At 40.0% G+C, this 57,671-nt stretch carries 56 protein-coding genes, 2 tRNA genes and 1 riboswitch (1 of these 59 running past the window's edge); of the genes, 30 read left to right on the top strand and 28 right to left on the bottom strand.

Annotated elements, in window-relative coordinates; all coding sequences use genetic code 11:
* On the top strand, positions 1 to 387 hold the 3' end of the coding sequence (locus EHO58_RS10415) for a hypothetical protein (RefSeq protein WP_135679880.1). The gene continues 627 nt to the left of window position 1, outside the view; only the last 387 of its 1,014 coding nucleotides appear in the window; the start codon falls outside the window, past its left edge; its stop codon occupies positions 385 to 387.
* 655 nt (positions 388 to 1,042) lie between these two features.
* Complete coding sequence (locus EHO58_RS10410) at positions 1,043 to 1,708, top strand: hypothetical protein (protein WP_208728779.1); 666 nt, start codon at positions 1,043 to 1,045, stop codon at positions 1,706 to 1,708.
* A gap of 42 nt (positions 1,709 to 1,750) precedes the next feature.
* Here the strand turns inward: EHO58_RS10410 and EHO58_RS10405 are convergent, their stop codons facing one another.
* Positions 1,751 to 2,812: an MBL fold metallo-hydrolase gene (locus tag EHO58_RS10405; RefSeq protein ID WP_135679878.1), complete on the bottom strand. Its 1,062-nt coding sequence runs from the start codon at positions 2,810 to 2,812 to the stop codon at positions 1,751 to 1,753.
* 255 nt (positions 2,813 to 3,067) lie between these two features.
* Between EHO58_RS10405 and EHO58_RS10400 the strand changes: the two genes are divergently transcribed.
* From EHO58_RS10400 to EHO58_RS10365, 8 genes are all read left to right on the top strand, one after another.
* Positions 3,068 to 3,244 (top strand): YegP family protein, encoded by a 177-nt coding sequence (locus EHO58_RS10400; RefSeq protein ID WP_135679877.1) that lies wholly within the window; start codon positions 3,068 to 3,070, stop codon positions 3,242 to 3,244.
* 415 nt (positions 3,245 to 3,659) lie between these two features.
* Entirely contained in the window at positions 3,660 to 4,955 is a 1,296-nt protein-coding gene (locus EHO58_RS10395; protein WP_135679876.1) for a response regulator, read from the top strand.
* A gap of 4 nt (positions 4,956 to 4,959) precedes the next feature.
* On the top strand, positions 4,960 to 7,491 hold the full coding sequence (locus EHO58_RS10390) for a chemotaxis protein CheW (RefSeq protein ID WP_135679875.1): 2,532 nt from the start codon (positions 4,960 to 4,962) through the stop codon (positions 7,489 to 7,491).
* A gap of 3 nt (positions 7,492 to 7,494) precedes the next feature.
* Positions 7,495 to 7,938 carry a chemotaxis protein CheW gene (locus EHO58_RS10385; protein WP_135679874.1) on the top strand — a complete coding sequence of 148 codons (444 nt, stop codon included), beginning with the start codon at positions 7,495 to 7,497 and terminating at the stop codon, positions 7,936 to 7,938.
* 10 nt (positions 7,939 to 7,948) lie between these two features.
* Positions 7,949 to 9,559, top strand: a complete 1,611-nt coding sequence (locus EHO58_RS10380) for a methyl-accepting chemotaxis protein (RefSeq protein WP_135679873.1) — start codon at positions 7,949 to 7,951, stop codon at positions 9,557 to 9,559.
* A gap of 11 nt (positions 9,560 to 9,570) precedes the next feature.
* Positions 9,571 to 10,656, top strand: a complete 1,086-nt coding sequence (locus EHO58_RS10375; protein ID WP_135679872.1) for a protein-glutamate methylesterase/protein-glutamine glutaminase — start codon at positions 9,571 to 9,573, stop codon at positions 10,654 to 10,656.
* Entirely contained in the window at positions 10,656 to 11,498 is an 843-nt protein-coding gene (locus tag EHO58_RS10370; RefSeq protein ID WP_135679871.1) for a CheR family methyltransferase, read from the top strand. Before EHO58_RS10375 ends, EHO58_RS10370 begins: the two co-directional genes overlap by 1 nt.
* Positions 11,499 to 11,501: 3 nt before the next feature.
* The gene (locus EHO58_RS10365; RefSeq protein WP_135625653.1) at positions 11,502 to 11,864 is read left to right on the top strand and encodes a response regulator; all 363 of its coding nucleotides are present in this window, start codon (positions 11,502 to 11,504) and stop codon (positions 11,862 to 11,864) included.
* A gap of 104 nt (positions 11,865 to 11,968) precedes the next feature.
* Here EHO58_RS10365 and EHO58_RS10360 read toward each other — a convergent pair whose 3' ends face one another.
* A complete protein-coding gene (locus tag EHO58_RS10360; RefSeq protein ID WP_135625652.1) occupies positions 11,969 to 12,808 on the bottom strand; it encodes an SDR family NAD(P)-dependent oxidoreductase in 840 nt (279 codons plus the stop codon).
* Between the two features lie 27 nt (positions 12,809 to 12,835).
* Entirely contained in the window at positions 12,836 to 14,287 is a 1,452-nt protein-coding gene (locus tag EHO58_RS10355) for a flavin-containing monooxygenase (protein ID WP_135679870.1), read from the bottom strand.
* A 277-nt stretch (positions 14,288 to 14,564) separates the two neighbouring features.
* Between EHO58_RS10355 and EHO58_RS10350 the strand changes: the two genes are divergently transcribed.
* The 3 genes from EHO58_RS10350 (at position 14,565) to EHO58_RS10340 (ending at position 16,092) form a co-directional block, all read left to right on the top strand.
* Positions 14,565 to 14,885, top strand: a complete 321-nt coding sequence (locus EHO58_RS10350) for a DUF1330 domain-containing protein (protein ID WP_135625650.1) — start codon at positions 14,565 to 14,567, stop codon at positions 14,883 to 14,885.
* A 9-nt stretch (positions 14,886 to 14,894) separates the two neighbouring features.
* A complete protein-coding gene (locus tag EHO58_RS10345) occupies positions 14,895 to 15,284 on the top strand; it encodes a TfoX/Sxy family protein (RefSeq protein ID WP_135679869.1) in 390 nt (129 codons plus the stop codon).
* A gap of 112 nt (positions 15,285 to 15,396) precedes the next feature.
* A complete protein-coding gene (locus EHO58_RS10340; protein ID WP_135679868.1) occupies positions 15,397 to 16,092 on the top strand; it encodes a FecR family protein in 696 nt (231 codons plus the stop codon).
* Here the strand turns inward: EHO58_RS10340 and EHO58_RS10335 are convergent, their stop codons facing one another.
* Positions 16,093 to 16,941 carry a tetratricopeptide repeat protein gene (locus EHO58_RS10335; RefSeq protein ID WP_100725067.1) on the bottom strand — a complete coding sequence of 283 codons (849 nt, stop codon included), beginning with the start codon at positions 16,939 to 16,941 and terminating at the stop codon, positions 16,093 to 16,095.
* Between the two features lie 114 nt (positions 16,942 to 17,055).
* On the opposite strand from EHO58_RS10335, the gene EHO58_RS10330 reads away from it, so the two are divergent.
* Positions 17,056 to 17,235 carry a hypothetical protein gene (locus EHO58_RS10330; protein ID WP_024864064.1) on the top strand — a complete coding sequence of 60 codons (180 nt, stop codon included), beginning with the start codon at positions 17,056 to 17,058 and terminating at the stop codon, positions 17,233 to 17,235.
* Between the two features lie 69 nt (positions 17,236 to 17,304).
* Here the strand turns inward: EHO58_RS10330 and EHO58_RS10325 are convergent, their stop codons facing one another.
* From EHO58_RS10325 to EHO58_RS10295, 7 genes are all read right to left on the bottom strand, one after another.
* The gene (locus EHO58_RS10325; protein WP_100711333.1) at positions 17,305 to 18,129 is read right to left on the bottom strand and encodes a crotonase/enoyl-CoA hydratase family protein; all 825 of its coding nucleotides are present in this window, start codon (positions 18,127 to 18,129) and stop codon (positions 17,305 to 17,307) included.
* A gap of 43 nt (positions 18,130 to 18,172) precedes the next feature.
* Positions 18,173 to 19,549, bottom strand: coding sequence for a histidine kinase dimerization/phosphoacceptor domain -containing protein (locus EHO58_RS10320; protein ID WP_135679867.1), 1,377 nt, complete (start codon positions 19,547 to 19,549; stop codon positions 18,173 to 18,175).
* Between the two features lie 307 nt (positions 19,550 to 19,856).
* On the bottom strand, positions 19,857 to 20,942 hold the full coding sequence (locus tag EHO58_RS10315) for an alpha/beta hydrolase (RefSeq protein ID WP_135625646.1): 1,086 nt from the start codon (positions 20,940 to 20,942) through the stop codon (positions 19,857 to 19,859).
* A 7-nt stretch (positions 20,943 to 20,949) separates the two neighbouring features.
* Complete coding sequence (locus EHO58_RS10310; RefSeq protein WP_135625645.1) at positions 20,950 to 22,071, bottom strand: peptidoglycan DD-metalloendopeptidase family protein; 1,122 nt, start codon at positions 22,069 to 22,071, stop codon at positions 20,950 to 20,952.
* A 94-nt stretch (positions 22,072 to 22,165) separates the two neighbouring features.
* The gene (locus tag EHO58_RS10305; protein WP_086446969.1) at positions 22,166 to 22,576 is read right to left on the bottom strand and encodes a bactofilin family protein; all 411 of its coding nucleotides are present in this window, start codon (positions 22,574 to 22,576) and stop codon (positions 22,166 to 22,168) included.
* A 73-nt stretch (positions 22,577 to 22,649) separates the two neighbouring features.
* Positions 22,650 to 25,124: a penicillin-binding protein 1A gene (locus tag EHO58_RS10300; protein WP_135679866.1), complete on the bottom strand. Its 2,475-nt coding sequence runs from the start codon at positions 25,122 to 25,124 to the stop codon at positions 22,650 to 22,652.
* A gap of 18 nt (positions 25,125 to 25,142) precedes the next feature.
* Positions 25,143 to 26,210, bottom strand: coding sequence for a zinc dependent phospholipase C family protein (locus tag EHO58_RS10295; protein ID WP_135679865.1), 1,068 nt, complete (start codon positions 26,208 to 26,210; stop codon positions 25,143 to 25,145).
* 78 nt (positions 26,211 to 26,288) lie between these two features.
* On the opposite strand from EHO58_RS10295, the gene EHO58_RS10290 reads away from it, so the two are divergent.
* Positions 26,289 to 27,560: a diaminopimelate decarboxylase gene (locus EHO58_RS10290; RefSeq protein ID WP_135679864.1), complete on the top strand. Its 1,272-nt coding sequence runs from the start codon at positions 26,289 to 26,291 to the stop codon at positions 27,558 to 27,560.
* Positions 27,535 to 28,245 carry an IspD/TarI family cytidylyltransferase gene (locus tag EHO58_RS10285; RefSeq protein WP_135679863.1) on the top strand — a complete coding sequence of 237 codons (711 nt, stop codon included), beginning with the start codon at positions 27,535 to 27,537 and terminating at the stop codon, positions 28,243 to 28,245. The genes EHO58_RS10290 and EHO58_RS10285 overlap by 26 nt, the downstream gene beginning before the upstream one ends.
* Positions 28,246 to 28,611: 366 nt before the next feature.
* Here the strand turns inward: EHO58_RS10285 and EHO58_RS10280 are convergent.
* The 7 genes from EHO58_RS10280 to coaE form a co-directional block, all read right to left on the bottom strand.
* Positions 28,612 to 28,693 (bottom strand) — tRNA-Leu (locus EHO58_RS10280).
* Between the two features lie 78 nt (positions 28,694 to 28,771).
* Positions 28,772 to 30,343 carry a methyl-accepting chemotaxis protein gene (locus tag EHO58_RS10275; protein ID WP_135625640.1) on the bottom strand — a complete coding sequence of 524 codons (1,572 nt, stop codon included), beginning with the start codon at positions 30,341 to 30,343 and terminating at the stop codon, positions 28,772 to 28,774.
* Positions 30,344 to 30,488: 145 nt separating this feature from the next.
* Complete coding sequence (locus tag EHO58_RS10270; protein ID WP_135679862.1) at positions 30,489 to 31,307, bottom strand: CPBP family intramembrane glutamic endopeptidase; 819 nt, start codon at positions 31,305 to 31,307, stop codon at positions 30,489 to 30,491.
* Positions 31,308 to 31,336: 29 nt separating this feature from the next.
* Complete coding sequence (locus tag EHO58_RS10265; RefSeq protein ID WP_135679861.1) at positions 31,337 to 32,020, bottom strand: hypothetical protein; 684 nt, start codon at positions 32,018 to 32,020, stop codon at positions 31,337 to 31,339.
* 96 nt (positions 32,021 to 32,116) lie between these two features.
* Positions 32,117 to 32,767 carry an FFLEELY motif protein gene (locus tag EHO58_RS10260; protein ID WP_135625637.1) on the bottom strand — a complete coding sequence of 217 codons (651 nt, stop codon included), beginning with the start codon at positions 32,765 to 32,767 and terminating at the stop codon, positions 32,117 to 32,119.
* 87 nt (positions 32,768 to 32,854) lie between these two features.
* Positions 32,855 to 33,520 (bottom strand): SPOR domain-containing protein, encoded by a 666-nt coding sequence (locus tag EHO58_RS10255; protein WP_135679860.1) that lies wholly within the window; start codon positions 33,518 to 33,520, stop codon positions 32,855 to 32,857.
* Positions 33,517 to 34,143 (bottom strand): dephospho-CoA kinase, encoded by a 627-nt coding sequence (coaE, locus tag EHO58_RS10250; RefSeq protein ID WP_135679859.1) that lies wholly within the window; start codon positions 34,141 to 34,143, stop codon positions 33,517 to 33,519. The genes EHO58_RS10255 and coaE overlap by 4 nt, the downstream gene beginning before the upstream one ends.
* A gap of 154 nt (positions 34,144 to 34,297) precedes the next feature.
* On the opposite strand from coaE, the gene EHO58_RS10245 reads away from it, so the two are divergent.
* Positions 34,298 to 34,537: a hypothetical protein gene (locus tag EHO58_RS10245; RefSeq protein ID WP_086446954.1), complete on the top strand. Its 240-nt coding sequence runs from the start codon at positions 34,298 to 34,300 to the stop codon at positions 34,535 to 34,537.
* A 7-nt stretch (positions 34,538 to 34,544) separates the two neighbouring features.
* Here EHO58_RS10245 and EHO58_RS10240 read toward each other — a convergent pair.
* A tRNA-Phe gene (locus tag EHO58_RS10240) sits at positions 34,545 to 34,617 on the bottom strand.
* Positions 34,618 to 34,657: 40 nt separating this feature from the next.
* Between EHO58_RS10240 and EHO58_RS10235 the strand changes: the two genes are divergently transcribed.
* Positions 34,658 to 35,359: a protein-L-isoaspartate O-methyltransferase family protein gene (locus tag EHO58_RS10235; RefSeq protein ID WP_135679858.1), complete on the top strand. Its 702-nt coding sequence runs from the start codon at positions 34,658 to 34,660 to the stop codon at positions 35,357 to 35,359.
* Between the two features lie 17 nt (positions 35,360 to 35,376).
* Here EHO58_RS10235 and EHO58_RS10230 read toward each other — a convergent pair whose 3' ends face one another.
* Complete coding sequence (locus EHO58_RS10230; RefSeq protein WP_135679857.1) at positions 35,377 to 36,270, bottom strand: porin OmpL1; 894 nt, start codon at positions 36,268 to 36,270, stop codon at positions 35,377 to 35,379.
* Positions 36,271 to 36,529: 259 nt separating this feature from the next.
* Positions 36,530 to 37,426 (bottom strand): porin OmpL1, encoded by an 897-nt coding sequence (locus EHO58_RS10225; protein ID WP_135679856.1) that lies wholly within the window; start codon positions 37,424 to 37,426, stop codon positions 36,530 to 36,532.
* Positions 37,427 to 37,768: 342 nt separating this feature from the next.
* A riboswitch (TPP riboswitch) is annotated at positions 37,769 to 37,861 on the top strand.
* A gap of 115 nt (positions 37,862 to 37,976) precedes the next feature.
* Between EHO58_RS10225 and thiC the strand changes: the two genes are divergently transcribed.
* Positions 37,977 to 39,566, top strand: a complete 1,590-nt coding sequence (gene thiC / locus EHO58_RS10220) for a phosphomethylpyrimidine synthase ThiC (protein ID WP_135679855.1) — start codon at positions 37,977 to 37,979, stop codon at positions 39,564 to 39,566.
* Between the two features lie 51 nt (positions 39,567 to 39,617).
* Complete coding sequence (locus EHO58_RS10215) at positions 39,618 to 40,352, top strand: hypothetical protein (protein WP_135679854.1); 735 nt, start codon at positions 39,618 to 39,620, stop codon at positions 40,350 to 40,352.
* 55 nt (positions 40,353 to 40,407) lie between these two features.
* On the opposite strand, the gene EHO58_RS10210 is transcribed toward EHO58_RS10215, so the two are convergent.
* Positions 40,408 to 40,620: a hypothetical protein gene (locus EHO58_RS10210; protein ID WP_135679853.1), complete on the bottom strand. Its 213-nt coding sequence runs from the start codon at positions 40,618 to 40,620 to the stop codon at positions 40,408 to 40,410.
* Between the two features lie 362 nt (positions 40,621 to 40,982).
* Here EHO58_RS10210 and EHO58_RS10205 point away from each other — a divergent pair, with 362 nt between their 5' ends.
* Both EHO58_RS10205 and EHO58_RS10200 read left to right on the top strand, forming a co-directional pair.
* Positions 40,983 to 41,900, top strand: a complete 918-nt coding sequence (locus EHO58_RS10205; RefSeq protein WP_208728778.1) for a class 1 isoprenoid biosynthesis enzyme — start codon at positions 40,983 to 40,985, stop codon at positions 41,898 to 41,900.
* Positions 41,893 to 42,987: a S26 family signal peptidase gene (locus EHO58_RS10200; RefSeq protein ID WP_135679852.1), complete on the top strand. Its 1,095-nt coding sequence runs from the start codon at positions 41,893 to 41,895 to the stop codon at positions 42,985 to 42,987. Before EHO58_RS10205 ends, EHO58_RS10200 begins: the two co-directional genes overlap by 8 nt.
* On the opposite strand, the gene EHO58_RS10195 is transcribed toward EHO58_RS10200, so the two are convergent.
* The 3 genes from EHO58_RS10195 to EHO58_RS10185 all read right to left on the bottom strand — a co-directional run bounded on the left by EHO58_RS10195 (position 42,988) and on the right by EHO58_RS10185 (position 47,253).
* Positions 42,988 to 45,078: a PP2C family protein-serine/threonine phosphatase gene (locus tag EHO58_RS10195; RefSeq protein WP_135679851.1), complete on the bottom strand. Its 2,091-nt coding sequence runs from the start codon at positions 45,076 to 45,078 to the stop codon at positions 42,988 to 42,990.
* A 63-nt stretch (positions 45,079 to 45,141) separates the two neighbouring features.
* Complete coding sequence (locus EHO58_RS10190) at positions 45,142 to 46,032, bottom strand: formylglycine-generating enzyme family protein (RefSeq protein WP_135679850.1); 891 nt, start codon at positions 46,030 to 46,032, stop codon at positions 45,142 to 45,144.
* Positions 46,033 to 46,095: 63 nt separating this feature from the next.
* Positions 46,096 to 47,253 carry a hypothetical protein gene (locus EHO58_RS10185; protein WP_135679849.1) on the bottom strand — a complete coding sequence of 386 codons (1,158 nt, stop codon included), beginning with the start codon at positions 47,251 to 47,253 and terminating at the stop codon, positions 46,096 to 46,098.
* A 210-nt stretch (positions 47,254 to 47,463) separates the two neighbouring features.
* On the opposite strand from EHO58_RS10185, the gene EHO58_RS10180 reads away from it, so the two are divergent.
* The 4 genes from EHO58_RS10180 (at position 47,464) to EHO58_RS10165 (ending at position 51,007) form a co-directional block, all read left to right on the top strand.
* Positions 47,464 to 47,913, top strand: coding sequence for a DUF2147 domain-containing protein (locus tag EHO58_RS10180; protein WP_135625619.1), 450 nt, complete (start codon positions 47,464 to 47,466; stop codon positions 47,911 to 47,913).
* 60 nt (positions 47,914 to 47,973) lie between these two features.
* Positions 47,974 to 48,423 carry a DUF2147 domain-containing protein gene (locus EHO58_RS10175; RefSeq protein ID WP_135625618.1) on the top strand — a complete coding sequence of 150 codons (450 nt, stop codon included), beginning with the start codon at positions 47,974 to 47,976 and terminating at the stop codon, positions 48,421 to 48,423.
* Positions 48,424 to 48,564: 141 nt separating this feature from the next.
* A complete protein-coding gene (locus tag EHO58_RS10170; protein ID WP_135679848.1) occupies positions 48,565 to 50,079 on the top strand; it encodes a M14 family zinc carboxypeptidase in 1,515 nt (504 codons plus the stop codon).
* 4 nt (positions 50,080 to 50,083) lie between these two features.
* Positions 50,084 to 51,007, top strand: a complete 924-nt coding sequence (locus EHO58_RS10165) for a DMT family transporter (protein ID WP_135679847.1) — start codon at positions 50,084 to 50,086, stop codon at positions 51,005 to 51,007.
* 3 nt (positions 51,008 to 51,010) lie between these two features.
* Here EHO58_RS10165 and EHO58_RS10160 read toward each other — a convergent pair whose 3' ends face one another.
* Positions 51,011 to 51,934, bottom strand: a complete 924-nt coding sequence (locus EHO58_RS10160) for a hypothetical protein (protein ID WP_135679846.1) — start codon at positions 51,932 to 51,934, stop codon at positions 51,011 to 51,013.
* Positions 51,935 to 52,004: 70 nt separating this feature from the next.
* On the opposite strand from EHO58_RS10160, the gene EHO58_RS10155 reads away from it, so the two are divergent.
* Positions 52,005 to 53,123 carry a hypothetical protein gene (locus tag EHO58_RS10155; RefSeq protein WP_135625614.1) on the top strand — a complete coding sequence of 373 codons (1,119 nt, stop codon included), beginning with the start codon at positions 52,005 to 52,007 and terminating at the stop codon, positions 53,121 to 53,123.
* A 96-nt stretch (positions 53,124 to 53,219) separates the two neighbouring features.
* On the top strand, positions 53,220 to 54,794 hold the full coding sequence (locus tag EHO58_RS10150) for a methyl-accepting chemotaxis protein (protein WP_135625613.1): 1,575 nt from the start codon (positions 53,220 to 53,222) through the stop codon (positions 54,792 to 54,794).
* Positions 54,795 to 54,880: 86 nt separating this feature from the next.
* Here EHO58_RS10150 and EHO58_RS10145 read toward each other — a convergent pair whose 3' ends face one another.
* Positions 54,881 to 55,321 carry a carboxymuconolactone decarboxylase family protein gene (locus EHO58_RS10145; RefSeq protein WP_135679845.1) on the bottom strand — a complete coding sequence of 147 codons (441 nt, stop codon included), beginning with the start codon at positions 55,319 to 55,321 and terminating at the stop codon, positions 54,881 to 54,883.
* A gap of 337 nt (positions 55,322 to 55,658) precedes the next feature.
* Here EHO58_RS10145 and EHO58_RS10140 point away from each other — a divergent pair, with 337 nt between their 5' ends.
* Entirely contained in the window at positions 55,659 to 56,360 is a 702-nt protein-coding gene (locus EHO58_RS10140) for a DNA-3-methyladenine glycosylase I (protein ID WP_135679844.1), read from the top strand.
* Between the two features lie 186 nt (positions 56,361 to 56,546).
* Positions 56,547 to 57,176, top strand: coding sequence for a hypothetical protein (locus EHO58_RS10135; RefSeq protein ID WP_135679843.1), 630 nt, complete (start codon positions 56,547 to 56,549; stop codon positions 57,174 to 57,176).
* 205 nt (positions 57,177 to 57,381) lie between these two features.
* Here the strand turns inward: EHO58_RS10135 and EHO58_RS19670 are convergent.
* A partial coding sequence (locus EHO58_RS19670; protein ID WP_208728777.1) for a hypothetical protein occupies positions 57,382 to 57,671 on the bottom strand: 290 nt, incomplete at its 5' end.

Below are 57,671 nucleotides of genomic sequence, written 5' to 3'. Positions count from 1 at the left end.
AAAAACGGCGAAATCGCGGATTTGGATTTTAAATTTCGTTGCGGTCACAATTTTTCAAAAATAATTATTCATTTTTTGCAGCCCAAGCTGACTGATAGAATGTCTTTGCAAGAACGCTTGAATGCGGTTGTTACTCTTGGAAACGAAGAATTTGTTTCTCAGTTAAACGAGCTTAATCGAATACAATCAGTTGATATTTCCATTAATAGAAGATCGGATACATTTAATTTGCGAATATCCGGCGGAAATATTGATATTAGAAGAATTGATGTTATTACTTATCAGCCGAGATGGAAATGGCTGTCTGAGAGTGATTCATACGATTTCTTTTTGTGTGATGGTTCGAATCAAGAACCATCGCTACCATTGGTAGTCGCATCTCGATAGAGTTATGTTTTTTCTGGATATTAAAATATGATATGTGCTGAAGGTATTATGGTTTTTTTAGTCGTAGACGACCCTTTAGTTAGCATTTTTAATGCATCTTTGTGTTAGTAGCGTTATATTCGAAAATTAATTGAAGAATCAATACAAATGTCTTTACCCTACGGTAGATTTCATTAGGCAAAAAGTTTCCGATTTCTTCTTTTTCCTCAGAACTTGATTGAATCCCGTAGTTCTTGAATTATAGATTGCATGGCCGATATCCCATTAAACGAACTTTCTCGATCTATTTCCTTCCTTCTTTTTTGATTAGAGCTCTCTCATTTATTTTTTGTGAAAGCGTTTGTCCCAAAAACATTTCTACAATTTTCAAGTTGCTAATAGTTAGAAATAGTAAACAATTTGCAGTTTTCATTCATCTGAAACTAATTCCAAACCCGAAAAGTCAATTTACTGAAATAATAGCAAGTGATGTTCCTACTAGTTTCCTGATTTGAAACTTGAATAAGTTCATAATGAAAGGGTTGGGTAGGCATTTAGAATTTTTAAACTGAATTTGAGATGAAAAGAAAGGGAAAGAAGCTAATGATAAAAGATGAATGTTGCGCCAGAATTAGTAAATTGATCTAATCGAGTTCTCTTAGCAGTATAATAGATATTGCAAAATATTCATCTCATGCTTAAAACTATCTCATTCAGCTTTAGTATAGCATTACTACAATGTTCATCTGCAATCGGAGGTTATGATTTAATCTCGTATGGAGTAGATACCCAATATCAATTGCGTTATGCTGCTGAAACCAATTACTTTGAATCGCTTCGTGATTTAGGATTGGATTATCAATCGAGGGCTTTCTTTGTTGAATATGAAAATCTAAGTACGATTCTTTTCGATTTGAATAATAGGAAATTGAATTTCTACATGGAACCTTCTACTCTAACTGAGAAGGAAAATTATTTGTTATGGGAATTTTGCGGATCTTCAAAGGATTTTGCTGATAGTGATTTCCGTTTTTTTATAAACGATACTCAAATTGAATTATTAGCTTCTTTCGGATTTAATTTCCCATATAAAAAGTTTGGATTAGGTAGAAAGACCTTTTTCCCGCGTAAGAAGGCTGAAGAATATGTTCAGTCTGGTTCTGCGGATGGTGTATTAGCTTGTAATAGATATATTTTGATATCTCGAAAGGATTCGTATAAAAAAGGTCAAAATATATTTTCGATTAGATTTAAGCCTGATAAAATAATGAATTTTAAATTCTTATACGATCATGATTTTGTAAGAAGGTATAAACCGTTTTTCGTGGATCTTGGGGAGTAATATTAAATATTTCTCACATTCTGATATGCGGACTCCCAAAGTTTAGAAAATTTGAGTTATTCCTTCTTTTATTATGATAAAGGTATTTGGGTTCATCCTTAACTGAAGCAGCCGATTTTTTAATTCCTCTGCGGGAGCATTGATTGATTCTTCCGTTTGCTGAAATGTTCCGAAATGTATTCCAATAGAAAGTTTTGAGCCCAAGTCCTTATGGGCTTGTATTGCATCCCAAGGATTCATATGCACTAGCCTCATAAACCATCTAGGCTCATAAGCTCCGATTGGCAGAAGAGAAATATCAGGGTTACCTAATCGATTTTTAATCTCTGAATAGTGGGAAGAATAAGCCGCATCCCCTCCGAAATAAACTCTTTTATCTCCGATCTTGATCATATAACTTCCCCATAAACTACGATTCCAATCGAATATACCTCTTGCCGAAAGATGTTGCGTTGGAGCAAAAGTTACTTCAGCCTTTTTTTCGATTTTGATCGTTTGCCACCAATCCATTTCTTCGGTATTCAATATTCCTTCGGATTGAAGAAGTTCCTTATCCCCCAAAGGGACTAAAAACTTGGGTGAAAATTTTTTATTAAGAATTTTCAGAGTTTCTAAGTCTAGATGATCATAATGGTTATGACTGATGATAATCAGATCTATCGGTGGAAGATCGTCCATTTGGATACCGGCTTCTCTTACTCTTTTTGTTCCAATCCAGCTTACTGGACTGATTCTATTCGACCAAACCGGATCTGTCAGAATATTCATCTCATGAGATTGTATTAATACAGTGGCATGATTGATGAATGTGATCGCGATTTGATTTTTGTATAATGGAATTTTAATGTGCTCTTTTTTTTCATTTTGGACATTTTCCGGCCACTTTTCGAAATGAATTGTAGCCAAAAGTTTTATCATTCTCCAGATTCCGTTTTCTTCTATTTGGGTCGGGTTATAAAAACGTTTCCCATCGAAATGATCCGAGTCAGGATATTTCGTAGAAGCACAGCATCCAAATAGGAGAGAGGAAATTAAGAAAATGAACGGAAGAGCGGTGCTTTTTCCGATTCTGTTGTTACCGCCGGGAACGATTGGTATTTTCATTTTTCCCTCCTGCAATGAATAAGCATATTTAGGATTATGTAGGAATTAGGAGAAAAGGTAAAGATTCAATACTGCCGTTTGATTGCCTAATCCTACCTTGTTAATTATGATGACCTTTCCCGTTTCTATATAAGTTCGTACTATCGCATTTGGATTGGATTTTAACATTCTCAATCTTTCAATGCGTTCTTCAAAAATAAATTGACTATCTCTTTTGGGTTAAGCTATATTTCCCCCACCTATAGGAGATCAAAAATGTCTGCGAAATTCGTAATTTATAAGGATGCTAAAGGAGAATACAGATTTAGATTAAAGGCCGCAAACGGAGAGATCATTGCGGTAAGCGAAGGTTATTCTTCTAAACAAGCCTGTGAGAATGGGATTGAATCCGTTAAAAAGAATGCACCCAGCGCGCCGGTCGAAGAAGAGTAAAATTACATTTTTAAATCAAAAATCTAAAAGAGCATAGTATCTATTGGTATATAAAATAAATATTATGCTCTTCTTTTTTTCTGCTATTCCATTCTTCCTGTAAAAGCCTTCGTGTTAGTCTTCTCGCACCAAACTGGTGCGACTTATCAAGTTATCTTAAGTATTTCTATTGATCTGAATAATTGATATTTGTCAATTTTAGTGTGTTTCCTTAAAGACAAATGCATAACGTTTGTGGCCAAAGTTATATTCTTTATGCGCGGATTAAAATTAATTTATATTAATTCTATTGAGCACATTCAAAAGTAATAGACCTGCGTAATAATTTCGATCTATCTCAAGTCTCTAAAAATTGTTCGATTGTGATCCTTGCTCTTCACATGAAGGGCGCAATAAGAATAGAGGAAGAGAGTGTATGAACTTGGAGTTGGATCAAGTTGTCGATATGCAGGTGCTATCAGCAGAATCCGGAGCTGGAAAAATTCTGATCATAGAGGATTCGCCGGAGATTGCATTAGTTTACGATCATTTTTGCAGAAAGATGAATTGGGACTTCGATATCGCGTCTAACGGAATAGAAGGGATGAGGAAGGTTCTTTCTGCTCCTAAGCCTTATGCCGTGTATCTTGTCGATCTGGTAATGCCTGAGCAAGATGGCCCATCTTTTATTAGGGATCTTAAAGAAAGAGATCCGAATGCGATTATAATCGTACAATCCTCTTTAGAGGCGCCTGAGAAAATTATAGAAGTAATGAAGCTCGGTGTTTTTGACTACCTAGTCAAGCCGATCAAGAAAGAAGACTTTGATAGAGCGATTATCTTGGCTTTGCAATATAATAATCTACGGGCTTTTCAAGCCGACGTGGAAAGATCAAATCGTAACGTATTAAAAGAACAGTTGGATTGGTTAACGTATAAAGAATCCCTCCGGAAGTCTGATGAAAATTCATTATCCCTTTCTACGATTAAATCCTTAAATACTTCCTTTTCCCAGGGCTCGGGGATAGGTGCTATTCTTTCCCTTCTTGATCTGTTGAAGATGGGGCATCAGGCTACTGAAAATGGTGCACTAGTAAGTAACGAAATATTAAATCTTCTTTATGCAAGCCAAGATATCTTAAGAAAGCAGCTCGGCGCTTTATCCACCATTCTATCTTTGGCAAGCGAACAGGCGAAGATGGAAACAATTTTAATCGGCGACTTGGTGCATATTCTAACCAAGAGATCGGAGATATTTGTTCCCTTTTTGGATAGGAAAGACCTAAAGATACGGTTTTCGTCCAGCAAATCGAAAGAATCAGTCAAGATACAGATGGATTGGTTGGGCATCGTATTCGAGGAGCTAGTCTTGAATGCAATGAAATACTCCAAGAAGTCCACCTTCATTGACGTTTATTTCAGTAAGATCGACGGATATTTCTGCTTAGCAATCAAGAATGTTGTTACCTCCAGTCAGGAACTTGTGGATGAAGAAAATAAGGAAGTATTAGTGACTCGTCCTTTTTATCGTCTCCTTCCTCCTGTCGAGGAATTTTCCGAGTTAGAAAGGTTCGGCATGGGCCTGGGTTTAACCGCCGTAGATATGATCGTAAATAAACATCGAGGCATATTTAATATTCATAATGTTTCTGATCATACTGCCGCTTCGGTGGAACCATGTGTAATGGCTGAAGCCTTCTTTCCAGTTGTAGTATCTCAACCGGTGTGCTGAATATATGGAAGTAGATTACGAAAACCTGTTGAAAGATTATTTAGTGGAAACTAGAGAGCTACTTGATATGGCAGAAGAGTCAATTCTTGAATTGGAGAAGGACTACCATCAGGATCAGATTAATACACTCTTTAGGGTGATCCATACTATAAAGGGAAATTCCGCAATCTTCGATTTTCCTTTAGTCACTAGCTTGGCTCATTCTTTCGAAAATCTATTGAATCAGTTGCGTAAGAAAGAGGCCAAACCTTCCGATCGGGAGATCGGTCTTTTTCTAGATTGTATCGATGCTCTGAAAGAAATGAACGAGAGCAAAGATAGTATTTCGGATTCGAAAGTTTCAGAATTGGTCTTTAGGATCAATGATGTCCTAAAAAAAGAAGATGAGAACTTAGGGTCGGAGGAGAAACCTCAGTTCGGATTATATTCTCTCCCCAAAAAAAACAAAGCTTTAACTTTTCCCCCTAATGTAGAGGGAATTTCATTCAAAGACGGGAAAGTATTGATCCCTAAAAGTTATATTGCGAAGGCTGAACAGGCAGGTTCTTCTCTTTTTCTGGTTAAATTCCAGCCCAAGGATCCTGAGGATAAAAATTGTTCCAAGATTATGGAAAAATTTTCCGATTTCGGTCTGATCCTGAGTCATGGGGACTTTAACGGGAAGAACGGATCACAATCAAACGGGCAGAATAATGAAATACATTATGCAGTCGTAATGTATTCTTCTGACAAGGAAAGTTTTCTGAAACTTTCTCCGGTTTCTTTACTCTCTGCATCCACAATTTTTAAACCTGATACGAAGAACATCACGTCGGTTGCACAGATTGAGCCGGATCGTCCCGTGCAATCAGCGATTGTTCAGGAAACTCAAGCCAAGCCCAAAGATATTTCGGCCGAACACTATCTCAAGATCCCGCTACAGCTTTTGGATCATATGATCAATCTTGCCGGAGAAACGATTATAGTAAGAAATCAACTGCTTCAAAAGATAGAGAGTTATGATGATCCTTCTTTGTTATCGATCGTGCGAAACTTGAGTCAGTTGATTACCTCTTCTCAAGAAAGCGTCATGCGAACTAGATTACAAAAACTAGAATCGCTTTATAAAAGGATTCCAAGATTAATCCACGACCTTGAGAAAACCACAGGTAAGGAAGTTGAGTTATCCTTAGTGGGGGGAGAAGTCGAACTTGATAAAAATATAATAGACTCGATCTCGGATCCGATTACGCACATGATCAGAAACTCGGTGGATCATGGGATAGAATCTCCCGAGGAAAGAGTTTTGGCCGGAAAGCCTAAGAAGGGGAAAATACTTTTATCCGCATCCTTAAGAGGAGGGAACGTTATCCTTAAGGTCGAAGACGACGGTAGAGGTTTAAATATCGAAAGTATTAAGAATAAGGCGATCGAAAGAGGTCTTATTACGGAAGAAGAGGCGAAAAGGAAATCTCCGGAAGAATTGTCCGAGTTTATTTTTTCTCCCGGGTTCAGCACTGCTCATATGGTCTCTTCCACTTCGGGCCGAGGTGTCGGCATGGACGTTGTAAAGATGAATTTCCAGAAAGCCGGAGGGACAGTCTCAGTTTCTTCCAGACAAGGAGCAGGGACTTCGGTTATCGCAAGCTTACCTCAAACGCTTTCCATCATTAATTGCCAAATGGTTCGGACTTCCGAAATGCTTTTTGCAATTCCTCAGCAGAATATCTCGGAGCTCATTTTATTGGATCGAAAATCCGTATCATATCTGGAGAAAAAAATGGTCTACCGGCTAAGAGGCCACCTTCTTCCTTTGATCGATACTGGAGAAATACTTGGATTATCTTCCGATCATTCAAGAGAGGCTAACGACAAATACATCGTAGTTGTTCACACCGAAAAACATAAATTTGGAATGTTGATAGAAGAGATTGAAAATCCGGAAGAGATAGTGGTTAAACCCCTCTCTAAGGATCTGGCAAAGATTAATCTTTATACGGGCGCAGCGATATTGGGAGACGGAAATGTAGCGCTGATACTCGATATTTCCGGGATTAGCAAATTCTTAAAATTACATACGAATATAAAAGAGGAACTCCGTACTAAATCGATTAATGAGATCGAAGATCGTGAACATTATCTTCTTTTCTCTGTCGGTAAACAATTGTTCGGATTAGATTCGAGATTCGTTATCCGGATTGAACAAGTGGATCCGAAATATTTCGAAAGGGTGATTGATAGTGTAGTAATGCAGTATCGCGGAGAAGTCGTAGAACTTTGTAGATTGGATCGTTACTTCAATTTGAAAGAAGTAGGAAAGGATGCCGAAAGAACTATGATCCTTGTCCAGACTTCTCTCGGCAAAAAAGGGATCCTTGTAGAAGAAATTCATAATGTAGTCGGGGAGATAGGTTCTTTTGCTAAGAATGAAGACCAATCTTCCGGAATCATTGGTAACGGGATCGTATTGGCGCAAACTGTAATAGTCATCGATCCGATCGTTGTTTTGGAAAAGATCGGAAAAGATCCGATCTGTCACGAGGTTATTTCGGAGTAATAGATGGCAGAGCAGGAAGATAAGAAACAATATTTATCGTTTTTTCTCGGAACCGAAATTTACGGACTTCCTTTGGAAGGATGTAAGGAAGTGGATCATAATAAAAGAATATTAAAAGTTCCGCATTCTCCTGAATACATTGAGGGGATTGTAAATTTACGTGGAGATCTGGTTACTATACTGAATTTGAGGTCACTCTTCGGAAAGGACCGGACAAACGGAGAAGGAAAACATTCTCTTATTCGTTTGAAAGGGAAGAAGGAAACCTTCGCTATCCTTTCCGATTCGGTTTCGGATATCGTAGAAGTTGCTAATAAGGATCTGGAGAGTTGCCCTTCTCATTTAAACGAGAAAGAGGCGAGGTTCATTCGAAACGTAACCATTTTAAAAGATAAGACCATGATTATTTTGAATAGGGAAGAATTACTACGTCTGGAAGACGAGTGAGGAGAATTTTATGTTGGGTTTTGTTTTTCATAGCAAGGAAAAAGAAAGTGAGAAGAAACAAATGTCCGTTACGATCACGGATCATGAACGTACGGTAAAAGAAGGGACAACCCTTGTTTCAATGACCGATTTGAAAGGACGAGTCATCTACGCTAATAAGGAATTTTTAGAGATAGCGGGCCTGAGCGATGAAGAATTGATCGGCAAACCTCATAATGTGGTGAGACACCCTGATATACCTAAAAGTATATTTAAGGATTTTTGGGATACTATTCAGAGCGGTAAACCTTGGAGAGGGATCGTCAAGAATAGATCAAAAAACGGAGATCATTATTGGGTGGATGCAAACGTTGCGCCAAAAGTAGAGAATGGAAATATAGTCGGCTTTATGTCTGTCAGGAGAACTCCGACACGCCAACAGATAGAAGCGGCCTCCAAATTATATTCCGACATACTTGCCGGGAAACGACAATTGGAACCTACTAAGAAGAGAAAAATATCCATTAAAGCAAAGTTATTCTCATTTATCTTTCTAAGCGTATTGGGATTAGGAAGTTTAACGATATCCGAGCTTATGGGATTTGTTCCCGAAGTTTCTTTCGGTATTGCCGGAACATTTGCGGCGGTTCAGATCATTTTAGGAGTGTATCTAACTTTATATATTCTTAAACCTTTAAAAGAAGCCACCGATATAGCGAACAAAATAGCGACCGGAGATCTTTCAGTTAATATTGCTCATAATCGCAACGACGAATTAGGAGAACTGGGGAAAGCGATCCTGAACATGTTGATCAATACGGCTGCCTTGATTTCCCGTTTGAAAGAGAATGGAGACATTCTTTTTACTTCCGCGCAAGAGTTATCAGGAGCGAGTTTAAACTTATCCTCAGGGATCGAGGAAATGTCTCAGCAGTCGCAGACAATCGCCGCTGCAGCCACTCAGATGAATCAAAACTTAAACGTTGTTTCGAGTTCTATTGAAGAGATGTCCGTATCTGTGGGAGAAGTTGCGAAAAAGGCGGCAGATTCTGCTAAGATAGCAAGAGAAGCGAATTCGACTGCGATTGAAACTAGTAGGCTCGTAAAAGAGTTAGGAGAGAATGCGGACGAGATAGGAAATGTAATCGAAAGTATCTCTAACATTGCCGCGCAAACCAAACTACTTGCTCTAAATGCTGCGATCGAAGCTGCGGGAGCAGGAGAAGCCGGCAAAGGTTTTGCAGTAGTCGCATCGGAAGTGAAAGAACTTGCTCGACAATCCGCGGAATCGTCCGAGGAGATCAAAAGTAAGATCTCTGCGATACAAAAGAGTACAGAAAGGGTGATCGAATCTATCGGCAAAATTACAAGCGTAATCGCCGAAGTAAATGAGATCAGCGGAAGTATTGCCTCTGCAGTAGAAGAACAATCCATCACAACCAAGGAGATCGCGGCAAATGTGAGTCAAACTTCGCTTACTTCGAACGATGTGACTAAGAACATAAACGGGATCTCGACTGCGTCTCTAGACGGAGCGAAAGATTCAAGTAGTGTATCGAAACTTTCTCAATCTCTACAAGATCTCGCCGCAGGTTTGACCATGTTAGTGAATCAATTCAAAATTTCTAATACGTCAAAGTGAAAGGTGAGCCCTTGGAATTACCTCTAGAAAAAAACAAAACGATTAGAAAGGTTTCGGTCTTCGTCGTGGATGATTCTTTGGTCTATCGGAACCTTCTTCGGAATACCTTTTCGCAAGACGGCGAGATCGAATTTTTAGGAGCGGCGATAGATGGAAAATTCGCTCTTCCTAAGATCGCACAATTGAAGCCCGACTTCGTGATCTTGGACGTCGAAATGCCCCAAATGAACGGGATCCAAACGTTAGAGGAAATTAAATCCAAATTTCCGGAAACTAAAGTGATTATGCTTAGCTCTCTTACTCAAGACGGAGCTAAGATCACATTGAAAGCCTTGGAGATGGGAGCGATCGATTTTGTTCCGAAACCTAACGGGGGACAAGAGCTAGCGTTAAGCGAAACATTAGAGCTATTGACTTCTAAAATTAAGGCTCTAAGTCAGATCAAACCTTCCGTTCAGACCTCTTTTCAAACGAAAAATCCTCCGGTCAAAACGACACAAAGTCTGCGAGAGAAAAATTGCACGATATGTGCGATAGGGATATCAACCGGTGGGCCTATCGCTTTGCGTCAATTATTCTTGAAGTTGTCGCCCGATCTTACCGGAAGTATCGTAATCGCTCAGCATATGCCACCGCTGTTTACCAATTATCTAGCGGAAAGTCTTTCACAAGCTGCACATATGCCGATCAAGGAGGCAGAAGACGGAGAGGTTTTGAAGAAGGGAGTCGCCTATATCGCTCCCGGAGGTAAACAACTGCAGATTATCAACGGCGTTTCCGGTCCGACTACAAGAGTTTTTAACGGTCCTGAAGAAGAATTATGTAAACCTTCCGTAAATATCCTTTTTAGATCTTTAGCCGAAAATTTTCCGAAAGAAACCACTGCAATCATTATGACTGGGATGGGAGAAGACGGTTATCTTGGAATGAAAGAGTTGAAGAAGAACGGAGCATACCTGATCGCGCAGAATAGAGAATCATGTACCGTTTTCGGAATGCCGAATCGTCCAGTCCAGGAAGGGCTTGTCGACGAAGTGTTGGATGTGGAAAGGATCGCCGAGAAGATTTCTAGTTTATTACAAAGGACCCAATCATAATGCAAGATGGCACCTTCGAACTGATGGAAATGATAAAACAAGCGACAGGTATATCCCTAACCGAAGAGAAAGTATATCTTCTGGAGAGTCGCCTTTCTGATATATTATCAGATTATAATTTATCCGACTTCGGAGAACTGTCGAAAAAATTCAAAGAAAGTTTGGATCTAGAATTTAGGGAGAAGGTTATAGATAGAGTAACCACTCATGAAACTAGATTTTTTAGGGATGAAAGTATTTTCGGAGCGATCTTAGAAAGGATCATACCTGAAATATTGGAAAGAAAACAACAAAGAGATCCGAAGATAAGGATTTGGTCGGCGGCTTGTTCAACAGGACAGGAACCTTATTCCGTAGCGATCTCTATCCACGAAAGATATCCTCAGCTATTCAATAATGTCAGTATAATAGCAACGGACATCGCAAAGGATACGATAGAAAAAGCCAAAAGCGGAATTTATTCTGCGTTTGAGATCGGTAGGGGATTGTCCGATGCTCATTTGGCTAAATATTTCGATCCATTTTCCAAAGGATTATATAGGGTAAATGACGAGATAAGATCCATAATAGAATTCAAACAGCATAATTTGATCTACGATCCTTATCCTTCGGATTGTGATCTGATCCTTTGCCGAAATGTGTCCTATTATTTCGATCATCTGGAAAGAAAGAACTTATTCAATAAAATGGAGAAAACCCTAAATCAAGATAGCTTTCTTATATTAGGTTCTGCCGAATCCATTTCAGAATATTCGAGAAATTTTATTATCCGTGAATTCGGCCTATGCCGCTTTTACGAATTGAATCCTTCTAACTTCACGTTATTTATTAAAGGAGCTTAATATATGGGGAATTTAAAAATATTGGCGGTAGACGACTCGGCAACTATGAGAAGCCTGGTTCAACAAACATTAGGGATCGGTGGTTACGAAGTTACTCTTGCATCCGATGGCAAGGACGGTATAGATAAATTCGGTGATTCAAGTTTTGATCTGGTCATAACGGATATAAATATGCCTGTAATGGACGGAATAACTTTTATAAGAGAAGTTAGAAAGAGAAATACGGATGTGCCTATCCTGACTTTAACAACCGAATCGGAAGAAAATGTAAAGCAAAAGGGAGCGGAAGCCGGAGCAAACGGATGGATCATCAAACCTTTTCGGCCTGCACAATTCCTTGATATTATAAAACAAGTTTTGCAGTGAGATTATATTTCTACTTTTCGAAAATTATATTTTAGACAAGCCGGAGAGGAGATCGTAAGGAATCTATTTGCGGAAGCCGCTCGAATGGCTCCCGCAAATTGGATTTATCTCATTTGTTTAAGAAGTGTCTTCCCGATTATCACTTGATAAAAAGTCGGAAGTAATCTCTGCATTAGATCTACAAATACTGCATCCGGTCCGATTAGAACTCTGCGAGAATTCTTCTTAACTGCCTTTAAAATAACTTTGGCAGCTCGTTCCGGTGTAGTGATAAACTGAGCGGACATTTTTTCTCCCGCAGTATTCGGATCTATTCCTAGGGCTCTTACGCTATCGTTCGTCTTAGAACTTTTTGCTATCGCTGTTTTGATCCCGCCTGGATGAACGCTTGTAGCTGAAACTTTTGCCTTCGTAAGATCCAATTCTTGTCTTAAGGTTTCTGTAAATCCTCTGACTGCAAATTTGGATGCGTTGTATGCGGAAGTTCCCGGAACTGCAATGATCCCGAATACACTGGAAGTATTGATGATATGACCTTCTCCGCTTTCTTTTAGATAGGGGAGGAATGCTTGGGTTCCGTTTACTACTCCACCAAAGTTGATATCCATTACTCTTTGAAAGTCTTTGGATTCGAAACCTTCTATCGTGGAACCGAATGCTATACCTGCGTTATTGAATATTAAATTTATCTTATTATGATCTTTAGCTACCTTGGAAGCCCAATCAAAAACCGCAGATCGATCTGATACGTCCAGTTTTTGGCTGGTGACGGAAATATTCGGATTCTTCTTCTTTACCAATTGGACTGTTTCTGAAAGACCTGCTTCATTTACGTCCGATAATGCAAGATTACATTCTTGCTCTGCGAGTTGAATGGCAAGTTCCCTTCCCATTCCTGATCCTGCGCCGGTAATAGCAGCCACTTTATGTTTGAAACTTTTCATTTGTTTTTTCTTCTTCCTATTTTGTGTTTATCCAAAGGATAAGTTAGAGTCGTTTACGTTCGCAAAATTTATATCGAATAGATCCATTAAATAATTTTGATGGAATCTCCAAGGGCGATTTGCTCCTCTTTGAGGGAATTGATCTATTGCTCTTTGGATGTATCCTGAATTCAGATCAAGGATCGGCTCCTTCTCCATTTTTGCAGGATCACAAAGAGGTACGCATTGTTTGTAACCTTTCGATTGCATATGGTTCAGAAGTCTTGCAACGTAAGTAGAAGTTAAGTCAGCTCTTAAGGTCCAAGATGCATTCGTATAACCCACGCAGAATGCGAAATTCGGAACCCCACTTAACATTAATCCTTTAAAAGTAAATTGTTTAGAAATATCCACTTCCTCTCCATCCACTTTCAACTGGATCCCGCCGATAGCGAGTAATTCCAGTCCTGTTGCGGTTACTATGATATCCGCTTCTAATTCTTTTCCTGATTTTAATCGAATCCCTTTGGATGTGAAAGTTTCAATATGATCCGTGACTATGGAAGCTTTGCCCTTAGAGATCGATTTGAAAAGATCAGAGTCAGGAACCAAACATACCCTTTGGTCCCAAGGTTGGTAATTCGGTTTAAAATGGGTATCTATGTCATAACCTTTAGGGAGAGAGACTTTTAATCTTAGCCTAATCAACCATTTCGCAAAGTTAGGAGATCTTTTGCAGACTTGGTAAAACCAAATTTGGATCAGAATGTTTTTGATCCGAGTGATATGATGAGCCAGCTTCGCAGGCAGAATGAATCTTAAAAAATCGGCGACTATATCTTTGGACGGAAGACTGGTGATGTAAGTAGGCGACCTTTGTAACATTGTTACATGCGAAGCATCATCCGCCATAGATGGAACTAATGTGACAGCAGTTGCACCACTTCCGATCACTACGACTTTTTTTCCTTTGTAGTCTAACTTCTCCGGCCAATGTTGCGGATGGATGATCTGCCCTTTAAAGTTCTTTGCTCCAGGAAAATTTGGAGTAAATCCTTTATCATAATTATAATAGCCACTGCAGATATAAAGAAAGTCGGCAGTGTATGTGCGTTTTTCTTTTTTGGGTCCTACTTCTACGATTAAAGTCCAAACATTTTCCTTACTGGACCAAGAGGTGGATATTACTCTATGCTCAAATCTGATATTACGATCTATTCCGAATTCGGATGCAGTTTCTCTCACGTAATTTAGGATAGAAGGTCCGTCGGCGATTGCCTTCGCTTCTTTCCAAGGTCGAAAAGAATAACCCAAAGTGAACATATCGGAATCGGAACGAATTCCAGGGTAACGAAATAAACTCCAGGTTCCGCCGATATCTGCTCTACTTTCTAATATTGTGTATTTTTTACCCGGGCAAAGTTTTTGCAGATGGTAGCCTGCACTGATCCCTGATAAACCTGCTCCTACAGTGATCACATCGAAATGTTCTTTTTGCATTTTTTCCTCGGCGGATACATTCTATCGATTCCATTGAACGAACCGATTACATCCCGCTTGTCTGAAAAGGATTTTGCATTAAAACCGAGTAAGATTCGACTGATCTTATAATATCGCCCTCAAAAATTCGTTCGAGATGATAAGAATATACCGGATTTTCTCGATTCTTCTGAAATAAAACAGCGTTCAGACGAAACCCCGATTTGTAGTAGTTTATAGTTCAAAGTAATCCCTAAAAGACTTGCCTAGATATCAAAATTGGATCATGGAGAAGATCATGAAGTATTACTCTGTAGCAGAATTGAATATTACCAGTGCTCGTTGGATCCCAGCCTATGTTCGCAATGTAACCAAGATGGTGGAAAAATTCGGGGGAAGATATCTTTCCAGAACTACGAATATGGAGAAGATGGAAGGGGACAGAAAACTTCCCCAATTATTTTTGATCATCGAATGGCCATCTAAAGAAGCAGTCCAAAACTTTTATAATTCCGAAGAATATAAACCGTTTCTGGAAAGTAGACTAAAAGGTTCCAATGGGGAGTTTATTTTAGTCCCGGGCGAAGATGTGAACCAGCTCGCGAATGTTCCGGATTAGGATCAAACAATGGCAATTAATGAAAAAACGGCCGAACGTGTTCGAAAAGCTCTTACCAAACAAAAAGAGGTAGAGGAGAAAAAAATGTTCGGCGGTCTCTGCTTTATGGTAAACGGAAAGATGTGTGTTTGTGTCAGAGATGAGGAACTTATGTTTAGAATAGATCCCAAAGATTACGAATCGGTCTTAGAAAAGAAAAAGGCCAGACCGATGATCCATAATGGAAATCTGATGAAAGGATTTGTATTCGTACATGTAGATCAGGTAAAACCGGACAAAGAGTTCGGATATTGGATGGGACTTGCTTTGGATTATAATAAAGACGCTAAAGCAGCCGCTAAGAAAAAGACGGCGAAAAGGAAGGTCCCAGCTCCTAAAAAAACGGTTAAGAGAAAATAAGAGTCAAAAAGATTTTTCCTCACTTTTTAATTCGTTTAGAATAGTTATAAGAGCGCCTTCCTTTCCAAAAATCGATTTACTTCCTTTCAAGTAGCTTCCAAAATCGACCGCTATGAAAATATTATCAGTTCTATTTTTACTAAGTATAACATGCGTTTTGTTTTCCTGCGGCAAAAAGGAAGCGGATGCAGGTAAAGGTGTGATTACATTTGTTGTTGGGAATGTAACCTTAGAAAGAGGTTCCGAAAAGTCCAAGGCAGAAGTGAACAAAGAAATCCAAAACGGTGACACATTGGTTACGGACGAAGGCGCTACGGCAATGATCGCATTTGGAGAAAATGCTTCCTTGTTGGAGATCCAATCCGGTTCCAGATTCCGTTTTGATGATATCAAATCGGACAAAAAGTTTTTCCAAGAAAAGGGAAGATCTTGGCTTCTCTCCAATAAACTTGTAAAAGGTGAGGGGTTAAGCTTAGGAACTCCTACAACTACTGCGGGTGTTAGAGGAACTAAGTTCTATACAACTGTCGTCGAGGATGTGACTCTGATCTGTCATTGCCAGGGTAAGGTAGAATTGGAGAATAGTGCAGATCATTCTAAAATGGTTCCTACATCTGATTATCTCACAGTTACAAAAGGAACAAAAACGATAGTGATCGATAAAGAAGATCTAGCAAAGATCGGGATCCCTTATGTTCATGATCATAGTGAACTTGATAACTCGCCTCTTGGAGAAAAAAATAATTTGAAGCAGGAAGATTTTCTGAAGATCCAGGAGTTAGCTAAGAAAAAATTATCGGAGAAGTGATTAGGCTTCGTCTATTTCAACATTCTCTAATGTATCAAAAAAGCCGGTCTGCAGAAGTGGACCGAAATCCACCATATCCTCTGCGGAAAGTTTAAGGCCGTTTTCCATGGAGTAGGCCTGTAGCAAAGAAGCGCAGGCCAAATGGCTTTCTTGCAATTGAGCGTGGGCTCTCGCTTTTACAACGAGTATGTCCGCGTCCGATTCTCCGAAATATTTGATATATAAATCTATAAATTTAAGTGCGTTCTTATGATCGGAAACTTTCAGATAACACTGAGCGATCATATCGTAATGCAGAAAGGTTTCTTCTTCGTCCATTCTCATGGCGGTTTTTAAAGAAGCTAGGGCTGAGTTATAATCTCCTCTCTGATAATACAAATATCCAAGTTCGGACCAGATATCTTTTCGTTTGATCCCTCTTCCTCTGGAAAGTTTTTCTTGGGACAAAGCTTGTTTTAATACTTGGATTGCCTCATTGGATCTATCTGTGTCTTTTAATAAACTCGCGAGAGTGAGATATAATTCCAACTGGTCCGGAAATATCTCGATTGCGGTGGTGAGGATCTTTTTCGCGGATTTAAAATTGTGAACCTTGATGAGATAATTCGCATAATACAGTCTGCTTTCGGGATGAGTGGAAAAACGGTCCTGTAATTCCTGAAAAAGATTCAAGGTCTCTCTGGTATTTCCAATATAATATTGGCACCAAGCCTGGCGGTTTTTCACCTTTACGACGGTTTTGGGATTTTTGGTAAAATTCAGGGATTCCTTGTATAGGTTAAACGCCTTAGTAAATTCTCTCTGCCTTTCCCGATGGATGGCGCTTATGATCAGTTCCCTAAAACCCACGACTGGGACAGGCTAAAAAAATTCCTAAAATAATCAAGTTTTCCACAGATCAACCGATGATTGAAACGGGGGCAAAGGAAAGAAAAAATCCCCACTTGAATCGAGGTAAAGAAAATGGAAATCGGTAGCCAAACCAGCCAATCTCTCATGATCGAAAGAATCGCCAATCTGCCTAGAGAAATATTCCAGGCTCAGTCGGACATGAATTCTAAACTTTTGAAGCTGAACGTAGAGGCTCAAGTACAAGCCCAGGCTTCTGAAGGTAGATCCAGACTTTTGGATCTTTACGTTTAATTAGGATGTAGGAATTCCACAAGTGTATTCATTTCGTTTGTAGGAGTTCCCACATCCGCAGTCACTAGATTAGTTTTTATTATATTCCGGCCTTTTTCTATCTTTAAAGGCTTTCATCGCCTCTCTAAAATCCCTGGAATCCATAAAACTTGAATTCCAAACAGCGACATAGTTCAAACCGACAGCCAAAGGTTTTCCTTCGGAGTAGTTCATTACTTCCTTAGTACCTTCTACCACTATTCGTGGATTTGCAGCGATCTCGGAAGCAGTTGCGATTGCACCTTCCAAAAGTTGGTCCTGGTCTTTGAATAATTTAGAGACAAGTCCCATTCTGAGAGCTTCTTCTCCGTCTATGTCTTTTCCTGTGTAGGCGAGTTCCCTTGTGTTTCCTTGCCCAATGATAGAAGGAAGTCTGTTGATAGAACCCATATCGGCTACGATTGCTACCTTTGCTTCCCTTAGGGAGATACTTGCATCGTAGGTTGCGTAACGAATATCACAAGCAGAGATTAGATCCAGTCCACCACCGATACAATGTTTTTGTACTGCAGCAACAGAAGGTTTAGGAGAATCATAAACTGCGTTGATCCCTTTTTGCATTCTAAGGATCAGCTCGTAGAACTTTTTACGATCGTCTCCGTAAGTGCCTTGTACTACGGATCCAAATTCTTGGAAGAATGAGTCCAGATCTAAACCTGTGGAGAATGATTTGCCTCTTGCAGCAACTACGAAGGATCTGATTTTTTGATTGGAGTTAATTTCGTGTACAACGTCCGGAAGGTCTCTCCAGAAACTCCAGTTCATCGCGTTTCTTTTGTCGGGACGGTTTAAGAAGACGATAGCTACTCCGTCTTCTCTCTCGACGATTTCAAAGAATTCAAAGTTTGTCTTCATCGGGATCAGAGTTATCCGAATCAGCCGACGAGTAAAACGTTTTTTAGACCTCGTGTTTTGCGGGGAAGCTTAAGGTGACTTTACAGCCGTTTTCGTTCTCTAAGCTTAATTTTCCTCTTAGAAGTTTTACGAAAGAATCCACCAAAGAAAGTCCCAAAGAGCCTGAATTGCGTGTTTGGGCCAATATATCATCAGATAGACCCACTCCATCATCTTTGACTTCTAAGAAATATCGTTCGTCATTCAAACTAAAACGGATCAATATAGAACCACTTTCTCTACCTTTGAATCCATGTTTGAATGAGTTAGTTAAAAGTTCGTTTATGATCAATGCACAGTTCATACCCATCTCGCTTGGGATCTTTGGAGTTTGGATATCCAATACTAGTTTGAACTTAGAACGATCTATCTTATATACTTCGAATAAAAGATCGGTAAGTTTGCGAACATACAGATCAAAACTGATAGAGGATAGATCATGGTTTTCATAAAGCACTTCGTGCAGAAGGGCCACTGCCTGTATCCTATGCTGACTGTCCTTGAAAATATCCAAGGTCTCCTGATCTTTCAGGTTAGAAGCATTCATACTCAGCAAAGAAGAAATTACGGTAAGATTGTTTTTGATCCTATGATGGATCTCTTTCAGATAAGATTGGTTTGTATTATCCGATTCTCCCAAACGAAGAACAGTGATAGAGCCGCTTGATTTCCCTTCGGTGTTTAAGATAGGAGATATCTGGATAGAAACAGCGGTTTTATTTCCGATTCCGTCTATTGCGAATATTCCATTTTTCTCGATTGTCTGATTAGAAGATAATACGTCCGAAAGCGGGAGAGTGTAAGAAGAAAAATTTGAATCTTCTAATTTTAAAATTTTTGTTAAGGAAAGTCCTATAGATTCCGCATAGCTTAAGCCTGCGATCTTTTCTGCCACCGGATTACAGAATAATACCAAGCCGTTTTCGTCGGTGGTGATGATCCCTGATTCCATTTGGTTCAGAGTGGATTTTAGGGATTCTTCATTTTTACGGTTTCGGTGTTCCAGTTCGTTTTTATACAAAGCGACTTCGATAGAAGAACGGAGTTGGTCGGATTCGAAAGGTTTGACTATATAACCTAGAGGCTGGGTCCTTTTGGCTCGATTGAGAGTGTTTTCGTCCGCGTATGCCGTAAGATAAATAACAGGGGTTTGGAATCTGTTTCTTAATAATTCAGCGGTTTGGATCCCATCCAGATTCCCCTCTATATTGATATCCATTAGGACCAGATCTGGATGATTTTCTTCTGCCTTTTGGATGGCCTCCTCTCCGGAGGATGTGATACCCACAAGATCGTAACCTAATTTTTTAAGTTTCTGACCCAAGTTAACTGCGACTATGATCTCATCTTCTACAACTAGGATCTTAGGTTTTGTGAGCATACTTCTAATCTACGAATAAAACCGATTGTTTCAACCATATAAATGAAAAATGATAAGTGAAAATTTCAGCGGAAAAGTTGGTCTGAAATTTATAGCGATCCTTGCAAGTAAAATCGAATATAAGTGAGATTTTTGTAAGGGTTGCTTATCGCCCTGTAATCTTTTTTGAAACAACCATTCGTATATAAAAACTCCTCTAATCCTTTCGGACTAAAATCCGAAATTTTTTGATATATCGTCTAACGTGTGTTGCGTTATGGATGGTCCGTCCCTGGGACAGGTGGATTGATTCTGGATTTAGAAGGATTTAATTTCGGAGAATATAGTTTTCGTTTCCGTAGGACTTGCGGATGAATAGTCTCTTCTCCGCTCCTAGGCCCAAAAACAGTTGGTATAGATCTGTTAGGATTGGACGAGAAGAATAATATCCATGACCCAATGACAATAAAGAGGCGTCGATCGGGTTCACATTGACTACATCCACACCAGGAAATTTGGAACAAGCGCCTAGTCTTCCTGTCTGGTGGATTTGGGCAGAAGCAAATAATGCGGAGTCTCCGGGAGAGCAGTATAGTGTGATCCTATCCGAGGATTTTAGCAAACTATCTAGGATCAAAATGAACTCGCCCGTATCATAATCCGGCGCATTCAAAACCAATTCCTTTAGGAAAGGTTTATTTCCCCATTCTTTAGAAAGTTCGGAAACCGAATTTAGGACTACTTGATGACCCATAGAATGTACCAATAGATGGATCTTTTTATTGGTAGAGACCATTCTTTTCAGGAAGTTTTTGAAAGAATCCCTGCTACTTCTGGCAGAGACTAGATTTTTTTCGTAAGTGTTTTTCAGGAAGAAGGTCCCAAGCATTGAACCATCTCCCCCTGCAGGCCAAGTATACAGAGCTACTTTGCCTGGAAATTTGAGATCATATTTGAGTTGAGCCGCTCTTAAAATTGCTTCCTCAAAGTTTACATTAAATCCGTGGACGAATACGATCACTTCTTCGAAGGGATCTTCTTCTATTTTTTTCCACCAAAGTTTTTCCTGTTCTTCTTTGGTTTTGCCCTGGATTGCAACTCTATGTTCTAAGAATTGAAATGATTTCTCTTTATTACCCAGCCCAAAGGGGAGTGAGCCGATCTCTCTGTCTGCAGGAACATTTATCAAACAGGAACCTGATTGTGTTCCCATATTTCCGAAATTCAGAAAATAAGAATTAGAACAGGCGACTTGTGTTCCTGGATTGACTGCTCTGGAAGTATTAAAAAATACTTCGATCCCATGAGTGGAAGAATATTGGGAATTGGTCCTTTTTTCCAGATGTTCTGAAACAGAAGGTCCACAGCTTAATATAAGAAAGAAACTAAGAACAAAAAAGAAAGATCGAAACATAATAATCTTAATGATTCGGTTTAGAGCCTCTTTTATAGCTGAGGCCTTTTAGATATTTTCCGGGGTTAACCGATTTTCCTTTGTGGATTACCTCGAAATGTAGGTGGGGACCAAAACAATAACCGGTACATCCGGAAGTTGAGATCTTTTTACCCGCAACCACATAGTCTCCACGTTTTACGTTTAGTCTGGAGTTGTGAGCATATAATGTTTTGAAATCGTCGTTATGTTCGATCACGATCGCGTTTCCGTAACCGCCCATCCATCCGGAGAATACTACCTTTCCATTACGGGCAGCCATAACTGCTTCGTAGTTTGCTTTTAAGTCCAGCGCTTCATGGAATTTATGTTGAGGGAAGGTTCTCCATCCATAATTGGAAGTAACTACATGAGAAGTAACAGGAACCACCCATTTAGGTGCTGGATCCGGGATCACAGCTCCTGGAAGGAAAACTTTTTGGCCAGGACGAAGAATGTCCAGATCATCCAATTTATTCTCTTCTAAAATTTCATCCAGGTTTACTTTGTAAAGAGAAGCCACCTTAGCGACAGTATCTCCCGCCTTAAATTTGTATAATAGACCTTGTTTATTCGGGATCTGTAATATTTGTCCCGGATATAAAGTATCTTCTAAATTGATACTGGAAGAACCCGCGATGGATTCCATAGAAACTTTATAACGGGTTGCGATCTCTGAAAGTGTTTCGTTTCTTTTAACTTTATAAGTGACTACTTTAAGTTGTTTCTTTTTATCGGAGGCACTTTTGATCTCATTCGCCATCAAGATAGTGAGTTTTGCTTTTTCAGATTCTTCTAAGAACTTTTCGTCACCTTTTTTGGCTTTTAAGTCTTCTGAATCGTTCTCTGTCACTTCTGTGGAAGCGGATTCCATGGAAGCATTAGATGGGCTCATCCAAATTCCTAAAAATAGGACCATAAAAATGACGGATGCTACAAGAGGGATAACGCGGAATTTACGTCTTCTGAAATCCAAATTTCCGTGGTATAGGTTACCTCTGAAATAAAAGGAATAATGGAAATGGAAAGCGCCCAGATAGATCAGGGTGAAATTATCTGTCCGGAGGATTTCCTTTCCTGCGGTCAATTGCCTGGGCTTCTTGAAGATCATACTATGAGTATCGGCTGATCGGGTGGAGAACCACCCGAGTTTTTGATTCGAACAAATCTAAGAGGTGGGAAAAAAGAACTCGGGACTTAAGAGTTTATTCTTCCTTTCCGTTGTCCAGGGTCCTTGTGCCGCCAAAAGATTCTTCTACGATCTTTTTAACGTCTTTCTTTTGGCCTCCGGTTACGGTGATATTTCCTTTTGCTACCACACCTTTTGCCAGGGAAAGAGCGGGAGCGATAATATCCCCTAAGAGACGTCCAGTTTCTTCCAAGCGGACTTCTGATTCCGCCTTAATATTTCCGATCAAAGTCCCTGCTACGATCACTTCTCTTGCAGAAATGTTTGTGCGAACCTTACCGGTTTCTCCAATAAATAATGCGTCGTCGGTTTTAATTTCCCCTTCGAATTTTCCGTCGATACGTAGGGAACCAGCGATATAGAATTTGCCCTCAAAAATGGAACCTGGGCCGATTACGCTGTTATTATTATCCTTACCGATGGCCATCTGTTACTCCTGACTGCTGATTCATCTATTTGGTGGGTGGTTCCGAAATCGACAACTCTTTTTGTATTAGAACTTACCGGATTACGTCTTCATCGCCTTCAAAGAGATTCGGTTTTTTCTTTTTAGTAGTTCCTGGGTCCGTGGTATGGGTGGGAGTCGGATCCGGTTCGCTCATTCCTCTATGATCTTCGCAGACTTCCTTTGGGACTGTATCTTTATCGAATACTTCTTCTTCCGTTTGGTAACAATGAGAACCTGGAAGTTTTCCGGAGATGGAGCAGATGGTCCTGCGAACAATTTTTGCGTCTCCGAAATCGAATGATCTAGATTTTTCGTGAGAGAGAGCGTTCGCCATAAATCTTCCCCAGATAGGAGCGGCTACAACTGCACCTGACATTCCACGACCGAGTGAAAGTGTTCCCGTATCATAACCCACCCAAACGACCGCTACAAGTTCCGGAGTGTAACCTGCAAACCAGGCATCTCTAAAATTATTTGTGGTCCCTGTTTTTCCGGCGGCGGGACGAGTGAGTCCATAAGATCTAGCCCCGGTACCTGTTCCTTTTTTGATCACGTCTTCCATCATGGAAGTGATCACGTAACTTGTTTCGGGAGAGAGTAATCTTTTTCTTTCTTTGGATTCGAATTCTTTTCTGAAATCTTTGATTAGATTTCCTTGTTCATCTTCCACATATAAAACGCTTAGAGGGAAAACTTGTTTTCCTCCGGAAGCGAATACCGCATAAGATCTTGCGAGTTCATAAGGAGAAACTTCAAAACTTCCTAATGCGATTGAAAAGTCTCTTGGAAGATTTCTATTCTCTACTTGTAAAAGTTTTTCAAGTCTTGGCAGAAGATTGTTTAGACCGGTATGTTCAAGGAGTCGAACGGCGACACTATTTCTGGAAAGTTCGAGTGCTTCTCTCAAGCGGATGAATCCGGAATATTCTCCCGAATAATTACTTGGGTTCCATTCATCTCCATCTTCTAAAACATATTGGAGAGGAGAATCATCAAATAGAGAAGCAGCGGTAACGTTTTTCTTATCATCCGGATGTTCATGATAATATTCCATCGCGGAAGCATATACTAAAGGTTTAAATGCGGAGCCCGGTTGTCTATATGCTTGGAATGCACGGATCTGTTGGTTATCGGATCTAAATCCGGAACCTCCTGCCATTGCAGTGATATAGCCTGTGTCCGGGCGAATGGAGATTAACGCGCCTTCTACAGGTAATAAATGGTCTTCAGTTGCTTGGGTTCTATAGTTCCAGTCGATTGCTTCCCCTAAACCTTCCGTGCCTGAGATCAAATTTAAGACGGATAAATCGTCTCTAAATTCTTCCTGCCAAGCCCTATTGAATGTTCTATAAGAGCGAGAGATCTTAAACTTGAATTCAGGAAGATCATGAAGTTCCGCCAGAAGTTTATAGGTAGAACCGTAGGAATCTTCGAAAGAGTCAATTTTGGTGAAAGCCCTTTGGTTGGATAATTGGGTCTGTTGTTTTAGACCCGCGACAAGCGCCTTTTCTGCCTGGGCTTGGTGTTGTATGTTTAGGGTGGTATAGATCTTTAAACCGCCCTCGTAGATCTGTTGAGAAGGTATATAACGGGCCAGGTTTTTACGCACATATTCCGTAAAATACGGGAATTTATTGAGGCGATCGGAGAATGCGGAATCGTTAGGAGAACGATTTAAGGTTATATAATATTCAGAAAAAGCTTCGAATTCTCTTTCGGCGGTTTCCACATCCAAGATACCGTTTTCCACCAGCTTTTTGAATACAACTCTTACCTTGGAAGCAGATGTATTTGGATTTACCAAAGGAGAAAATTCTTTGGGTCTTGTGGTCAAACTTGCGAGAAGTGCAGCTTCTCCCCAACTTAGATCTTTGATATCTTTTCTGAAATAGAATTTTGCCGCGGCACCTACACCGATTGTACCGTGACCGAGAGGGATCTCATTTAAATAAATACCGATTAAGGTTTTTTTATCGAATACTAATTCTAAAAGTAGGGCCAGCCACGCTTCTCTTGCCTTTCGTAAAAAGGATCTTTCCGTGTTTAAAAATTTTAATCTGGCAACCTGTTGAGTGATTGTGGACGCACCTTCTTTTACTCTTCCGGCAAGAAGGTTTACCATAGTCGCTCTGAAAATTCCTCGAAGATCTAGACCTTTATGAGATCTGAAATTATTATCTTCTGTCGAAACAAAACAACGAATGACCTTATTGTCCTCGAAACCGCCAGGAAGATCTTCGTCAGTGATCACCACTCTGGAAAATCTATAAAACTCTGCGATAGGTTCGTATTTTCCTTCGGTATTGATCCCGAAAAGTAGGGAAGGTTTTTCGTAACGATCCGCCTTAGGGACCTGCCAAATGTCTTTGATGGAGAATACGAATAAAAATCCGTTTAAGAAGATAAGTCCTAAAACAAGATAGATAAGTTTACGAACAGGATCGGAAGAATCCAAACGAGATTGGATCCTGTCTCTAAAAAGTACTACGAAATATCTTGTGAAAAAATCTACGGGTTCGTGTTTCATTTGGTTTATTTCTGCTTTTTATAAAGGCGAAAACTGACGCATCTTATCGATGCCGTGGAATCTAAGTCCGGTATCTAAATTATAACCTTGGTATTCTTTGATCATGGAAGAACGAGAAGTTTTATCGTGAACATAACCCCAGGCATTTGTAACTGCATCTTTTGCGGCCTCACAAGCTCTATTGATCAGTTCCACGAAAGAATCATTACGAATTAAATTTGGATCTGCAGGATAAGACCATTCTCTTTTTTCTTCGTTCATGATCCTTTTGTCTATATGTTCCTTTAATGGAAGCATTAGGACGGAAGAATTTACTTTATGCAAAGTGATCTTATCTAAAAAGCTAAGTGCCGCTCTTACTATCTTACTTCTGGAATCCAAGTATCTATGAAAATACAAATAACCTAAGAAAGATTCGTTCAGGATATCTCCTGGGATGATCTTTTCTTCGGAGCCGATATACTTTTCTTTAAACTCTTTCGGAAAAGTTGCCTTTAAACCTTTTAGCCAAAAGTTCCAAAGCATAGGATCCATTTTTTTCTTCCCGTCTTTTCCCTTGAAGATCACGTCCACATGTTGCACAAAATCATACGCTTTAGGAGTCATTCCCCATCTGAAATCCAGAAGCCAAGAATCCAACGCGAACTCAACTCTCATATGATTGTATTGAGCCTTGGAGCTGATTTCTTTATCTGCGTTATAATAATCTCCGGATATAAAAAAGATATAAGGGTGAGTGACGATGTCCACAGCGCAGTGGATGATATAACCTAAAGTGAATGCTAGAAAACGATCTCTATAAATTCCTTCTTCGACTGTGAGAACCCCGTCCAAAAAGTTCAGGATCAATTCCAAAACGTTTTCATGATGGCTTAGGTCTCCCCAAGGAAGTGCCTTTTTGGTGCGAACGGGAGAAAGGACATGATAAAAATAAAAAATATCGGGAGCGATCGCGCCTATATTAGCGAACTTACGGGTACTTTCTTCTCTTAAAAGTTTTGCGATCTTTCTCTGTTCCGCAGTTCCGTGGTCTAGGTGTTTGCAGACTTGCGAAAGAGCTTCGAGGTGAGTGATTTTGCCTGCCATATCGGAAATTTTGCCTTTGAAAAAACCCGGACCGCTCTAAAAGATGGCCTAGAACTATCTAGAAAACCCTCTAACCCTATGCAATCAATAGAAAATCTTAAATTTTTGACTCCCGAAGAAGCTAGAAAAATCGCAACAAATTTCGGGACCCCACTTTTTGTGTACTCTCGCAAAGGAATCGAAAAAAGTTGCGACGATGCTCTTGCCTTTCCTAACGCTTTCGGTCTGACCGTTCGATTTGCAATGAAAGCGAATCCAGGCAGAACAGTTCTGGAAATCTTAAAGAAGAAGGGCATACATATAGATGCATCTTCGGAACACGAAGTGCAACGTGCGATACTTGCCGGATTTAAACCTTCCGATATTCTGCTCACTTCCCAACAATTGGCGAGATCCTTAAAGGATTTGATCCCGCAAGGAGTTCAATTCAACGCATGTTCTCTTAGGCAATTAGAGGAATTTGGGAAATTGTTCCCAGGAAAAGAAGTGAGCATTCGTTTTAATCCAGGTTTGGGTTCGGGAGCTACTAAGAAGACGGATGTAGGAGGAAAAACTTCTTCCTTCGGCATTTGGCATGAAGAGATCGGGAAGGTAAAAGAGATCGTCTCCAAATACGGACTCAAACTTGTACGAGTACATACTCATATAGGTTCCGGTTCAGATCCGGAAGTTTGGAAGGCAGTAGCACATTATACCTTAGAGATCGCAGCTCAATTTCCGGATTGCAGAACTGTCAATCTAGGTGGAGGTTTTAAAGTGGGAAGAATGATCGGTGAAAAAACAACCGATCCTCAGACTATTGGAAAACCTGTTAAAGAGCTCTTTGAAAATTACGCCAAAGAAAAAGGGATCCAACTCAAAATGGAAATAGAGCCTGGTTCCTTCTTAATGGTGAATAACGGTGCAATTCTAACTCAAGTAGACGATATCGTACTTACCGGAGACGGCGGATATACATTCGTAAAATTAGATATGGGAATGGATGTGAATACAAGGCCTGCTTTATACGCGGCAAAACATCCATTGGTAGTGATCCCTACTAAAGAAAAGTCCGAACAAAAAACAGGGGACTTCGTATACGTAGGACATTGCTGCGAAAGCGGAGACTTGATCACTCAGGAAGAAGGAGGTGGACCTCAACTTAGAACCACACAAATTCCTGAGATCGGAGACTTAGTGGTAATGGAGGGAGCAGGAGCTTATTGTTCTTCCATGTCCGTGAAAAATTATAATTCTTATCCGGAAACGCAAGAAGTACTGATCGATCTGGATGGATCCGTAAAATTAGTTCGCCAAAAACAAACCTTGGAACAAGTCCTTCAGAATGAAGTCCTGGTTTCCCTCGGGTAATATTTATCTATTACTTCTTTCGGGAGGAACAGGCTCCCGAATGAAGTCGGATATTCCGAAACAATTTTTAGAGTTAAACGGGAAATCTATATTACTCCATAGTCTGGAAACTTTTCTGGACTGGGGAAAAACCAAAAGTATAGTTTTAGTATCTCACAAAGATTATATTCTGGACTCCGAAACACTTTGTTCTTCTTTACTTAGAGAAAGAGATAGAATAGTAGAAGGTGGAGACACAAGACACGGCTCCACATTAGCCGGGATATCCAGTATTCAATTTTCTGCGAATGATATCATTCTTATCCATGATGCAGCTAGACCTTTTGTTTCTTCGGACGATTTAGATAGATTATCTAGCGTTACTGAGGAATTCGGAGTAGCGACACTTGCTTCTAAAAATCACGAAACAGTTTTGGAAGCAGAAAAGGATAGTTTCAAGTTTTTAAACCGCGAGAAGATCTGGTTTATGAAAACTCCTCAAGGGATCCGAGGAGATATCCTAAAAAAAATCCTGGAAAAAACGCCCGCAACAGAACCGACAGATTTATGCACTTGGGCACAGGAGCAGGGTATAGGCTCCAAACTGGTGGAATCCAATCCTTATAATCTGAAAATCACAGAAAAGTCGGATCTCCCCTTAGCGGAAGCGATCTTGCCGTTGTTTCAAAGCCTGCAGAAGGATTAGGCCGCGCCCTTCGGGCCAGGCTCTCGCCTCCGGTCAAAAAATCGCATCCACGATTTTCTGACCCCGGCTCGATCCTTCGCGGTTTGTGAATGAAGAATCGAGCTTTGAAATTTAATTCAATAGTATTAACGATTTATAATGTTTAATATGAGGAGTTCAACAGAGTAGAGGACTCGCCCGCTACACAGTCTCGCATCCTACTCGACTGGGTTCCGCGGCGTGCTTCGTCGGCCTCAGCACATCCTGTGCTTCGGACGCGAAAATGTACGCTCGTTACGCGAGCTATTTTCGCTCTCCGACTTAGCCGTTCGAGTCCCTAAGGACTTGTTTAATTAGAATGTTGGATTGTTTTGAAGAAGAACTTTTTGCGAGTGGAGGGACTCGAACCCCCACACATTACTGCACCAGAACCTAAATCTGGCGTGTCTACCAATTTCACCACACTCGCGACGGGCTACGAAAGTCATTTTTTCAACGGATGTCGGGAAGTCAAGAATATTGAACTCCTAAAAACCCGCTGGCAATCTTACTGAACTACCAATCTTTTAGATTGTTCCGAAAGTTCTTCTAAGCTAGCTCTCATCCTGTTCGAACCTTCCGAAATGATATTCGAAGATTGTTCAATGGAAGAAAGCGCCTGTACCACTTCTTTGGTTCCGTTTTTCTGTTCGCTTGCAATCGATTCAATCTGTCTGGATAGATCGAATAGTTCCCGGAAAGATTTTAAGAAGGATTCGTGGATTTTCCCTTGGTTTTCCACTCTGGATCTTAACTGATTCAGGTTATCTACTACCGAAGTAAATCCGGATTCTTGCACGGAAACTTTTCGTTTTGTTTCTTCCGCTGCGGTGTTTCCGTTTGTAATTAGTTTTGCTGCTTCTCCGATAATTTTAGAGATTGTAGCTGCGTTTTCGGAAGCGCTGTCAGCAAGTTTTGCAACTTCTTGCGCTACTACTGCAAATCCTTTTCCATGTTCTCCGGCTCTTGCCGCCTCTATGGACGCGTTTAATGCGAGTAAGTTAGTTCTGTCAGCGATCTCTCTCATGATATCGTTTACATCCTGCACTTTTTGGAAGGACTTACTTACTTCTCCGAAATTATTTCCTAATACTTCCATTGCTCCGGAAACATCTTTGCTATAACCTTTAGATTCTTCCGTTGTTTTGGAGAGAGAGTCAGTGGAGACACGCACTTCTTTCAGGATGGAATTTAATGTATCACTCTCTTTGTTTAATTCTTCTATCTTGCCGAACTGTGCTTTTACGAATTCAGCCGCGCTATCGGTAGATGCTGCTAATTCTTCGAGAGAAGCGCTTATCTGTTCCATGCTGGAAACCTGGCTCTGGATCTCCGAGTTCAGAGTATCCATTTCGTTTTTCATTTCCGAAGTGTTTCTGTTTAATGTAGAAGCTTCGCTAGTAATTCTATCTTTTGTTTTCTCTGCTTCTGCAGTTTTAGCCTCGGCGTCGACGGTGGATTTTATTGCTACGTCCGAAACCGAAACTAAAAATTTAACGACTGAAGTGAGGATATGAATTCCTAAAATAAAAAATACGAATTTTATGATCTCGAAAAATACGGAGATCTCGTCCGCCTTATCGGTATTGTATTTGAATTCCACTCCATTCAACCATGCAAAATAATCCATGGAGAATGTTCCTATAAGTGCCAGATATCCCACAAACAAAGTAGTTTTAGGAGAAAGAAGAAGTCCTGAGTAAATCATTACGAAAAAATACAGCATGATAAAGAACGGCATTTTTAGGTTTCCGACCATCGCTTCTTTATTGGCTGCGTATACTGTAACAGTTATAAATATCAGGGAATACATCAGAATATCCAAGAATACGCATAAGGTTACGAACGAACCTTTCAGTTTTCCTTTTCTGAGTAAGAAGATCTGAGCGACCCCATAACCGAAAATGGAGAGCTCTATTAAAAAATTGATGAGTGTACTGGTTTGGGAACCGGACCCTTGAGAGAATAAAGCCAGAACGTTTACAAAAAGCATCACTATGGAAAATCCTATTCGGATCCTGTTGATGCTGATCGCTCCCTTCTCGGAAAAATTTGTAGTTTGGACGGAGTTTGCCACCATTGTTTGTTTGCCTTTCTAATTCTAACGGAGTGACCCGAATATACGAATGGCCGAGATGGTTCGGCCAATACTCTTCGACTTCTAAAAACGAAAAAACTACACAGTTGTAATCCGAATAGAAAAAACGAGTCTTCGGATTGTTAGCTTATGCGATTTTTTCGTTCCGGTTTCTAAATAAAAAGAATGTTAAAGATAGTCCAAAACAAGTAATCAGTAAACCCAAAAGGTCTAGCCAAAGAGGCTGTAGGACCTGAATTTTTCCTGCAATCGGTGCGGAAAAGCCCGGGATTTCCAATTGTAGTCCATGCAGAACAATAAGTGGGATCCCATTAAACACTGCATGAATTAAAATCGAGTTCCAGATTGAATTCGTTTTGTAAACTACCCAAGCCATATAGATCCCGAGGATACTGGATCCAATGAATTGCCAAGGATTCAAATGGATCAGCCCAAATAATAAAGAGGAGATAAGAAAAGAAGAAGATACCGAAAAATACTTCAATAATCTATCTAAGATCACTCCTCTAAACATAAGTTCTTCCGTGATCGGAGCTACGACTGAAAGTAAGATCACTGATAAGAATATATTTTCCCCATCGAATAATCCTTGGAATAAATTTATGATGAAGTCCGGCTTAGGGACTAACATAGAAAACAAATTATCCACTTCGGAAAGAAGAAAAGAAAAACCGATCGCAGTAATCGCAAAACTAAGTGCCTCAAGCGGTTTGAAAGGATTAAGGCGCAAAACTTCAGAATATTCTTTTTCGGAAATTTTAAGCCCGATCCAAATTGCGAGTCCGAAAGAGGCCGAGTTCCCAATTGCAGTGATAACTTTTGCATCTAAATTCAATTTTGTTACGGACTGAAGGATCGCAAATACGACCCCTATCCCGAAACCTGTAATTAAAACTAAGAAGCAAAGACCGAATGCTCCTAGGAATGAATGATTTCTATTTTGCACGGATTAAAAAAACCTAATAATATTTGGACTTAGGCCGGGAGCCTTTTTCCGTCCAGCCAACCGGCTACCCAAGCAAGAAGCGCATAACCAAATATTCCTTGGATTCCGAGTTCCGGAATACTGGCAGGAGGAGGGAAGAATGGAGTCGCAATCGCTAAAACCAAAAGTATTCCACCAAAGATCTGCATTCCGTATTTTCCGCCGAACGTTGGGCCGGGTTTAGTCGCTCTAAAATACAAGATCAAACCGCTCAGAGTAAGAGTTACTTCTGTTGTGATGGAAAGAATTTTATTATGCCAAAGACCAAATCCTATTTTAGGACCTGAATCAAATAGAATAGGCAGATCTTTTGTGTGCATTGGAAGATCTAGAAAATAATGGGAAAGAACGGTTAAACCGATGAGCCCGGAAATTTTATTCTTTAAAGAATCTGAATATGGTTTGGATCTTAAAAAGACGAATTTAAATACCAGAAAACATAAGATAGACCAACCAATTCCGCCGACTAAACTATGAGTGATCGGCATATAATAAAGATCAAAATTATTCACTTCCGTAAAACCAGGAACGAATCTAACACCTTCGATCCCGTATAAGATAAAGATCATGAACAGAATATCTACGAACTGAACTCCCACAAAACTCGCCCAAAGAGGAGTTTTAGGTTCCGCTTTTTTAGAAGCGAAAGAAACGCTATAATGTCCTATAAACATGAGTATGCCCCAGGGCCAAAGGTTCGGCCGGAGCAAAGGATCTCGGAAATCTGAAAAAAGGCAAGAGGGAATCTGAAATGAAGTTCTATGGAAAAATTAAAATTGAATCGGCTCGTGTTTTTCGCCGTTGATCAATTTACCTAAAAGTCTATTTTCTCTATCTATAAATGAATCAATGAACGGTTGTAGATCTTTGATCTTTGAAGATAGATTATAACCCGCTTCCATGGTATCCACTAAGGAAGTAGCTCCTACCATAGATGCGGCGACTTTGATAGGCGCCATGATGAGTTTAACCATGGGAAGTTTGGAAAGAGAGAAGAAAAACTTTAGAGTATCTCCCACCATTCCGATTTGGGTTCTTCTATCCTCGAATCTGCCGGTCGCACCTAAAGCTGCGTAAAGGCTTTCTTGAGGAATTTCTCCGTTCTCCATGAGATTATTTTCGATAACTATTTTTGCAGTATCAAAATCCAAAGAGTCGGTGAGTTTGTTTAGTAGAATAATCTGATGGATATTGTCCGTCATCGCTTTGCCGGCGACGGTTTTTAATTTTTCGTACAAACTTTCGAGTGCATTGTCTCTTTCTTCTTTGTTGGTAGGAGCATAAAGATTGTTTTCGAAAAAGGAGGGGATTCCGTCGTATCCCTTAATCGAGGTTAATAGATCCGAATACGTATGACGCAATCTTTCGATTGTGGATCTGACAACGGCAAGACGAACTGGTTCGAGTTCTTTCAGATCCATTTCTGTTAACAACGAACTTGAGGTTTCACGGTTTCGAGGTCAATTGAAAAAATATAGAAGATCAGCAGTCGGAATATGGAAAAAAAATTATTCCTTAGAGACCAAAGCGTTTTCTTTCAAGTTGCCCGGAAGTTTTTTCATGGATTTTTCAGCGTCTTCTTTGGACGGAAAATTTCCCATACGAACAGTAAAATAACCGTTTTTGGTTTTTTTCACGTAAGACTTCCCGCCTAAAGACGACTTGAGTTCATCCGCCTTTTCTTTGGTTTTGAATGCGGCTACTTGAACGAAGAAATCATTATCAGCCTTGTGTACCGCCGCCTTACGAGGAGAAGTATGAACTGATTTTTTGGATTCCTTTTCTTTCCGAACTAATTTTTTTTCAGGATGAGAAGAAGATGGAGCTTCTACTTCTATCTTAGATGGTTCTTCTTTTTTTGCAGGAGAAATATCGGATCTTAGATCCACAACTTCCGCGCCGGGAGGAAGATTTCTAAATTTAACTTCTTCCTCTTTTTTAATATTAGAACTTGGAGAAGATTCGTCCATCGCTTGGTTCACAGTGGAAGAAGATAAGGATTGTAGATTATCTCTATTGGAGTTCAGAGCCAGGTCGTCTTGCACTTGGCCTCTCTTTCTACCTACGGAAACTCCTAAGAAGAAGAATGAAAAAAGAAGTCCCACTAAAAATAGGGAGAGTAGGGAGATCCTTTTATTGTCCAGATTGATGACGTAGAAAACTTTTTCCTTCATTTCATTCTTCCTTTTAACTCAGCGTACAAATATTCGCATTCTTTACGAAGGTCCTGTAAATCCCCTGTGTTCTTAATGGAATAGTCGGCCTTCTTCGCTTTTTCCTGAAGTGAAAGCTGGCTTTTTGCCCTGGCTTCCGCTTCTTCTCTGCTAATCCCGTCCCTTTTTACCGCCCTTTCTAAAGAAACTTCAGGGTCGGAGATCACGCAGACCGTAACATCACAAAGTGTATAAGAGTCCGTTTCGAATAGAAGTGGGACTTCCCACAGTACTAGGCTTGCTTCTTTTACGCTGCCCAGTACTTCCAAAAACTCCTTACGTATCCTAGGATGGGTCAAAGAGTTTAGGATCTTCAGCTTTTCGGCATTACCGAATACCAATTTTGCGATCCTTTTACGATCTATCTTGCCGGACTCATCCAGAATTTCAGCACCCAAGGAATCTATCAGTTCCTTAGAGATCGGACTGTCCGGATCGGTATATTTACGTGCGATCTCGTCAGCGCTGATCCTAACTCCGCCCAGCTCCTCTAAGATCCGAGCCGCAGTGGATTTGCCTCCACCGATCATCCCAGTGATCCCGACAAGAAAAGCCCCGTCAGTTCTAAGAGAGGACCGAGTCATTGGGAAAGATTATATGAAAAGGCTTTTTAGTACAAGCTTTTTAACATATAGAACCGTAAGATGAATCGGCCTGTTGGAACTCCAACAGCAGTTTACCTTTGCATAAGAATAAATCTCTTTCCAAAAGATCTAGACTTGATAGAGCAGTAGAATCATGAAATACTTAGAAACTTCTCAAATCATCCCCGCTAAGGGAATGTCCTATACTATGTATGAGATCGAAGGGGAGGACCAGATTTTACGGATGCTTACTTATATACCGGACACGGACGAGATCCATGTGTATCCTAAGCCGCCGGTGAAAAAATTATATAAGCCCGAACTTTGTAAACAAGTGGAAGATCTGGTATTTACCGAATTATGGAAATTGGGAGAGGAAAGAAAGAACGGATAAGTGCATCTGGCTTCGGGCAGAATCGAACTGCCGACACAAGGATTTTCAGTCCTCTGCTCTACCGACTGAGCTACAAAGCCGAACGCAAGAACCAAAATACTGAGCTGGGCCTAGGCGTCAATGGAAAATTCTGATCTGGGCTTCGTCTCCAGATTTGATGATGCGGGGACTGTTCTTGCAAGAGAAAGAATGGTTCGAACACAAATCTCTGAAAGAGGGATCAAGGACCCGAATCTACTTTCTGCATTTCTAAAAGTCCCCAGACATATTTTCTTGCCTGAAAGAACCAGAGAGTATTCATACGAAGACAAAGCAGTCCCGATCGGGGAAGAACAAACCATTTCCCAACCTTATATAGTCGCTTATATTGCCGACCAACTCCAGGTGAGATCCGGAGATACAATCTTAGAAATAGGCACAGGTTCCGGATATTTAGCCGCAATTTTGGATTTGCTCGGAGCAAGACTAGTATCTTTAGAAATTGTGCCTGAATTGTATGAAAGATCTTTGGGAGTTTTGGAAGATTGGTCTCCGGGATTTACCAAAAGAAATAAGATCTTACTCGGAGACGCGTTGTTACTCAACCGAACCAAAGGAAAATTTTCCAAGTTCGTATCTTCCGCATGTTTTCCAAAAATTCCGGGACCCGGAAGTTTACTTTTCGAATCACTTCCGGAAGAAGGGATCGCAGTTCTTCCGGTAGAATGGAAAGAAGAAGTCCAACTGCTTCTTACTTTAAGAAAAAAACAAAATCGATTCGAAGAAACAAATCGATTGCCTGTGAAGTTCGTGCCTCTTTTGGGAAGGACCGATCTGGTCTGAGCAGCCCTTTGCGAAAATCAGATTTCGTGTTTATAGCCGAATCTATATTGTGTTCCGCCTAAAACTTGGGGATAGGCGACACTTGGTGCTAAACCTACCATTCCACCTTCCGAACTCGGATGAGCGATTCCATACTTGAAGGAAAACAAAGTTTCCATTTCCATATAGACATGTCCTTTATCCGATATTCTTGCCTGAGCTCCGATTAACCAATTGGGCGCGATCCCCGAGACATTAAATTTTGTTTTTTCCCAATTCGCAGAAGGAGCTGTTCCATCTGCAACTAAACCTAGAACAGTAGTATCAGTAATGCCTGCATTTACCAAAAATTCATGCACATCATTCAAACGATTATTACCGGCTAAAGTCCACCCACCTTTGAAGTAATGAACTCCTGCACCGATATAAATGGAAGCATCTTCGGAGACAGAAAGTTTGATCCCTACATTAACCGGGATTTGGATAGCATTATAGTCCCAGGTCATATGATAAAAAGATTGCCCTGCAAATTTTGCTTCCGTATCTCCTCCCATAATCTTGCGAGTATAATGTGCGTTTACTCTCCAGAAAAAAGCTTTTCCAAAATCTTGCTCATATCCTAAAGAAAGAGTAAGTCCTGTCATTGCTCCGTTTGTTTTAGCGCTGATCAGGCCGTTGGAAGAATGTTGTAATGTGAGCAAACGGTTTTCAGCAATGACCGCTCGACGAGGAAGAACTCCTGTAGTTCCGTCCGTAGCAGTTGTTTTGTAATTCGTGGAAGAATCCAAACCATCAGTGGAGATAGTGCTTCCTAAATCCCCTAAATCAAATTGTAGTCCGGCGCTACCCATCACATATGATTTCGCATTTAAATAAATTCCAGGCATTAGGAATAGAAGGATTAGAAATATTCTTCTGGTGGTTTGTGTCATGAACTGTCTCCAAGGTGAGTTTTAAACATTTTCACTGGAAATGGATACACCTCAAGACAGCTATCTTTTTTTCGTTTTGGCTTATTACATGATCGTTATGTAATAAAGTTTTAGAGAAAGGGTTTATGCCCTTAGGGACGGGGAACCTTATATTTCGCTTATTAATTTAGGAAGAAAAGGAGGGTTTTTAGGAAAAGATCTGAAAATAAAAAAGGCCCTCCTTGCGGAGAGCCTTTGCAAACAAACAAAAATCTAAGAATTAGATCTCGTGTTTGTATCCGAATCTGTACTGGTTTCCACCAAGAACTTGAGGATAAGCAACAGAAGGTGCTAAACCTTGTGCTCCACCTTGTGATCTTGGGTGACCGATACCGTATTTGAAAGAGAACAGAGTTTCAACTTCCATATAGATATGACCTTTATCGGAAATTCTAGATTGAGCTCCGAGCAACCAGTTTGGAGCAACTCCAGAAACTTGGAAGGTAGTTTTTTCGTAGTTAGCAGAAGGATCAGTTCCGTCAGCAACAAGTCCTAATAGAGTAGTGCTAGTAACACCAGCTCCAACAAGAGCGTTATGAACGTCGTTCAAACGGTTGCTTCCTGCTAAACTCCATCCACCATTGAAGTAGTGAACCCCTGCTCCGATATAGAAGGAAGTATCTTCAGTAACGGAAAGTTTGATACCTACGTTCACTGGAACTTGAACTGCATGGTAGTCCCAAGTGATATCGTAAAAACTTTGTCCTGCGAATTTTGCATTAGTATCTCCACCCATAACTTTACGAGTGTAGTGTGCATTTACTCTCCAGAAGAAAGCTTTTCCGAAATCTTGCTCATATCCCAAGGAAAGAACAAGACCTGTCATTGCGCCGCTGGTTTTAGCACTGATCAATCCGTTTGTAGTGTGTTGTAAACTTAACAAACGGTTTTCAGGGATGATTGCACGACGAGGAAGAACCCCGTTTTGAGTTCCAGTGGAGTCAGTTGTTTTATAGTTTCCTGATGCGTCCAAACCGTCAGTTGCAATTGTATCGCCCAATGATCCAAGGTCAAATTGGAGACCAAGGCCTCCAGTGATGTAAGACTTTGCGCTTAAGCCGAATGAAGAACAAAGTACGGCGAAAACTAGCAAAGCTTTCGTGATGTTACGAACCATTTAAATAGCTCCTTAAACTTTTCGTATAGTAGAGTGATTTTTCACCTGGACCATTTATGTCTATAGCTGGGCCCAAGCATTGGACAGGACAATAGCGATGCGGACTTGGGTGTCAAACAGATATTCCTGATAAAATAAAAAAGTCTGTTATATGGGATTTTATTTTGAACATTTGTTGTAAAAAATAAACATGCACTTCCTCTTCCATATGATTCTTAACATGCGTTCGTTAATTCTGATTTTATAAACTTTGAGAAAAATCAGTGAATTTTCTATCACGAATCCAAGTGCGTAGTTTCGTAAAAACTCCTTGCAAGACTAGAAATTAGGAATCCAATGGAGAAGAACCGTTGGGGGTGGGACCAAAAGTCTCTGAGAGAGTCCCCGGAACCTGATCAGGATAATGCCTGCGAAGGGAAACGGAAAAAAACAAACGCCCGAGATCTAGGTCCGCAAAAGATTATAAATTTTGCATAGACTTCTTCCCGCGCCCTTTTTCTTTTCCTCTTTTTTCAGATTCCGGAATTTTCCCCGACATGGGAGAAACAATATGGAATCCAATCAAACTATTACTCCATTCGAAATTCCTCGAAAAGAGATACGCTTAAGCAACGGATCAGTTTACAGCGCTTATACCACAGAAGGTCCTTGGAAAGATGGATGGAATCCTAGCGATTGGAAGGCTGGGATCCCTAAACTTAGGCAAGAATGGATCAACAAAAGGATTTCGGGTCCTTCTCCGGTCCAAAATCATTCTCAAATGTATTTCGCAAAACAGGGATTGATAACCGAAGAAATGAAGTACGTGGCGCTTAGAGAAGGGATGGACCCTGAATTTGTAAGAAGTGAGATCGCCAGAGGAAGAGCGATCATTCCTTCTAACAAAAACCATCCGGAACTAGAACCGATGATCATCGGTAAAAACTTCCTGGTGAAAATTAACGCAAATATCGGTAACTCAGCTCTTTCTTCCTCTATTGAAGAAGAAGTAGAGAAACTTCGTTGGTCCATCAAATGGGGAGCTGATACGGTGATGGATCTTTCTACGGGAAAAAATATCCACGAGACTAGAGAATGGATCATTCGTAATTCTCCAGTTCCGATAGGTACTGTTCCTATCTATCAGGCTTTGGAAAAAGTAAAAGGTAAGGCGGAAAATTTAAGTCTTTCCGTATTTTTAGAAACCTTGGAAGAGCAGGCGGAACAGGGTGTGGATTATTTCACCATTCACTCAGGGGTGCTTCTTAGATATATTCCTCTAACTTCTAAAAGAGTAACAGGTATTGTTTCCAGGGGTGGTTCTATTATTGCAAAATGGTGCTTGGCTCATCATCAGGAGAATTTCCTATACACCGGTTTCGAAGAGATCTGTAAGGTAATGAAAAAATACGGAGTTTCCTTCTCTTTGGGTGACGGTTTACGTCCTGGAAGTATTGCGGATGCAAACGACGAGGCTCAATTCTCAGAATTAAGGACCTTGGGAGAACTTACCCAGCTCGCTTGGAAAGAAGATATCCAAGTAATGATAGAAGGTCCGGGACATGTTCCGTTGGACAAGATCAAGGAGAATGTGGACTTGCAGATGGAAATTTGTAAGGAAGCTCCATTCTATACATTAGGGCCTCTAGTGACCGATATTGCTCCCGGTTATGATCATATCACTTCTGCCATAGGTGCCGCGATGATAGGTTGGCATGGAACAGCAATGCTTTGTTATGTAACTCCAAAAGAACATCTTGGACTTCCTGATAAAGAAGATGTAAAACAAGGAGTGATTGCTTATAAGATCGCGGCTCATGCGGCCGATCTTGCCAAAGGACATCCTGGTGCAAAAGAAAGGGATGATCTATTGAGTAAGGCAAGATTCGAATTCAGATGGGACGATCAGTTTGCACTTTCCTTGGATCCTGATACTGCTCAGTCTTTTCATGACGAAACACTTCCTCAGGATAGAATGAAAACTGCACATTTCTGTTCTATGTGCGGGCCTCATTTCTGTTCCATGCATTTGACCCAGGAACTTAGGAAATACGCGGAAGAGAAAGGGATTTCGGATGAGAAGGCCTTAGAAGAAGGATTTAAAGAAAAATCGGAAGAATTTTTAAATAAAGGCGGAACCGTCTACGTCTCCTCCGAGTAGCTTGACCTTTCCAAATAAATTTGGAATCCTGGATCGGCTGGACGGATTCGTATGAAACAAAACCTCGTTCAAAAAATTATTTTTGTATTCTTCTTAGTAAGTGCACCTGCGGTTTTTGCCCAGGGAAACAATGATCTTGCTCCTGTTCCAGGCGAACTGGAGCAAGCCGGTAGAAGAAGTTCCAGAAAATTTTTTATCGGAGGTTTTACTGCAAACGGTCTGAGCTGGTTCGGTTCAGGGGTCCAATTTTCTTCTAAATTGGCCGCTTCCGTACAATGGCAAGAGCAAAGAATGATCCAAAGATTCGATTTGGATCTGAATGGTGTACAATCCGATCTTTCAGGAATATTCACTCTTACGAATTCTGAAAAGATCCAAAGACAATTGGCGCTTCAAATGGAATGGTTTCCTTTTTCCGGTCCTTATTATTTTGCGGCGGGCGGTGGTTTAGAAACTTATTCGGAAAAACAAAGAAAGACAGAAACCTATTTCCCGAGTGGAAATTATAAGGACTATGCCTGGAATATTTCCCAACAAAAACTTTTTCTTTCTGCGGGTGCAGGCTTTAGATATATTTTCACTTCCGGATTTTTTATTCATATAGGAGGAAATATTCTATTCTATCCGGAAAGAGGCACTCATGAACAAAGAGGTTCCTATAATACCAATACAAATTGGGATTATAGGCAATTACAAAAAGATTGGCAAGAACCGGAGAAGGAAGCTCGATCTCATCAAAATCCTTACGGTGCCCAATTGCAGATCTTATTCGGGATAGCTATCTAAACTTTTTCCGAGAATTTTTTTGGCTTGGGCCAATCGAATCAGTCATTATAAAATTTTAATGTAGGGCAGAAGGACCTGGGTCACCTGTTATAGGACCTACTGTAGTCTTAAATGTTTCGATCACCTTGGAACATTCCCAAGTAGAAACATCATATCCTATAGTTTGGAACCAATCTTGTAAATAATTAGGATCTTCTTTTTGGATGCTGAGCATGAATTGAGGATGATTTGCTTTTTCTGTATGAATAAAATCTAAAAAAGTTCTCAAACTATTTCCCGCCGATTTCAGGAGGTTCTTGCTGAGATTTTAAATCTGCAAGAATAATATTGAATACATTACGGAATCTGTATTCCGATTTTATAATCTTCCAAGGGTTTAATTTTGATCGATAGGGGCGTAACGTATGTTTTTAGAAACTTCTACCTTAATTAAGAGACATAATTCAGCATCACATTCAGCGTTTTAGATGCCATTACCATGATTGGGGTAAATCCTGTTATCAAATTCTAAAATACTAAAATGGAATATTGTTTCCGGAAAGAATCTTTAAAAAACCTTATTTATCACAAAAATTTCCCAGAAGAAATTAAATAAATGGTAAAAAAAAGAAATTTCTCCAATATGTGGCCATGCAAAGGCTTGATTTCGGTCTTTCGGATAACCCCGGAGAGGCGGAGGAATTCTGCAAATTACTGAATCGCTCTGCTTTAAGCATTTGTTATGGATTGCCAATTTCCCTTAGGACTGAGGCGGTTTTATTCTTATATAAATATTCCCAAAATAGCGTAACGGAGGGATTTAATTTTTTAAGAAAGTATTATAGTCCGAGTTATTCTATTCTGTATTGGATCAATGAATCCGCACATGCATTGCCTTGGGAAAATCCTTGGCTAACCTTACTTCTGGAATCTCATTCTTCTGCGTTATTACTTCATTCCCTTGATGATCATCTAACCGACGGCTCTTTAAGAGCAAATCATATCATTCTACAGCTTAGGACCGAGGCTTGGACCAGATACGCGCAATCCAGCAAATTATTCGGCAAAGAAGTGCATGACGGCGTTTTGATCGCAGACGAATTCATCGATAGATATTTCAAATCCATTGTCGATCTAGGAATTGCGGAAAGTTTAGAAGCTCATCTTTCCAGATTTCGTTCTCAAATGGGGATCTGGTCTTTACAACCATACTTGCTTGCCAGATCTTTTTTCTCCAAGGACCAAGCAGAACTTGTGAGAAAAATGTATGAATCCTTTGGTGTTGCTTGGAGACTTTTGGACGATTACCAGGATATAGGCGAAGATTTGGAGAATGAGGACATTTCCTCTATGATCTATTTTCTACCGGAAGACAAAAGACAAGACTGGAAAAGGGATAAAAAGCAGGAAATTTTAGGGCTTATAGAAGAGATCCAATTAGAAAGACAGATCTCGGATCTGATCAATTCTTATTTGAATGAGGCTTCTAAACTCGCAGAAGATCTACATTTACCTAAATATTCGAACTCCTTACTTTCTTTAAAAATTACGGAACCTAGTCGTGCCTGAATCTTTTAGGAAGAAGATATTCTCTTCTTTTGCCGTTTTCTCCTCAGTGAGATTCACTTTTTCTTTTATATTAAATTTGTTTTTGCCTCCGGTCGGATTTCTAATTTTAAAAGATATTCGTTCTTCCGTCGTTTTGGCTTCGGCGGTTTATCTTTCTCCTATAGTACTTCTTTCTCTGTTCCGATTTTTGGGTGGGGGGTTTTTATCCTATTTACTCTTTTGGATTTCCATATTAGGGATACTTCTTTATCCTTTTTTGTTAGCCTACTTCACCCGCAAAAGTTATTTAAAATATGAAGAAGAGAAAAATTTTTTCTTATTCTTTCCTTACGGAAAAATTTACATATGTGCAAGTTTTATAATATTCTCTTTATCGATTTTTTTCTTCGGCACTAAACTTGTTCGAGAATTTTGGATCGATGTTTATGGATTAAGAACGGAAGCCATGGAGCCGAATTTTCAGAGAGGAGATCTGGTTTTGGTCCAAAAATCGGGTTTTGAGCTCAAAAGGGGAGACACCATCTTAAAAAAAACGGAAGAGAACGGAATAGTTCCTTCTAGGATTATCGGTCTGCCTCGTGACACTGTTTCATATAAATATTCTCAGGAAAATCTTCCTGCATTGACCGAAATTTTTGTGAATGGGATCCCTATTCGTTCCGGAGAATTTAATCGTGATTTTGTAAATCTGGGAGAGAATGGAGAAAGAACAAATCTGGATCATTCTTTGGATGAAACCAATTTGGGAAAAACTTATAAGACAGTTTATTCCAAAGAAAGTCCTCAATCGGTTTTGTCTTTGTTTCAATATTTTCCGTTTAAAGTAATTACTTTGGGAAATGATCAGTATGTTGCCTTAGAAGACAATCGGACCTATGGGATAGTTCCTATCTTTTATCCTCCATTAGAAAAAGAAGATATAGTCGGAAAAATTTCCATCCGGATCTTTTCCATCAATTGGAAGGATTTAGCATGCAGAGAATTGGAAGAAGAATCAATTCCTCTTTCCGAACATCCTGAATGTGATCTAGGGCCTTTCCAAAAATTCAAAAAAGCCCAGATTCGCTGGGAGAATATTGGGAACTAATTAACCTAAATATTCCACTACAAGCAAGGCCATATCGTCCTGGTTTTGGAATTCTCCTTGAAAAGATTGGACTCCGTATATCACCGAATCGCAAAGATCCTCGGGGAGTTGATCGGAATTTTTCCTAAGTAAATCGGATAAACGATCTTCTCCGAAAAATTCTCCTTCCGTATTTCTGGAATCAGGAATTCCATCCGTATACAATACTACTTTGTCTCCAGGTTTTAAATCCACTGATTCTGTTTGGTAAGTGGTTGGAATTGCCTCGTAGATAGCGACCCCTTTAGGTCTGTAAAATTCTACAACTCCACCTTTTCTCAAAATAAGACATTCAGGATGTCCTGCATTTGCGATCAATGTTTTGCCGGATCTCAGATCCACAGTCACTAATGTGGCAGTAATAAAATGTCCGTCCAATTTTCCTTCGAATTGATTACGAATATGTAATAGAAGAGAAGAAGGATCTTGGAGAAGTATAGACCAATCTCCCAAAGTCATTTTTAACATGGATGCTAAAAGTGCCGCAGAAACTCCATGACCTGTCACGTCTCCGATGAACATTCCCAAAGAGCTTGTAGAAGGATCATAGATCACATCTAATAGGTCTCCACCTATTTCCATCATCGGTTTATATCTGTAGGAGATCCTTGCATTTGGTATAACAGGAAGTTCTCTGGGTAGAAGTGCATTTTGGATCTTTCCTGCAATGGAAAGATCTTTTGCTAAAATTCTCCCTTTTTGTACGAGCTCAGCTTTTTGGAGTTCTATAATTTTAGTTCTTTCTTCTACCTTTGTTTCTAAGGATTCATTTAAGGATTTTAATTTGCCTTCCGATTTCTCCAAGGCTCTGAAAACTTCCGCATATCTTTTGGCAAGAGCTAAGCTAAATAATAATGTTAAGCCTAAGAAACTTTCGTTTACCCAAGGTTGGGCCTGGCCGAAACCCGCAAAACTCATTACCGTATAAAATGAGGATACTGCTACAAGTATCAAACCTGTCACTACCCATCTAAAAGATAGAATACTACTCCATCTGTATCTGAAAAATATATATAAAGTATTCATATAAAAGAATACTAATATGACTAAGAATATATGAAAGGCGATCTTTCCGAAAAATTGATGCCCTCCTGTGATCCCGTATTCCAGAGGAGGCCATATGGTCAGTAGAATAAAAAGAAATTGTAATATTCTTCCCGGAATATTTCTGGGCGCTTGGAAAATCCCGATCGTAAATTCATAAAATAGAATGGGAAGAAATGCTCCAAGAGAATATCCGAAGATGACCCAGGTCCAAGGAGAATCTACTATGTATTGGAACCAACCTTCGTAAGCAGGGTACCAGATTGCCAAGGATAAGTTTAAAAGAGAGAAGGATAGATTAAATTTATCTTGGGGTCTTCGGATATAAATAAACGCAAAAAAGAAGAAGGAGAAAAATTCCAAAGAGCTGAATAATAATACTCTAAGCGCTTTTACCAGATAGACGGTTTGTATTTCCGAAAAACTACCTACTACAGGATTTTCCATCATGTTTCGGGGCCCGTTAAAGGGAAATAACTGCAGCGCTAACGTGACTTCTTCATTTTGGAAAGGAATAACTACGATCCTAGGTTTGGAGGAATCTTCCGATTCTCCGGGCACGACTATCTGTTCCTTGCCTTCCGATTTTACTCCCAGGTAACAGCCGGAAGGACAGAAAGGTACATAAGCAGAAAGTAATATATCTAGATCGTTCTTACTTCTCTTGACCGAATGAAAAAATACAAAAGAAGAATCCTTTTGTTTAGGATTATAATTCGTGATATTTGAAGGCGCGGCTAAAAAAGATTCTATTTTGTAAGAATCTTGACCGGAAGGGTTTTCGGAATTTTGTCCAGGTAAAATCGGAAAATGCCCGTGGAAAAAATTTCCAGGAGGTATTTCCGAAAACGCCCAGTTAGAAATTATATATGGACTTTTATCTTGTTCCCAATTTGTAGATGGGGTTTCTGTTCCGGCGATTGGAGTAGGCCCCGAGGATCCACATCCCAGTACTAGGAGGACCAATAAGATAGAAACGATAGGTTCCTTTAGATTTTTTGTTTTCATTTCGCATGACCATTTTTGGCTTCTTACGTTTGTTTATAAGAGTGCTGTACGTTGTATAGCTTTTTAACCTGCGTCTTTTGCACAACGGAACCCAAAATGATGGTATTCCGGGAAATTTTGCGGAACATGTGCTCTTCTTTTGGAACCTCTTGCATAACTTGAGGGCCACCACCAGGATCCACCTTTTAAGGTTTTTTTATCGAAGCCGGGACAATTATCTTCTCCCTCGCAAGGTCCTTTCGGATCTTTTCCGTTGCACGCTTCTCCGCATACTTTGTAATTTTCGGAGTACCAGTCTTGGACCCATTCCCAAGAATTACCTGCCATATCGAATAATCCGTATACTCCGGCGGGTCTACTTCCTACAGGAGCGGTCGGCATTAAATTCGGAGGATTGATTTTTTTATAAACACAACCTTTTCTTTCATCTTCTTCGATGACGGCTAACTTACAGTTTGCTGGTTTATTCCCCCAAGGAAATAAATTGCCTTTCGGACCTCTAGCAGCCTTCTCCCATTCCGCCTCTGTCGGAAGTCTTTTGCCCACCCATTCACAATATTCTTTTGCGGTGTACCAACTCACTCCTAAGACAGGTTGTTTGGGTTTTAGGTATAGATCACCATAAGCTGGGCCAATATAATCGCAGGTACCGTTGTATAGACAATCTTTGCAGGAACCTTCTTCTATACATTTGCTGAAGTCCTCGTTTGTGACTTCGTAAAGATCTATGAAGAAATCGCTGAGATAAATTTTTTGTTCGGGTGCCTCGTCCGGATCGTGGGTATTACTTCCGCGGACAAAATATCCTTCCGGAATACATTGCATTCCTTTGATCTTTTTTCCGTAGCAAGGTTTGCTCGGGTCAGGAGATCCCAGAACATGAGGAGCAATCAGGAAGATTATAGATAAAAATAAAATGATAAAATGGATCGGACGAAAGGAGTATGAGTTCATCAAACCTGGAAGAATCCTTTCCCAAGAGGATTCGGCCGGGTAGGTTCTTATGCAAGAGAAATTTTAGAGAATAAAAAGAGGGACGCTACAAGAGGAGAAGTCCAGATTTCCCTGCTCTGTAGAATTATTTCCGTCGGAATCAGTCACAGTGTAAACATAATAGCCTGAGCCACTGGAGAAGGAGACGGTTCCCGTCCCTGTCAGATCTCCACTCAAGGTGAAAGATACTTTTCCCGCTCTAGGAAGACAATCTACGTATTTCCATTTCACAGGTTCATCTACGGAAACGGTCAATGTGAAATTTTTCTCCACATGTATTACCTGTAAAGAACCCGCACTCCAGAGACGGTACCAGGATAAAGGATTAGAGTCGCTTCTATCCGCGCCGTACTGCAGAGAACTCAAAGAAGAAACCTGGTGAGAGAAAATAAGATCCGATCCGGAGTAACCTTCTCTCAAAACGGAAACGTCTTGTGAGTAAGAGGAAATTCCGGGAGAAGCGCCTGTGAGAATATTATTCCAAGTTAAAGAATAAGCCTGGTTAGTTGTTGGAGTTCCTGCTCCGTAAGAAAGTGGCGCACCAGATCCGGTTACTTTTACAGAAATTCCTTGGGATGAATTTTGAATGGTACGATTCACTCCAATTTTCAAATTCGTACCGTTTTGTACGAATGGAGAAGAGCCGGAAAGATTACTCCAAATATTTTCAGTTAGGCCATCGACTGCCCAATTACTAAAAGGTAAAAATTTACAATTCCCAAATTCTTTAGAAACTAAGAAAGAAGAAGAAGGATTGTTCCCATTCAAAATATAATCCAAGAAATCATAAGCATTTGTATCAGTAGAGGCGACTTGTCTGGAATAATTTCCTCCGCCCCAACAGTTGAATGAAAAATTATAAGCTTCTAATTCTCCGAAATCAGGTCCTTTATTCCAAAGACGATGCCCTATAGAACTGATCCTTTCCGGCCAAGTGATACGATTTCCTCTGATTGCAACCGATGCACCTTCTCCGCTTAAACCTTCCATAGAACCTGATACTGGATCCATTGCTGAGGTTAGAGCCTCAGCGATTTGGTCCCTGTTTGTAAGTAAGGATAACGCGATCAAATCGTTTGTTTTGGAACCTTTGTCACCAGGAGAGCAGTAAAATAAGAAAAATACAGAGATAAGAGCGGAGAGAAATACACGTAAATAGGGGAGAAAACGATTCGAAAACATAATAAATACTCTAAGAAAACAGGTAAAAACCGGATTCTCTTATAATTTAACCTATGAGACTACATGTTTTTGCGTAAAACCCTATTTCTTCCCTGTAAAATTCGGGGTTTTTGAGCAAAAAAAGTGCCTCAAAGAATAGTTTGCTTGCTAGGTTCCAAAGAAGACTAAATATAACCGATTTCAAGAGAAACGTTAAGGGGTTAATCAAAAATGAAAAAATCACTCGTTTTGTTTGTCGTTTTGGCGGCGTTTTTAGTTGGTGAATCCATATTTGCTGACGCGCTTCCGGTAGTCGGAAAATGGAAAACCATTGATGACGAAGACGGTAAAGAAAAGTCCGTAGTAGAGCTTTATGAGCAAGGTGGCAAAATTTACGGAAAAATCGCCAGCTTAAGAGATCCTTTGGATAAAGATGGTAAGCCGAAAGTTTGTACCAAATGTGAAGGTGCAGATAAGGACAAGCCTGTTATCGGTCTTGTTATCATCAAAGGTTTGAGCCTGGACGATGACGAATATACCGGCGGAACCATTATGGATCCGAATAACGGCAAAACATATAAATGTAAATTAAAAGCCACTGACGGTGGTGCTAAATTGAACGTTAGAGGGTTCATCGGTTTTTCTTTGATCGGTAGAACTCAAACTTGGCTTAAAAAATAAAACTCCAAGTAAGCGGGGAGGATTCTCCCCGTTTTATTTCTATTTTTACGAGGTGATTTGATGAAGAGGATCGGCGCAATATTCTTATTCGCATTATTCTTTGCAGGGGCATTCAGTCTTTCTGCAGATCCTGCTCCAGTTACAGGAGTATGGAGAACATTCAACGATGCAGGAACTAAGGAAGAATCTACAGTTGAGATCTATGAGAAGGACGGAAAAATTTTCGGAAAGATCCTAAGCCTTATAGATCCAAACGATAAGGACGGAAAACCTGCTCGTTGTACTGAATGTGACGGACCTGAAAAAGATAAACCTATCTTAGGAATGGTTATCATCAAAGGGTTGGGAGCTGACGGAGACAAATGGACTGGCGGACGTATTTTAGATCCAAACGATGGAACTTGGTACAAATGTAGCCTAAAAGCAACCGAAGGCGGAAAAAAATTAGAAGTCCGCGGTTATATAGGATTCTCCTTGATTGGTCGTTCTCAATTCTGGCAGAAAAAATAATCTAAAGTCATTTTCGATTCGGGGATGGGCTTCGCCTTTTCCCGATTTTCGGATGTTTCCTTCCTCGCGTAAGTTTTATAAATATTCCTTTCAAACTGAATTCTTTCTTTTCTTTCCGATTCGCTTTCCGAAATTTAAACTGTGACGGGCTTCCTTCGGGTCTTTCTACTCGGCTTCTTATTTTATTCTTACCTAGTTTCCTGTTCTATTCTTAGGGAAACCATTCCATCTAGACCATTAAACGACGGATCTATCTCCGTTCTTCTGAAAATTGATAAAAATGCCAGGGAAGAATTTGAGAAGGTCACCTCTTGGGAAGTTCCTTATACATTCATAGAGAAGGATCATAGTTATGCAGTGATCCAACGGGACAAACTAAAAGTTTACGGTTTTCCTAAAGAAGGGATCAATATTGCAAGAGGTATGCCTTTTAAATATTATTCGGGAAATTACCAGGATTCCTTATCCGAGTCCATTTTTGCGTTAGCGGATATCAAGAAAGGTTATAAGGATAATATATTAAATTCTCATTATCTGTTTTGGGTGCATCGTCTTTTTCCAAAACATTCCCAGTATAAAATAATAGGAAAATCAGCAAGAGGAAGAGAGATCCCGGCGATCTTACTGACTGATACTAATATTCCGGACGAAGATAAAATTTCGGTCCTATTCAATTGTGCTCATCATTCGAACGAGGTTGTTTCCGTAGAACATTGTTATGATGTGATCTATGAACTTTTAGCTCATAAGAAGAAGTATAATGATATTTTTGCAAAGTTGAAGATCTGGGTGGTTCCCATTGTGAATCCGGACGGTTCTCGTGTGTTTTGGCATGAGAATATGTCCATGGGAAGAAAGAACGGATATCCAGGTTGGGGACAGATCACTGAAAAAGATAATCCGGGAGTGGATATAAATCGGAATTATCCGTTCTTCTGGGGAAAAACAAAATCGAACCAAACTTCTTCCTCATCCAATAGTGTATTTTTTAGAGGACCTTTTGCGGGTTCAGAGCCTGAGACACAAGCGATGATGAATTTAGCGGAGAAGGAGAGATTTGCCGCTTCTATCAGTTATCATGCGTTTGCGAATTGTATTTTAGTTCCATATACGATAGATGGGACTTCTAATCCGGAACCTGATCTGGTTTGGAATTTGGGTAAAAGAATCGCTTCTTCCGTGGAAAGTAAAAATCCGAACCATAATTTTAGCGCTAAGAAAAATATATACGGTGTGGATGGAGTCGACCAAGATTATTATTTCTTTAAGTACGGAACTCTTGCTTATTTAATAGAATCTTCTCATTTGAATCCGCCTTATTCGGATGTTCCTAAAATTTTAGAATCTTTGAGACCTGCCTGGACAATTCTTTTAGAAGAAATCGCTGATGGAAGTAAGCTCTACTTCAAGGTAAAGGACGAACATGGAAGTCCATTAGTAGCAAATATCAAATTTGATAAGCTCCTTTTTTATCATGGAGAAATTAGGACTTCTAGAAAAGAAGACGGAATGTTTTTCCAATCCTTTCCAGGAATACGTGGTATTAAGTTAAAAGTTGAAAAAGAAGGATATGAAACAGTCAACTGGGAAGGGACCACTTGGAGATCCTGGAAGGCAGTGGATATAATTTTAAGGAAAAAAGCTCCAGCCCAATAAGATCATGACAAGATATAAAAACGAGGCAGCCTTAATCTTTTGCACTTTGATCTGGGGTGGAACCTTCTCCGCTACAAAACTAAGTTTAGTTTCTATTTCTTCCTGTTTGTTTATAGGGATCCGGTTCGCGATCGCAACATTCGTTTTTGTAATATATATTTTTCTTAAGAACAGAAAGAACCCGGTATCTTATCCTGATTGGAAGACGAACAAATCTTTATACTTCTTAGCGTTTTTATTGGGCTTCTGGATGTTTATTGGATTTGCATTCGAGACTGTAGGTTTAAAATACACAACCGCTACTAAGTCCGGATTTTTGACCGGAACCTTAGTGGTCATCACTCCTATTTTACAAACTATATTTTTAAAACGTATGCCCAGCTCAGGAAACCTGCTGGGAGTGATCGTAGTAATGTTCGGTTTATTCTTTCTTTCCGCTGAATCAGTGGGAGAAGATCATAAATTAGTAATATCCTATCATTTGGGAGACATTCTCACTTTAGGTGGAGCGTTTTTCTTTTCCTTGTACATTATCTATGTGGATAAGGCGAGTAAGTCTTGTCCTTTGGACATTCTTCTTTTGTCCCAAACATTAGTGACTAGTGTATTCGCTTTTCTTTTAGCATTCATTTTGGATTGGACCGAGTTTGAACCTTTGTTTATCAAAATGGACTCCAGGGTAATGCCTGCATTGTTTTATAACGGCTTGATCTCATCTGTAGGAACTACATTCTTACAGACAAAATACCAGAAGGGGATCTCTCCTACGAGAGCGGGACTGATCTTTTCTCTAGAGCCGGTCTTCTCCGCTATCCTTGCTTACTTTACTTTGGAAGAAAGATTGGATGCAACCGGTTTGATCGGATGTAGTCTAGTTCTCACGGGAGTTCTGTTGGCCGAACTCTTGGGTAGAGAAAAGAAATTTTAGATCTTAATTTTGTTGGATCGGGTTTTCTGAACTTAAGTCCTGTTTAGGAATAGGTATCTTAGCTTTGATAGCTGCTTCTTTAGTTTTCGGGTCTAATCTAAAAAGCCTTTTGATTGCGATATCCTGCCAATAACGGGATCGATTTTCTTTGATAAATCTTTTTAGAAAATGGATCTCGGCTCCTTTTTCGTTAATTTCTTCTTTTCCATAAAATCTATTTTTAAGATCGGAAACAAAATCCGGATGATCCTGGAGATAAGAATCTAGATTTGTCAGAGCGTAAGTGCCTGTATAAGGACCGCCGAAGGATAGATTCAAACCCTTTGGGTGGGCGATAAAATTCCCCAGGAAACGGATCTCTAACCCTCCCGGATTAGAGAATGAAAATTTAGGTTTTTCTAATGGATCATACTCTATCGGAATAGAATTAGAATGAAGAACTGTATACGTATGTGTCTGTACATGTCCGTATTTGTTTACGGTTGTATAAGTATGAGTGGTAGTATAAGTGTAAGAAGCGCTATCCAGAATCAAAGTTTGATCATGTGGAAGGCGGGTGACTACAAAATATTTAGGAACTCCCACTTCTGATTTTCCTAACTGCAATTTTTGGACCCATAAAAATCTATAATTTCCTTCTCCTTCCATTTCTTTGCCACGATCTTCTAAATTGATCCGTACGGTGTTGTTTGAAATAGAAGAGATATGAGTATCCTTCGGAATTGATTCCTCTATGCCTGAAAATATCCCGTTTGAGATACCTCCCTTGGCAACGATTAGTCCGAAAGCAACTAAACCCTCTTCCCCTGGAGCAGGTTCTTCCAATACCGGAAATGTTTTTAAACAATTTAAGTATAAAAAGGATATACCAATTAAAAATAAGGATCTAAATCTCCAGTCCATCGGTTCCATCTTAAATGATAGCATTACTTCTTCAATCCGTTTTGTTAGTTGACTCAGATAGGATTGATGGAAGCAATATTATTCTCTATATTACATGAAGCGAAACATCCAGACAAAATTTTATTTCTTACTTTTATTCTTCATTTTATTTCCGATCTCTAATTTCGCTTCTCCTGCAAAAGTTGATTTGGATGAGGATGTTTTAAAAGAGATCAGAGATCATTACGATTCCGGACAGAAGGCAAATAAGTTTGATAGGGACTTAGGTGTTCCTAAGGCTAGTAAGGCCAAATTTTTCTCCATACAGCCGGGAGGAAGTTACGATTTTATATCCGACTTGGATATTAGCGGTAGAGGAGCATCTGCCGCGATGACTACGGAATCTCAAAGGCCGAATTTCTTTTTTGATATTAGAAGTAAGGATTATAAGATAAACGAGGCATTCGGGTTTCAAGTTCTCTTCCATTCCGCCAGAAAAGAATTCGATAAACAAGTTTATTCCGTACCTGCTCCTGATGCAGGTTCTTCTTCCAGTTCGAGTTCCTCTTCTTCCGGAAGTAGTAATTCCGATAAGAACGATAAAAATACGGTCACAGCGGATCTCGGAACGAACGTCAAAGTAGATTATAATTATATAATACCTACGTTCTATTGGGGGAACCCGGAAGTGGACGGATTTCGTATGGGTTTTGGTTTCGGATTAGCGGACATGAGAATGAGAGGGAATGTCGACTTTAGGGATCCTGGACAAACGATCGGGAGAATGTATGGAGCAATGGGTGACAGAGATACTTTTCTGAATACGTTGAGTTTTATACAATTGAGTTCCGGATTGGTGGATCTGAGAAGAGGGGATCCGATATTCAATTATCTTTTAGTAAATTTAAGCCAAGGGAATAATTTGGAATTAATGGGAGCTTATCTCGCCAGCCAAGGCACCCATTTTTCTACCGATGTAATATCACTTTTAGTTTATGCAAATTTGCAGGATAAGTATAATCCTCTTGAATTATTGGCTTTGAGCGCATTGTCTAGGACCAGCATCAATGCAAAGGACAAACAAGTTTTCGCTTACATGATCTATGTAGAAACTCCTAAATTCGGCTTTGTAAAAGCTCGATTAAGTTGGCATGGACCGTTGTTCAAAGATTCAGGATATACAATCCATATGAGCACGCTCGAACTTGCTTTGATGGTTCCAATCGACTTTTAATTCTTCTAATTTAGATCTGTGTAATATCCCTGCTTGACACTCGGTCGATTTGAAGCGATTTTGGGCCAAAAACTAAAACCGCCTAACCGAGGAATAATGAATAGAAATTTGGAATTGGAACGCCAAGGGGAAGTTGCCGCAAATTATCTACGGATTTTTTTAACTATAGTTTTTATTTTTGGGACCGCATTCGGGTTGGTTTGGAAAAGCGGGATCCAAGCGGTTTTAGGTTATTATATAGGCGGGATTATAGCATATTCCTTCATTATCTTCTTTTCTATTTTTGTAATGAAGTTTTTCGGCTATAAACCTTGGCTGAAATACGCCACAGTGTTCATGGAATTTATCGGTTATGCGATCGTGCAGGTCGGATATTTCGGAACAGAGGACCAATGGAAACCGAACGGCATTTTGAGCCCGGCTAACTATGGGATCTATTTTTTAATTTTAGCAGGGACTATTTTCAGGTTTAATCCCAGATTCACTTTTATCACTTCTACCGTCCTTGCAGTTCAATTCACTGCGATGGCAATGGCGCTTACCATTTTGAACCCTCAACTTCTCACCATGGGTTATGATGGAATGATCCGTTTAAGATCTCCTCTAGTGATCTTAATGGGAGTATTTTTATTCGCATTCGGAGTTACCATTTCTTACGCAACAAAGTTTGTGAGAAGATTGGTAGAAGAAGCACAGAACGCAGAAGAGAGAGCCATTCGAAATTATACTTCAGCGAAGGAAATTTTACATAGTTCCGAAACTGTTGCGGAAGAACTTCGCAATTCCTTAATAGACGTGGAAGATGTAGCCAGAGCAAACGAAGATAGCAGTCGAGATCTGGCAAGCATGGTAGAAGAAACATCCGCCACTCTGGAACAAATGGGAGCGAGCATAGAATCTATCGCGAAGATGGCGGAACAACAGGACGAATTTGGGGATGATACTTCTACTTCTATAGACAAATGGAAGGACCAGATGGTCAGAGTTTTCGAGGCGGTATCATTTGCTAGAAGTTTGGGAGAAGGTTCGGCTGCCACTGCGATAGAAGGGGAGGGCACAGTTCGAGTCGCGTTGGATGTATTCTCTCAATTTAAAGGTACTGTCCAAGAAGTGAGTAAGATCTTAGGAGTGATCCAAGATCTTGCAGGGAAAACAAATTTGCTTTCATTGAACGCAGCTATTGAAGCTGCAAGAGCCGGGGAAGCAGGAAAAGGATTTTCGGTAGTCGCGGAAGAAGTAAGTAAACTTGCGGATTCTTCCTCTCGAAATGCAAAAGAGATCGTAAAACAGATCGGTGCCTTGGGAGAAGCTTCCGATACAAGTTCCGAAAAATTCGGAGAATTGGTCCAGGCATTCCGTGAATTAACTTCTGGAATTGGTTCTATTGGGGAAGCACTTGCTCAGGTAGGAGATTCGGTAGACAAACAAAAAAGTCTTTCTACAGAAGTGGAAGATAAGAATAAACATATCCGTGATCTTTCTAAAGAGATGAAAAATTCTACATTAGAACAATCGAATGGTGCAAAACAGATCTTGAATGGTATAGAGTATCTGAGTAGAAGATCCATGGAAATGTCCGAGATTACGGAAAAACTTAGAACTAGTTTAGAAAGATTAAAAGTTACTTCCCAATCTTTGACAAAAACATTAGAAGCAACTAAATTAGAATAGAAGTACCGTATAGCTGGGAATTTCATACGTCCTTCGATCGAAAAACGATCCAAAGGTGCGTATGAAGTTTCAAAGAGAATCCTGCTTTAGTTCGGAGCAGCCATCCCGGTAGAGATCGCGATCCGATTCCAGGAATTGATCGTATTAATCACAACGATCAATGCGATAAATTCTTTTTCCTCAAACTGAGCTCTCACTCTTGCATACAGATCATCCGGAACCCCGTGCTCTGAAATTTTAGTCACACACTCTGTTAACTCCAAAGCGGCTCTTTCTTTTTCTGTATAATAAGGGGCTTCTTTCCAAGCGTTTAAAAGATAGATCCTTCTTTCTTCTTCTCCTAATTTTCTGGCGTCCACAGTGTGCATGTTAATACAAAAAGCGCATCCATTGATCTGAGAAGATCTAATCTTGATCAGCTCATAAAGTTTGGTATCTATTCCTGAACCTTTTGCGAAGTTTTCCATCTCCATCATTTTTTCCAAAACTTGGGGATACACTTTGGCGTAATTGAATCTTGTGTTCATTTATTTCCTCTTTAAAAGGAAAGACGCTCGAAGTGGGGAGATGTGACAGTGATGGGGAATTTTTTTAAAGGGCCCCGCCCTTTTTGGGTGGGGGCCGGTGCGGTGGTACCCGAGAACCACAACAAAGGTCCCGTATCACAGTTCCCGAATTTCCACAACTACATTTCGTACGCTCGACTCATGTTGGAATTCCAACATGAGTGCGAAGAAGCGGGCGGATCCTCCAGCGATGCGGGAGTCGCGCTGCTCCATATCTTAAAGTTACTTTCTGCAGACGAAATCGGGTTTGATTTTCCTTTCACTGATACGATCTTATCGTTTGTATTTAGGAGTACTGATGACCTCTTTTGACAAGATCCAAAAGCGAGCCTCTAAAAGAAAAGGTGGAGAGAAGGCCCTACAATCCCTTCTTCCCAAAGTAAGTCCTAAGAACAAACTTAGTCGTCTTCCGGATGATCGGGTGCTTAGTGAAATGGCTAAGCGAGTCTTCTCCGCAGGTTTTGTTTGGAAAGTTGTAGAAAATAAATGGCCAGGTTTCGAAGAAGAATTTTTGGGATTTGATCCCGCAAAATTACTCAAGCAGCCGAATCGATTTTGGGACGCATTAGAATTGAACGAAAAGATCATACGTAATGCGCAAAAGATCTCATCCGTAAGAAAGAATGCACAATTCGTCGTGGATATCGCTCGGGAACATGGTAGTTTCGGAAAATTTTTAGGGGATTGGCCTATCCAAGATCAGATTGGACTTTTGGATTTTCTTTCCAAACACGGCTCAAGATTGGGAGGAAACACCGGCCAATATTTCTTGCGCTTTATCGGAAGAGATTCTTTTATTTTATCTTCCGACGTTATATTATGTTTACGTGATGTAGGACTTCCTTTGTCCTCAACGGGGAAATCCAAAAAGGATTTGGCGGCTATTCAGAAACAATTCAATACTTGGGCCGAGGAAACCGGTTTATCATATACTCATTTATCCCGTATTTGTGCATTTTCGATAGGTGAGAATTATTCTACAGAGATGGAAGAGTATTGATACGAGAAAAGGCCTAACATCCTTTAGGAGAAGTCAGAGATGCGCGGTTTGCCCTTATAGTATTTCTACTAAGAAATGCAAGAATTTTGAGTAGAAGCCGATCTTGTCCCTTAGATCCGCCCATGTTAAAATCCCGGTTGGTTGAAACTAAAAAAGTTTTTTACCATATTCTTCAGGGATCTATATATGAAAAACCGCAGCTTACCTTTTACCTTTCTTTTACTTTTTTCGCTTCATATGAATTGTGGAGAAGATTCTAAAAATGATTCAACTCTCCTTGCCTTACTTGGCAGAAATTGTGTCTCTGTACCAAAAACAGTTAGAAAAGACGATGGAGCCTCAACGATAAGCACTTACCAATGCTCCACCTCCGGACTAGTATATACCTGTTCTGCTGGCGGTATGTCTTACGTAAGAACTTATGTTTCTGCGAATGCTGCTAAGTTAGGGTTATTCGATCCGCCTGAATCAGGTATGCCGATTTCTCAAAGGGGATTGGCAAGCTATAAGTTAATTACACCGATGGGGGCCGCGGGACAACATTATACCTATACTTATGATTCATCTCAAAGATTAGTTTCTCGGAAGAATGAAATGAGCTCGGGCACAGAATCATTTAACGATTACGATGCAAATGGATTCCCGAAGAACGGAGGCACATATAGTTATAATTATGCAATCGGAGGGACTCGTCCAATTGAGATCGCAGATGGAGGTACTATAACCGAATATAATTCCAAGGGTTGGGTCACCAAAGAGGACAGTAGCTCGGATACCTTTTATGAAAGTACGGATACATTAGAAATCTGTGATTGACCTTCTTGGAGATACTAACTCTAAGATCTTTCCATCTACGATGAAAAAGACGAAAGTAGCATTCGTGAGGATTTTGCTTCGTCTATTTCTCGGACGGCCTCCGGTATCGGCATTTTCTGCAGCGCAAAAGAGATTCTTTCCTCTCTTCTTCCTTGATTTTTCTCTCAAAAAATAGGAAAGATAATCTACGTTTTTCATTGACCGGTCACATCAATTCTCTACATTGGTTTTTACGGCCTTTTCCGCATGGGAAATCGCCGGCAAGGCCAAACGAGTTAAAAAGACGGAAGTCCTCTTCCCTCAAAAAGAAAAACTCGCTGAGGCAAATAATCAGTTCTTTAACAACAAATATAACTGCGAATGAGAAATTTAAATTTTTTATTAGCTGAGATTGTTCCATGGTGATGAGTTCGCCATGGATATAATAATCTCGAACACTAAGAAAACAAATTAGAGCTACTCTCATTCTACAATAATATCGAAAGATGCAGCCCT

The sequence above is a fragment of the Leptospira selangorensis genome, assembly GCF_004769405.1.
Lineage (GTDB): Bacteria > Spirochaetota > Leptospiria > Leptospirales > Leptospiraceae > Leptospira_B > Leptospira_B selangorensis.
This window is presented reverse-complemented; position numbering and strand designations above follow the sequence as displayed.

Coding starts and splice junctions, on each gene's coding strand:
- EHO58_RS10150 (WP_135625613.1), top strand. CDS start 53,220: ATGAATAGAAATTTGGAATTGGAACGCCAAGGGGAAGTTGCCGCAAAT.
- EHO58_RS10160 (WP_135679846.1), bottom strand. CDS start 51,934: ATGCTATCATTTAAGATGGAACCGATGGACTGGAGATTTAGATCCTTA.
- EHO58_RS10140 (WP_135679844.1), top strand. CDS start 55,659: ATGACCTCTTTTGACAAGATCCAAAAGCGAGCCTCTAAAAGAAAAGGT.
- EHO58_RS10255 (WP_135679860.1), bottom strand. CDS start 33,520: ATGAAGGAAAAAGTTTTCTACGTCATCAATCTGGACAATAAAAGGATC.
- EHO58_RS10355 (WP_135679870.1), bottom strand. CDS start 14,287: ATGCAAAAAGAACATTTCGATGTGATCACTGTAGGAGCAGGTTTATCA.
- EHO58_RS10190 (WP_135679850.1), bottom strand. CDS start 46,032: ATGAACTCATACTCCTTTCGTCCGATCCATTTTATCATTTTATTTTTA.
- EHO58_RS10215 (WP_135679854.1), top strand. CDS start 39,618: ATGAAACAAAACCTCGTTCAAAAAATTATTTTTGTATTCTTCTTAGTA.
- EHO58_RS10350 (WP_135625650.1), top strand. CDS start 14,565: ATGAAGTATTACTCTGTAGCAGAATTGAATATTACCAGTGCTCGTTGG.
- EHO58_RS10370 (WP_135679871.1), top strand. CDS start 10,656: ATGCAAGATGGCACCTTCGAACTGATGGAAATGATAAAACAAGCGACA.
- EHO58_RS10395 (WP_135679876.1), top strand. CDS start 3,660: ATGAACTTGGAGTTGGATCAAGTTGTCGATATGCAGGTGCTATCAGCA.
- EHO58_RS10275 (WP_135625640.1), bottom strand. CDS start 30,343: ATGGTGGCAAACTCCGTCCAAACTACAAATTTTTCCGAGAAGGGAGCG.
- EHO58_RS10380 (WP_135679873.1), top strand. CDS start 7,949: ATGTTGGGTTTTGTTTTTCATAGCAAGGAAAAAGAAAGTGAGAAGAAA.
- EHO58_RS10165 (WP_135679847.1), top strand. CDS start 50,084: ATGACAAGATATAAAAACGAGGCAGCCTTAATCTTTTGCACTTTGATC.
- EHO58_RS10245 (WP_086446954.1), top strand. CDS start 34,298: ATGAAATACTTAGAAACTTCTCAAATCATCCCCGCTAAGGGAATGTCC.
- EHO58_RS10330 (WP_024864064.1), top strand. CDS start 17,056: ATGGAAATCGGTAGCCAAACCAGCCAATCTCTCATGATCGAAAGAATC.
- EHO58_RS10345 (WP_135679869.1), top strand. CDS start 14,895: ATGGCAATTAATGAAAAAACGGCCGAACGTGTTCGAAAAGCTCTTACC.
- EHO58_RS10295 (WP_135679865.1), bottom strand. CDS start 26,210: ATGGCAGGCAAAATCACTCACCTCGAAGCTCTTTCGCAAGTCTGCAAA.
- coaE (WP_135679859.1), bottom strand. CDS start 34,143: ATGACTCGGTCCTCTCTTAGAACTGACGGGGCTTTTCTTGTCGGGATC.
- EHO58_RS10340 (WP_135679868.1), top strand. CDS start 15,397: ATGAAAATATTATCAGTTCTATTTTTACTAAGTATAACATGCGTTTTG.
- EHO58_RS10400 (WP_135679877.1), top strand. CDS start 3,068: ATGTCTGCGAAATTCGTAATTTATAAGGATGCTAAAGGAGAATACAGA.
- EHO58_RS10365 (WP_135625653.1), top strand. CDS start 11,502: ATGGGGAATTTAAAAATATTGGCGGTAGACGACTCGGCAACTATGAGA.
- EHO58_RS10325 (WP_100711333.1), bottom strand. CDS start 18,129: ATGAAGACAAACTTTGAATTCTTTGAAATCGTCGAGAGAGAAGACGGA.
- thiC (WP_135679855.1), top strand. CDS start 37,977: ATGGAATCCAATCAAACTATTACTCCATTCGAAATTCCTCGAAAAGAG.
- EHO58_RS10155 (WP_135625614.1), top strand. CDS start 52,005: ATGAAGCGAAACATCCAGACAAAATTTTATTTCTTACTTTTATTCTTC.
- EHO58_RS10145 (WP_135679845.1), bottom strand. CDS start 55,321: ATGAACACAAGATTCAATTACGCCAAAGTGTATCCCCAAGTTTTGGAA.
- EHO58_RS10195 (WP_135679851.1), bottom strand. CDS start 45,078: ATGAAAACAAAAAATCTAAAGGAACCTATCGTTTCTATCTTATTGGTC.
- EHO58_RS10230 (WP_135679857.1), bottom strand. CDS start 36,270: ATGACACAAACCACCAGAAGAATATTTCTAATCCTTCTATTCCTAATG.
- EHO58_RS10225 (WP_135679856.1), bottom strand. CDS start 37,426: ATGGTTCGTAACATCACGAAAGCTTTGCTAGTTTTCGCCGTACTTTGT.
- EHO58_RS10185 (WP_135679849.1), bottom strand. CDS start 47,253: ATGTTTTCGAATCGTTTTCTCCCCTATTTACGTGTATTTCTCTCCGCT.
- EHO58_RS10405 (WP_135679878.1), bottom strand. CDS start 2,812: ATGAAAATACCAATCGTTCCCGGCGGTAACAACAGAATCGGAAAAAGC.
- EHO58_RS10315 (WP_135625646.1), bottom strand. CDS start 20,942: ATGTTTCGATCTTTCTTTTTTGTTCTTAGTTTCTTTCTTATATTAAGC.
- EHO58_RS10385 (WP_135679874.1), top strand. CDS start 7,495: ATGGCAGAGCAGGAAGATAAGAAACAATATTTATCGTTTTTTCTCGGA.
- EHO58_RS10320 (WP_135679867.1), bottom strand. CDS start 19,549: ATGCTCACAAAACCTAAGATCCTAGTTGTAGAAGATGAGATCATAGTC.
- EHO58_RS10180 (WP_135625619.1), top strand. CDS start 47,464: ATGAAAAAATCACTCGTTTTGTTTGTCGTTTTGGCGGCGTTTTTAGTT.
- EHO58_RS10265 (WP_135679861.1), bottom strand. CDS start 32,020: ATGTTTATAGGACATTATAGCGTTTCTTTCGCTTCTAAAAAAGCGGAA.
- EHO58_RS10360 (WP_135625652.1), bottom strand. CDS start 12,808: ATGAAAAGTTTCAAACATAAAGTGGCTGCTATTACCGGCGCAGGATCA.
- EHO58_RS10175 (WP_135625618.1), top strand. CDS start 47,974: ATGAAGAGGATCGGCGCAATATTCTTATTCGCATTATTCTTTGCAGGG.
- EHO58_RS10205 (WP_208728778.1), top strand. CDS start 40,983: ATGCAAAGGCTTGATTTCGGTCTTTCGGATAACCCCGGAGAGGCGGAG.
- EHO58_RS10285 (WP_135679863.1), top strand. CDS start 27,535: ATGAAGTCCTGGTTTCCCTCGGGTAATATTTATCTATTACTTCTTTCG.
- EHO58_RS10235 (WP_135679858.1), top strand. CDS start 34,658: ATGGAAAATTCTGATCTGGGCTTCGTCTCCAGATTTGATGATGCGGGG.
- EHO58_RS10260 (WP_135625637.1), bottom strand. CDS start 32,767: ATGGATCTGAAAGAACTCGAACCAGTTCGTCTTGCCGTTGTCAGATCC.
- EHO58_RS10305 (WP_086446969.1), bottom strand. CDS start 22,576: ATGGCCATCGGTAAGGATAATAATAACAGCGTAATCGGCCCAGGTTCC.
- EHO58_RS10290 (WP_135679864.1), top strand. CDS start 26,289: ATGCAATCAATAGAAAATCTTAAATTTTTGACTCCCGAAGAAGCTAGA.
- EHO58_RS10300 (WP_135679866.1), bottom strand. CDS start 25,124: ATGAAACACGAACCCGTAGATTTTTTCACAAGATATTTCGTAGTACTT.
- EHO58_RS10310 (WP_135625645.1), bottom strand. CDS start 22,071: ATGATCTTCAAGAAGCCCAGGCAATTGACCGCAGGAAAGGAAATCCTC.
- EHO58_RS10390 (WP_135679875.1), top strand. CDS start 4,960: ATGGAAGTAGATTACGAAAACCTGTTGAAAGATTATTTAGTGGAAACT.
- EHO58_RS10135 (WP_135679843.1), top strand. CDS start 56,547: ATGAAAAACCGCAGCTTACCTTTTACCTTTCTTTTACTTTTTTCGCTT.